55 protein-coding genes (2 of these 55 running past the window's edge) are annotated in these 57,671 nt (G+C 35.4%); 21 read left to right on the forward strand and 34 right to left on the reverse strand.

What is annotated here, in order from left to right:
* On the forward strand, positions 1 to 465 hold the 3' end of the coding sequence (locus tag FW778_RS10020) for an aminotransferase class I/II-fold pyridoxal phosphate-dependent enzyme (protein ID WP_150414569.1). The gene continues 816 nt to the left of window position 1, outside the view; only the last 465 of its 1,281 coding nucleotides appear in the window; its start codon lies off the left edge, out of view; it ends in the stop codon at positions 463 to 465.
* A gap of 418 nt (positions 466 to 883) precedes the next feature.
* Here the strand turns inward: FW778_RS10020 and FW778_RS10025 are convergent, their stop codons facing one another.
* Positions 884 to 1,441 carry a thioredoxin family protein gene (locus FW778_RS10025; protein WP_150414570.1) on the reverse strand — a complete coding sequence of 186 codons (558 nt, stop codon included), beginning with the start codon at positions 1,439 to 1,441 and terminating at the stop codon, positions 884 to 886.
* An 87-nt stretch (positions 1,442 to 1,528) separates the two neighbouring features.
* On the opposite strand from FW778_RS10025, the gene FW778_RS10030 reads away from it, so the two are divergent.
* Positions 1,529 to 2,089: a UbiX family flavin prenyltransferase gene (locus FW778_RS10030; RefSeq protein WP_150414571.1), complete on the forward strand. Its 561-nt coding sequence runs from the start codon at positions 1,529 to 1,531 to the stop codon at positions 2,087 to 2,089.
* A 51-nt stretch (positions 2,090 to 2,140) separates the two neighbouring features.
* On the opposite strand, the gene FW778_RS10035 is transcribed toward FW778_RS10030, so the two are convergent.
* The 4 genes from FW778_RS10035 to purL all read right to left on the reverse strand — a co-directional run bounded on the left by FW778_RS10035 (position 2,141) and on the right by purL (position 8,172).
* Positions 2,141 to 2,806: a LolA family protein gene (locus FW778_RS10035; RefSeq protein ID WP_150414572.1), complete on the reverse strand. Its 666-nt coding sequence runs from the start codon at positions 2,804 to 2,806 to the stop codon at positions 2,141 to 2,143.
* 206 nt (positions 2,807 to 3,012) lie between these two features.
* Positions 3,013 to 4,665, reverse strand: coding sequence for a CTP synthase (locus tag FW778_RS10040; RefSeq protein ID WP_150414573.1), 1,653 nt, complete (start codon positions 4,663 to 4,665; stop codon positions 3,013 to 3,015).
* Between the two features lie 223 nt (positions 4,666 to 4,888).
* Positions 4,889 to 5,959 carry an ADP-glyceromanno-heptose 6-epimerase gene (gene rfaD / locus FW778_RS10045; protein WP_150414574.1) on the reverse strand — a complete coding sequence of 357 codons (1,071 nt, stop codon included), beginning with the start codon at positions 5,957 to 5,959 and terminating at the stop codon, positions 4,889 to 4,891.
* Positions 5,959 to 8,172 carry a phosphoribosylformylglycinamidine synthase subunit PurL gene (gene purL, locus FW778_RS10050; RefSeq protein WP_150414575.1) on the reverse strand — a complete coding sequence of 738 codons (2,214 nt, stop codon included), beginning with the start codon at positions 8,170 to 8,172 and terminating at the stop codon, positions 5,959 to 5,961. The genes rfaD and purL overlap by 1 nt, the downstream gene beginning before the upstream one ends.
* A 1,467-nt stretch (positions 8,173 to 9,639) precedes the next feature.
* Here purL and FW778_RS10055 point away from each other — a divergent pair.
* Complete coding sequence (locus FW778_RS10055) at positions 9,640 to 11,832, forward strand: glutamine synthetase III family protein (protein ID WP_150414576.1); 2,193 nt, start codon at positions 9,640 to 9,642, stop codon at positions 11,830 to 11,832.
* Between the two features lie 140 nt (positions 11,833 to 11,972).
* Here the strand turns inward: FW778_RS10055 and clpB are convergent, their stop codons facing one another.
* Complete coding sequence (gene clpB / locus FW778_RS10060) at positions 11,973 to 14,594, reverse strand: ATP-dependent chaperone ClpB (protein WP_150414577.1); 2,622 nt, start codon at positions 14,592 to 14,594, stop codon at positions 11,973 to 11,975.
* A gap of 262 nt (positions 14,595 to 14,856) precedes the next feature.
* Between clpB and queG the strand changes: the two genes are divergently transcribed.
* A complete protein-coding gene (gene queG, locus FW778_RS10065; RefSeq protein ID WP_150414578.1) occupies positions 14,857 to 15,789 on the forward strand; it encodes a tRNA epoxyqueuosine(34) reductase QueG in 933 nt (310 codons plus the stop codon).
* Positions 15,790 to 15,802: 13 nt separating this feature from the next.
* Here the strand turns inward: queG and FW778_RS10070 are convergent, their stop codons facing one another.
* Genes FW778_RS10070 through FW778_RS10090 form a run of 5 tightly spaced genes read right to left on the reverse strand, consistent with a single transcriptional unit; the run spans position 15,803 to position 19,606 of the window.
* Positions 15,803 to 16,363, reverse strand: a complete 561-nt coding sequence (locus tag FW778_RS10070) for a hypothetical protein (protein WP_150414579.1) — start codon at positions 16,361 to 16,363, stop codon at positions 15,803 to 15,805.
* An 11-nt stretch (positions 16,364 to 16,374) separates the two neighbouring features.
* The gene (locus FW778_RS10075; protein WP_235906190.1) at positions 16,375 to 17,412 is read right to left on the reverse strand and encodes an LVIVD repeat-containing protein; all 1,038 of its coding nucleotides are present in this window, start codon (positions 17,410 to 17,412) and stop codon (positions 16,375 to 16,377) included.
* 19 nt (positions 17,413 to 17,431) lie between these two features.
* Positions 17,432 to 17,644 (reverse strand): hypothetical protein, encoded by a 213-nt coding sequence (locus FW778_RS10080; protein WP_150414581.1) that lies wholly within the window; start codon positions 17,642 to 17,644, stop codon positions 17,432 to 17,434.
* A gap of 59 nt (positions 17,645 to 17,703) precedes the next feature.
* Complete coding sequence (locus FW778_RS10085) at positions 17,704 to 19,059, reverse strand: outer membrane beta-barrel protein (RefSeq protein ID WP_150414582.1); 1,356 nt, start codon at positions 19,057 to 19,059, stop codon at positions 17,704 to 17,706.
* On the reverse strand, positions 19,046 to 19,606 hold the full coding sequence (locus tag FW778_RS10090) for an RNA polymerase sigma factor (protein WP_150414583.1): 561 nt from the start codon (positions 19,604 to 19,606) through the stop codon (positions 19,046 to 19,048). The genes FW778_RS10085 and FW778_RS10090 overlap by 14 nt, the downstream gene beginning before the upstream one ends.
* A gap of 118 nt (positions 19,607 to 19,724) precedes the next feature.
* Between FW778_RS10090 and bioA the strand changes: the two genes are divergently transcribed.
* Positions 19,725 to 21,014, forward strand: a complete 1,290-nt coding sequence (gene bioA / locus FW778_RS10095) for an adenosylmethionine--8-amino-7-oxononanoate transaminase (RefSeq protein ID WP_202552174.1) — start codon at positions 19,725 to 19,727, stop codon at positions 21,012 to 21,014.
* On the opposite strand, the gene FW778_RS10100 is transcribed toward bioA, so the two are convergent.
* Positions 21,011 to 21,535 carry an SRPBCC family protein gene (locus FW778_RS10100; protein ID WP_202552176.1) on the reverse strand — a complete coding sequence of 175 codons (525 nt, stop codon included), beginning with the start codon at positions 21,533 to 21,535 and terminating at the stop codon, positions 21,011 to 21,013. The two genes, bioA and FW778_RS10100, sit on opposite strands and share 4 nt — an antisense overlap.
* A 14-nt stretch (positions 21,536 to 21,549) precedes the next feature.
* On the reverse strand, positions 21,550 to 22,662 hold the full coding sequence (locus tag FW778_RS10105) for an ABC transporter permease (RefSeq protein WP_150414586.1): 1,113 nt from the start codon (positions 22,660 to 22,662) through the stop codon (positions 21,550 to 21,552).
* A gap of 243 nt (positions 22,663 to 22,905) precedes the next feature.
* Between FW778_RS10105 and FW778_RS10110 the strand changes: the two genes are divergently transcribed.
* Positions 22,906 to 23,538 carry a deoxynucleoside kinase gene (locus FW778_RS10110; RefSeq protein WP_150414587.1) on the forward strand — a complete coding sequence of 211 codons (633 nt, stop codon included), beginning with the start codon at positions 22,906 to 22,908 and terminating at the stop codon, positions 23,536 to 23,538.
* A gap of 8 nt (positions 23,539 to 23,546) precedes the next feature.
* Positions 23,547 to 24,791, forward strand: coding sequence for an MFS transporter (locus FW778_RS10115; protein ID WP_150414588.1), 1,245 nt, complete (start codon positions 23,547 to 23,549; stop codon positions 24,789 to 24,791).
* Positions 24,792 to 24,839: 48 nt separating this feature from the next.
* Here FW778_RS10115 and FW778_RS10120 read toward each other — a convergent pair whose 3' ends face one another.
* The gene (locus FW778_RS10120) at positions 24,840 to 25,271 is read right to left on the reverse strand and encodes an FKBP-type peptidyl-prolyl cis-trans isomerase (protein WP_150414589.1); all 432 of its coding nucleotides are present in this window, start codon (positions 25,269 to 25,271) and stop codon (positions 24,840 to 24,842) included.
* Between the two features lie 201 nt (positions 25,272 to 25,472).
* Between FW778_RS10120 and FW778_RS10125 the strand changes: the two genes are divergently transcribed.
* Complete coding sequence (locus FW778_RS10125) at positions 25,473 to 26,696, forward strand: exo-beta-N-acetylmuramidase NamZ family protein (RefSeq protein ID WP_150414590.1); 1,224 nt, start codon at positions 25,473 to 25,475, stop codon at positions 26,694 to 26,696.
* 32 nt (positions 26,697 to 26,728) lie between these two features.
* Entirely contained in the window at positions 26,729 to 27,661 is a 933-nt protein-coding gene (gene fmt / locus FW778_RS10130; RefSeq protein ID WP_235906191.1) for a methionyl-tRNA formyltransferase, read from the forward strand.
* Positions 27,662 to 27,669: 8 nt separating this feature from the next.
* Here the strand turns inward: fmt and FW778_RS10135 are convergent, their stop codons facing one another.
* Entirely contained in the window at positions 27,670 to 28,677 is a 1,008-nt protein-coding gene (locus FW778_RS10135) for a LysM peptidoglycan-binding domain-containing protein (protein ID WP_202552177.1), read from the reverse strand.
* A gap of 188 nt (positions 28,678 to 28,865) precedes the next feature.
* A complete protein-coding gene (tgt, locus tag FW778_RS10140; protein WP_150414592.1) occupies positions 28,866 to 30,005 on the reverse strand; it encodes a tRNA guanosine(34) transglycosylase Tgt in 1,140 nt (379 codons plus the stop codon).
* A 124-nt stretch (positions 30,006 to 30,129) separates the two neighbouring features.
* Between tgt and FW778_RS10145 the strand changes: the two genes are divergently transcribed.
* Entirely contained in the window at positions 30,130 to 31,263 is a 1,134-nt protein-coding gene (locus FW778_RS10145; RefSeq protein ID WP_150414593.1) for a glycosyltransferase, read from the forward strand.
* 31 nt (positions 31,264 to 31,294) lie between these two features.
* Positions 31,295 to 31,927: a 16S rRNA (guanine(527)-N(7))-methyltransferase RsmG gene (rsmG, locus tag FW778_RS10150; protein ID WP_150414594.1), complete on the forward strand. Its 633-nt coding sequence runs from the start codon at positions 31,295 to 31,297 to the stop codon at positions 31,925 to 31,927.
* Here the strand turns inward: rsmG and FW778_RS10155 are convergent.
* The 6 genes from FW778_RS10155 to FW778_RS10180 all read right to left on the reverse strand — a co-directional run bounded on the left by FW778_RS10155 (position 31,914) and on the right by FW778_RS10180 (position 37,445).
* A complete protein-coding gene (locus FW778_RS10155) occupies positions 31,914 to 32,453 on the reverse strand; it encodes a GNAT family N-acetyltransferase (protein ID WP_150414595.1) in 540 nt (179 codons plus the stop codon). The genes rsmG and FW778_RS10155 overlap by 14 nt on opposite strands.
* Positions 32,447 to 34,318: a M1 family metallopeptidase gene (locus FW778_RS10160; protein WP_150414596.1), complete on the reverse strand. Its 1,872-nt coding sequence runs from the start codon at positions 34,316 to 34,318 to the stop codon at positions 32,447 to 32,449. Before FW778_RS10160 ends, FW778_RS10155 begins: the two co-directional genes overlap by 7 nt.
* Before the next feature lie 104 nt (positions 34,319 to 34,422).
* Positions 34,423 to 35,088 (reverse strand): 16S rRNA (cytidine(1402)-2'-O)-methyltransferase, encoded by a 666-nt coding sequence (gene rsmI / locus FW778_RS10165; RefSeq protein WP_150414597.1) that lies wholly within the window; start codon positions 35,086 to 35,088, stop codon positions 34,423 to 34,425.
* A gap of 49 nt (positions 35,089 to 35,137) precedes the next feature.
* A complete protein-coding gene (gene purS / locus FW778_RS10170) occupies positions 35,138 to 35,383 on the reverse strand; it encodes a phosphoribosylformylglycinamidine synthase subunit PurS (protein ID WP_150414598.1) in 246 nt (81 codons plus the stop codon).
* Positions 35,380 to 36,150 carry a CDP-alcohol phosphatidyltransferase family protein gene (locus FW778_RS10175; RefSeq protein ID WP_150414599.1) on the reverse strand — a complete coding sequence of 257 codons (771 nt, stop codon included), beginning with the start codon at positions 36,148 to 36,150 and terminating at the stop codon, positions 35,380 to 35,382. The genes purS and FW778_RS10175 overlap by 4 nt, the downstream gene beginning before the upstream one ends.
* Positions 36,147 to 37,445, reverse strand: a complete 1,299-nt coding sequence (locus tag FW778_RS10180; RefSeq protein ID WP_150414600.1) for an aminopeptidase P family protein — start codon at positions 37,443 to 37,445, stop codon at positions 36,147 to 36,149. Before FW778_RS10180 ends, FW778_RS10175 begins: the two co-directional genes overlap by 4 nt.
* Positions 37,446 to 37,724: 279 nt before the next feature.
* On the opposite strand from FW778_RS10180, the gene pckA reads away from it, so the two are divergent.
* Complete coding sequence (gene pckA / locus FW778_RS10185) at positions 37,725 to 39,329, forward strand: phosphoenolpyruvate carboxykinase (ATP) (RefSeq protein ID WP_150414601.1); 1,605 nt, start codon at positions 37,725 to 37,727, stop codon at positions 39,327 to 39,329.
* Positions 39,330 to 39,629: 300 nt separating this feature from the next.
* Positions 39,630 to 40,043: a hypothetical protein gene (locus tag FW778_RS10190; protein ID WP_150414602.1), complete on the forward strand. Its 414-nt coding sequence runs from the start codon at positions 39,630 to 39,632 to the stop codon at positions 40,041 to 40,043.
* Between the two features lie 160 nt (positions 40,044 to 40,203).
* Here FW778_RS10190 and FW778_RS10195 read toward each other — a convergent pair whose 3' ends face one another.
* On the reverse strand, positions 40,204 to 40,839 hold the full coding sequence (locus tag FW778_RS10195) for a deoxynucleoside kinase (RefSeq protein WP_150414603.1): 636 nt from the start codon (positions 40,837 to 40,839) through the stop codon (positions 40,204 to 40,206).
* Positions 40,840 to 40,927: 88 nt separating this feature from the next.
* Positions 40,928 to 42,016: a tryptophan--tRNA ligase gene (gene trpS, locus FW778_RS10200; protein WP_235906194.1), complete on the reverse strand. Its 1,089-nt coding sequence runs from the start codon at positions 42,014 to 42,016 to the stop codon at positions 40,928 to 40,930.
* Between the two features lie 34 nt (positions 42,017 to 42,050).
* Between trpS and gatC the strand changes: the two genes are divergently transcribed.
* From gatC to FW778_RS10215, 3 genes are all read left to right on the forward strand, one after another.
* The gene (gatC, locus tag FW778_RS10205; protein WP_150414604.1) at positions 42,051 to 42,344 is read left to right on the forward strand and encodes an Asp-tRNA(Asn)/Glu-tRNA(Gln) amidotransferase subunit GatC; all 294 of its coding nucleotides are present in this window, start codon (positions 42,051 to 42,053) and stop codon (positions 42,342 to 42,344) included.
* A 93-nt stretch (positions 42,345 to 42,437) separates the two neighbouring features.
* Complete coding sequence (locus FW778_RS10210; protein WP_150414605.1) at positions 42,438 to 43,142, forward strand: ABC transporter ATP-binding protein; 705 nt, start codon at positions 42,438 to 42,440, stop codon at positions 43,140 to 43,142.
* A 24-nt stretch (positions 43,143 to 43,166) separates the two neighbouring features.
* Complete coding sequence (locus FW778_RS10215; RefSeq protein WP_150414606.1) at positions 43,167 to 43,745, forward strand: cob(I)yrinic acid a,c-diamide adenosyltransferase; 579 nt, start codon at positions 43,167 to 43,169, stop codon at positions 43,743 to 43,745.
* Between the two features lie 21 nt (positions 43,746 to 43,766).
* On the opposite strand, the gene FW778_RS10220 is transcribed toward FW778_RS10215, so the two are convergent.
* The gene (locus FW778_RS10220; protein ID WP_150414607.1) at positions 43,767 to 44,417 is read right to left on the reverse strand and encodes an ABC transporter ATP-binding protein; all 651 of its coding nucleotides are present in this window, start codon (positions 44,415 to 44,417) and stop codon (positions 43,767 to 43,769) included.
* Positions 44,418 to 44,614: 197 nt separating this feature from the next.
* On the opposite strand from FW778_RS10220, the gene FW778_RS10225 reads away from it, so the two are divergent.
* Positions 44,615 to 44,839, forward strand: coding sequence for a DUF2795 domain-containing protein (locus FW778_RS10225; protein WP_150414608.1), 225 nt, complete (start codon positions 44,615 to 44,617; stop codon positions 44,837 to 44,839).
* Positions 44,840 to 45,260: 421 nt separating this feature from the next.
* On the opposite strand, the gene FW778_RS10230 is transcribed toward FW778_RS10225, so the two are convergent.
* The 5 genes from FW778_RS10230 to FW778_RS10250 form a co-directional block, all read right to left on the reverse strand.
* Complete coding sequence (locus FW778_RS10230) at positions 45,261 to 46,073, reverse strand: enoyl-ACP reductase FabI (RefSeq protein WP_150414609.1); 813 nt, start codon at positions 46,071 to 46,073, stop codon at positions 45,261 to 45,263.
* A gap of 291 nt (positions 46,074 to 46,364) precedes the next feature.
* The gene (gene recN / locus FW778_RS10235; RefSeq protein ID WP_150414610.1) at positions 46,365 to 48,041 is read right to left on the reverse strand and encodes a DNA repair protein RecN; all 1,677 of its coding nucleotides are present in this window, start codon (positions 48,039 to 48,041) and stop codon (positions 46,365 to 46,367) included.
* Positions 48,042 to 48,186: 145 nt separating this feature from the next.
* The gene (locus tag FW778_RS10240; RefSeq protein WP_150414611.1) at positions 48,187 to 48,942 is read right to left on the reverse strand and encodes a zinc ribbon domain-containing protein; all 756 of its coding nucleotides are present in this window, start codon (positions 48,940 to 48,942) and stop codon (positions 48,187 to 48,189) included.
* Between the two features lie 47 nt (positions 48,943 to 48,989).
* Entirely contained in the window at positions 48,990 to 50,087 is a 1,098-nt protein-coding gene (locus FW778_RS10245) for a Nif3-like dinuclear metal center hexameric protein (RefSeq protein WP_150414612.1), read from the reverse strand.
* Positions 50,088 to 50,181: 94 nt separating this feature from the next.
* Positions 50,182 to 50,619: a hypothetical protein gene (locus tag FW778_RS10250; protein ID WP_150414613.1), complete on the reverse strand. Its 438-nt coding sequence runs from the start codon at positions 50,617 to 50,619 to the stop codon at positions 50,182 to 50,184.
* A gap of 171 nt (positions 50,620 to 50,790) precedes the next feature.
* On the opposite strand from FW778_RS10250, the gene FW778_RS10255 reads away from it, so the two are divergent.
* From FW778_RS10255 to FW778_RS10265, 4 genes are all read left to right on the forward strand, one after another.
* Positions 50,791 to 53,613: a TolB family protein gene (locus FW778_RS10255; RefSeq protein ID WP_150414614.1), complete on the forward strand. Its 2,823-nt coding sequence runs from the start codon at positions 50,791 to 50,793 to the stop codon at positions 53,611 to 53,613.
* Between the two features lie 83 nt (positions 53,614 to 53,696).
* Positions 53,697 to 53,858: a hypothetical protein gene (locus FW778_RS23105; protein WP_202552178.1), complete on the forward strand. Its 162-nt coding sequence runs from the start codon at positions 53,697 to 53,699 to the stop codon at positions 53,856 to 53,858.
* Between the two features lie 138 nt (positions 53,859 to 53,996).
* Complete coding sequence (locus tag FW778_RS10260) at positions 53,997 to 54,467, forward strand: redoxin domain-containing protein (protein ID WP_150414615.1); 471 nt, start codon at positions 53,997 to 53,999, stop codon at positions 54,465 to 54,467.
* A gap of 174 nt (positions 54,468 to 54,641) precedes the next feature.
* Positions 54,642 to 54,983: a T9SS type A sorting domain-containing protein gene (locus tag FW778_RS10265; protein WP_202552179.1), complete on the forward strand. Its 342-nt coding sequence runs from the start codon at positions 54,642 to 54,644 to the stop codon at positions 54,981 to 54,983.
* A 12-nt stretch (positions 54,984 to 54,995) separates the two neighbouring features.
* Here the strand turns inward: FW778_RS10265 and FW778_RS10270 are convergent, their stop codons facing one another.
* From FW778_RS10270 to FW778_RS10285, 4 genes are all read right to left on the reverse strand, one after another.
* Entirely contained in the window at positions 54,996 to 55,724 is a 729-nt protein-coding gene (locus FW778_RS10270; protein ID WP_150414617.1) for a hypothetical protein, read from the reverse strand.
* Positions 55,725 to 55,831: 107 nt separating this feature from the next.
* Positions 55,832 to 56,695, reverse strand: a complete 864-nt coding sequence (locus FW778_RS10275; protein WP_150414618.1) for an ABC transporter ATP-binding protein — start codon at positions 56,693 to 56,695, stop codon at positions 55,832 to 55,834.
* Positions 56,696 to 56,819: 124 nt separating this feature from the next.
* On the reverse strand, positions 56,820 to 57,557 hold the full coding sequence (locus FW778_RS10280; protein WP_150414619.1) for an MlaE family ABC transporter permease: 738 nt from the start codon (positions 57,555 to 57,557) through the stop codon (positions 56,820 to 56,822).
* Positions 57,558 to 57,610: 53 nt separating this feature from the next.
* Positions 57,611 to 57,671 carry the 3' portion of an NADP-dependent malic enzyme gene (locus FW778_RS10285; protein WP_150414620.1) on the reverse strand. It continues 2,285 nt past the right edge of the window, so the window shows 61 of its 2,346 coding nt (coding positions 2,286-2,346); its start codon lies off the right edge, out of view; its stop codon occupies positions 57,611 to 57,613.

A 57,671-nucleotide genomic window follows, 5' to 3' on the forward strand; every position in this document is an offset into this window, starting at 1 on the left:
GTGCGCTCCCAGATTTTTGCAAAAAGTTTACCCTTAATAGTTGTTGAAGGAATGTTGAAGAGGATGGAAATGCTGAAGACTATGCCCGAGCTTCGTGAAAAATTATGGCATAATGTGAACAAACTTCAAAACGGCCTTAGAGAAAAGGGCTTTGATATTGGAACAACGAACAGCCCGGTAACTCCTGTTTACATGAAAGGAGATTTACCTGAGGCAACTAATATGGTTGTGGATATGAGGGAAAACTATAATATTTTTTGTTCGGTAGTAGTTTTTCCGGTTATTCCAAAAGGCCAGATTATTTATCGTTTAATTCCCACCGCTGCTCATACAGATGAGGATACAGAGATTACGTTAAAAGCTTTCGAGGCAACTAAAAAGAAATTAGATGCAGGGGCTTATAAAGCCGAAGAAATTCCTGACATGGCGGATTTAGCAGGATATGGTCAAAAGGGAGATATGTAAAAACCGGGCAACTGGAAAGAAGCCCGGGATTATCAAAAAATCTTAACCATTAAATCTTAACACTGAGAATCTATTATTATAGTCTTGATATTTTTACAGAAGGTTGTATGCAAAGGTTATATTGAGAATTTATTAACAAAAAAAGGGGCCGGATAAAAATCCACCCCTGTTATAATCCAATATCCTATGAAAAACCGAGTTTGAAACTTTTACAAGTTTCTTAATATTTTTATATAGCTCTCGCCATTTTTATAATTGTAGTCGAAATATTTTCAAAAGACGTTGCATTAACTTTAATTTCTCTTTAAGAAATAAAAAAAAGGGGCCGGATGGAAATCCACCCCTGTTATAATCCAATATCCTATGAAAAACCGAGCTTGAAACTGCTAATGCAGCTTCTTTATATCTTGTATGGTTTTCACCACATTGATTTAAACGTTGTTTTAAATACTTCAAAACTTTCTGTTTTGTAAGCGCCCTCTCCAAAATATTTCAATATAGGTTCCATTTCTTTTGGCTCCAAAAATCCTTGTATTGAAATTGGATCGCTATGCTCATCAGTAAATATGACTGTAGTTGGAAACCCAGGCTGGCCTGATGTTACGTACATGGTGAAGTCATTTACCTTATAGTTTTCATTATAAGCATACGACTTATTTTTCCAATCGATAACATTTTTGGTTTCAGCGTCTACTTTTACAGGATAAAAATGTTCATTGATATAGGAAACTACTTTGGCGTTAGTATATGTTTTTTTATCCATCACTTTACACCAATAACACCAATTAGTATATAAATCTATTAAAGCGGGTTTAGGGTCAGATTTCATTTTTTCTTTTAATTGTTCCATATTTATCCACGTTAATTTATCATGGGTAGTTAGTGTAACTTTGAAAGAACATAAAATAAAAAGAAATCCTACTAAAATAAATTTCACATTTTTCGTCATCAAATGGTAAACGTACGTTCTGTGCATTTTATTGGATTTGTATTAAAAAAATATTATAAAATTTTAAATAATAAATTATAAAATTATTCCTCACAGTGTGTAATCTTTTCATCAATGCATAAAATAGTTGTTGCAATAACAGGAGCAAGTGGCTCAATATATCCAAAAATATTACTTAATAAACTACAGTCGGTCAAAGATCAATGGTCTTCACTCGGCATAATAATCACAGATAATGCCAAACTTGTTTGGAAAACAGAATTGGAAAATGATGATTACAACTCCTTTGATGATGCTGCCTATTTTTCAAAGAATGATTTTATGGCTCCGTTTGCATCGGGGTCGGGAGATTATGATACTATGATAATTGTTCCGTGCAGTATGGGAACGCTGGGTAGAATAGCCTCGGGAATTTCAGATGATTTAATATCAAGAGCGGCTGATGTTATCCTGAAAGAAAGACGAAAACTAATTTGTGTCGTAAGAGATACACCGTACAATCTTATTCATCTTCGTAATATGGAAACGATTACGCTGGCTGGCGGAATTATATGTCCCGCAACACCTTCGTTTTATAGTAAACCTAAAACTATTGAAGAAGTTGCTTCCACCGTTATTGATCGCGTCCTCGACCTGGGGGGTATTAAAATTAAAACGTATAGATGGGGAAATTAAAAAGCGCCTCTCTGAGAAGGCGCTTTCTTCAGAGTAGTTTCGAGAGAACTTTTATCTAAGATCTATAACTTCTACCTTAGGATAATTCTTAGCATTAAAAACAAATAAAGCGTCAGGTAGATTTGTATTAGTTTTCATACTGGTGATAGTATATGTATACCGGTCGCCTGTTTTTTGAAATACTTTTGTATTAGTAATAGCGAGAGTTTTTTTATCAACATCTACAAGGACCTTGAAAAAAGGCTTAGTTTTATCTACAGGCGTTAATTCAATTTCGTCTACAATTTTATTTCCTTGTTTACTTTCTCCATTTAGTTTATACAAAAAATCTTTGTCATAAAAATTCGTAAACATTTTTTGAGGAGTAATTGTATTTGTGGAAGGATCAAACTTAGTTAACTGAACTTCATTGGCAGATTTATCATATGTCCAGATGTTGGTTCCATCACTGTAAATTTCCTGTCCTGAAACACTAATTCTGTATTGAGACCCTTTCATACTTACTACACCGGTTTTGGTACCCATTGCCTTCCCTGAAGAATTTTCAATCTTAAGAGTAAAATGTGCCTCCACCGTTTTATATGTTTTGAATTTAGCACTAACGTTATCCAATATTGTTTTTGCGTCTGCATCACTTTTGCCCAAAGAATTTGACTGCGAAAACGAAGCAAACGTTGTTAACAAGAAAATAAGAGGTAGTAATTTTTTAATCATCATATTGAATTGAAAGACTTTAGGAATGGCAAATATACATTATAGACGCGGGTTTGCCGACTTGGGTTTAAGAGCGGAACTTATGAAATTGTTAATATTGCATCAATAATAATGGAAATAGGAAATACTGAAACAATCCACGATTCGCTAAACCCAATTAAAAGATATGATGGGAAAATATTGAATAGTTGAAGATATCCCTTCACGTATTAATTACTCATCTCTCCCTGCAATTGAATTGGATCGGATACTTTATTACGTTCACTAAATTCCTTTGCTGCTTTTATAAAGCTTACAAAAATAGGTTGGGGATTTTCTACAGTACTTTTCAATTCGGGGTGATATTGAACGCCAATAAAAAATGGATGTTCATTCAATTCAAGTATTTCTACAAGCCCTGTTTGCGGATTGATGCCGCTTGCTATCATTCCGGCTTGCTCAAACCGATTGAGATAGCTGTTATTAAATTCCCAGCGATGTCGATGTCTTTCATTTATATCCGTTGTACCATAAATATGATGAGCCAATGTGTTTTCTTTTATTTTACATGGATAAGAACCTAACCTCATAGTTCCTCCTTTTATAGTAATTTTCTTTTGCTCCTCCATCATGTCAATAACCGGGCTGGGAGTATCAGGTTGCATCTCGGTCGAGTCGGCATCTTGTATACCCAATACATTCCTGGCAAATTCTATTGCTGCCATTTGCATACCGAGGCAAATTCCAAAAAAAGGAAGTTTGTTTTCCCGGGCATATTTTACCGCTATAATTTTTCCCTCAATCCCCCTGAAACCAAATCCTGGCGCAACAAGAAGTCCATCGAGGCCATTTAATTTCTCACAAACATTTTCATCGGTAATAAATTCGCTGTGAACATTTACAATCTGCACCTTGCAATCGTTCATTGCGCCGGCATGTATAAACGATTCCAATATTGATTTATAAGCATCCTGTAACTCAATATATTTTCCAATTAGGCCAATAGTTACTTTATTAAGAGGATGCCTGAGTTTATCAAGAAATTCTTTCCACTTTGTAAGCTCCGGCTCATTATAATTAGTAATATTTAGTTTTTTTAAAACGATCAGATCAAGCTTTTCACGTAACATGTAAATAGGTACTTCATAAATTGTTGCTGCATCAGCAGCTTCAATAACCGCATTCTGTTTTACATTACAAAAAAGAGCAATTTTTCTTTTTATTTCATCGCTAAGGGGTCTTTCTGTTCTGCAAACTAATATATCCGGATGTACGCCATTCTCGCTCATTAATTTTACACTATGCTGTGTTGGTTTGGTTTTTAGCTCTTTAGCGGCTTTCAGGTAAGGGATCAAGGTCAGATGTACAATTATACAATCTTCTTCAGGCATTTCCCACTGCAATTGGCGAACAGCTTCAATAAACGGAAGGCTTTCTATATCGCCAACTGTACCCCCGATTTCTGTTATAATAATATCAAATTCTTTTTTCTCTCCAAGCAAAAGCATTCTGCGTTTAATCTCGTCCGTTATATGCGGTACCACCTGCACGGTTTTACCAAGATAATCGCCCTCTCTTTCTTTATTAATTACTGTTTGATAAATGCGGCCCGTTGTAACGTTATTTGCCTGGGATGTATAAATATTAAGAAATCTTTCATAATGGCCTAGGTCAAGATCAGTCTCAGCGCCATCCTCTGTCACAAAGCACTCCCCATGTTCGTAAGGATTGAGCGTACCAGGATCAACATTAATATATGGATCGAATTTTTGAATGGTAACCTTTAGACCTCTTGCCTGCAAAAGTTTAGCAAGAGACGCTGCAATTATACCCTTACCTAAAGATGAGGTAACACCGCCGGTTACGAAAATATACTTGGCCATTTTAGCGACATTTGTTTTAAAAATAAAATGCCATTCAAAACAACTGGAAAAATATATGCTGTTTGAACGACTTAAAAACTGACCAGCGGAAGAAAGTGAAATATAAAATCCGTGAGGTCATGCAAACTTACAGAAAATTTTTGGGTGGTATTGTATAGGTTATATGTTTTGTGGAAAAGATATTATTTCCCTATATATTTTTGAATATCTCTAAAAAGATATGTTAATAATATTGGTTTTTTGAAAGATAATTTCTTATATAATCATCTACCCCTTCTTCTAATGAAAACATTTTTTCAGTATATCCGGCTGCTTTAATCTTTTGCATTTCGGCCTGGGTGTAATATTGGTAAGTATTTCGAATGTCTTCCGGCATGTCGATGTAGCGGATGTCAGGTTTTAAATCCATCGCGGAAAAAGTGGCTTTCACCAGGTCATTAAAGCTGCGAGCTTTCCCTGTACCCACGTTGTAAATTCCGGAAATAAATAATTTATGATCTTTTTGCCAGCATTTTAAAAACCAGAAACAAATTTTAAGAACATCCTTCACATAAATAAAATCCCGGAGTTGTTCCCCATCATTGAATTCTGGCTTATGTGATTTAAATAGTTTTACAAAACCATTTTTAATAATTTGATTATACGAATGAAAAATCACACTTGCCATTCTGGCTTTATGATATTCGTTTGGCCCATATACATTAAAAAATTTCAGCCCTGCCCATGCTGGCGGCGATTTTGATTCAGGTAAGCTATCATCCTGAACCTGTCGAAGTTTGTCATCCTGAGCCCGTCGAAGTTTGTCATCCTGAGCCGGTCGAAGGGCCCATTTATCAAACTCATTTTTAGAAATGCCGTAAGGATTTAAAGGCTTTAATTTTTCAATAATTGATTCATCGTCATTATAACCCAATTCGCCTGCGCCATAGGTTGCAGCAGAAGATGCATATACAAGTGGAATATTATTTTCACAGCAATACCTCCACATTTTTTGGGAGTATGCTACATTTAAGTGTTCATGAATTGAATAATCGAATTCTGTAGTATCAGTCCGCGCCCCAATGTGATATACAAATTCTATTTTCGGTTGTTCTTTTTGAAGCCATTCAAAAAATAACTCTCTTTCGATTTTTTTCAAAAACTTTTTCCCTTTAAGATTAACGTCTTTATCTGTTTGAGAAAAATCATCTACCAAAATAAGTTTGTTATAGCCTTCAGTATTTAGAAATGACACAAGGCAGCTTCCAATAAATCCGGCTGCGCCCGTTATTACAATATTTGAGTCTTTATCCATTATTCAGGCAGATAGCTTTTAAAATAATTTCCAATAGCATTATCATACTTTTCGCGCCATTCGGTTATGTTTCCCCAACTATCTTTATTAATAATTATTTCTCCTGCGGTTACTTTTCCTAATTTTTCAAATGGAATATTTAAAGATGCTTCAAATTCTTCAATAATACCAGGGTTAACGGTAACTACAACCCTGCCCTGTGCTTCTCCAAACCAAAATGCATCGTTGCGAATGGAAGAATTTTTTTGGGTGGCTTCGAAACCTAATGACCTGTTAAAGCCGCTTTCAGTAAGTGTTACAAAAAGGCCTCCTTCGCTTATATCATGAGCGGATGCAATCATTTTTTTAGCGATTAACATGCTAACGACCTCGTGCAAACGAAATTCTTCTTCCAGATTAAAATAAGGGGCCGGTGAAAATTCAACACCACATATTTTGTGTAAGTATTCAGAGCAATTAATATCATTTTCGCTCTTTCCCAATAAGTAAATTATATCACCCTCATTTTTAAAATCCAGCGTCATTTTATTATCCGCATCTTCCAAAAGGCCAACCATACCAATTGTAGGAGTTGGATAAACCGGCCCCGAAGGCGATTGGTTATAGAAGCTAACATTACCCCCTGTAACAGGAGTATTAAACTTATTACATGCTTCAGTCATTCCTTTTATACTTTCAACAAACTGGTAATATACTTCAGGGTCATAAGGATTACCATAATTAAGACAATTTGTAATTCCTAATGGCAAACCGCCACTACAAACAATATTTCTTGCTGCTTCGCTTACGGCAATCATACAACCAACATAAGGATTTGCAAATACATACCGGCTGTTACAATCAGTTGTAAGAGCCAAAGCTTTTGATGTTTCTTTTATAGCTACTACAGATGCATCCGATGGGGCGTTAGTATTTAAATTGGCGGTACCCACCATACTGTCGTATTGATTATAAATCCATTTTTTTGAAGCAATATTGGGAAGCGCAATTATTTTTTCTGCAATTGATTTTATATCCTGCGGAACCGGGATATCATCTATCTTAAATGCATTAATTTTTTCAAAATAAGCAGGGGCTTTAAACTCTCTTTCATAAACAGGAGCTCCGCCGCCCAGCACCATACTTTCCGCGGGTATTTCTGCTTCCAGTGTATCATTCATATAAAAACGTAATATTTCACCGGGAATAACTTCACCAATTTGCGAGCAAGGCAAGTCCCATTTCTCAAATATCTCAATTACTTCTTTTTCCCGTCCTTTTGCAACTGTCAAGAGCATTCTCTCCTGGCTTTCGCTTAATAATAGTTCCCATGCTTTCATGTTTTTTTGACGGGTAGGAACTTTTTCAAGATGAATATTCATTCCTACACCGCCTTTGGCGCTTGTTTCCGCAGTGGAGCAAATGATACCAGCTGCACCCATATCCTGCATTCCAATAAGAGCTCCCGTAGCAATTACTTCAAGGCAGGCCTCCAATAATTTTTTTTCCTGGAAAGGATCTCCCACCTGCACTGCGGGCAGATCTTCCATGCTATTTTCTGTTATATCAGCTGAGGCAAATGCTGCTCCGCCCATTCCGTCTTTACCTGTGGCACTTCCGGCAATAAACACGGGATTTCCTTCTCCGGTTGCTGTGGCACTAACGGTATGCCCTAAGCGCACAACGCCCGCACTCATAGCATTTACTAAAGGATTAGTATGATAACAATCTTCAAAATAAATTTCACCTCCTACAGTAGGAACGCCAAAGCAATTACCATAATGGCCAATGCCGTGAACAATCCCGCTTACAAGGTGTCGCGTTTTTTCACTTTCAAGATTTCCAAACCGTAATGAATTTAATGCAGCGATGGGGCGGGCACCCATTGTAAAAATATCTCTATGTATGCCTCCTACTCCGGTTGCTGCGCCCTGGAAAGGTTCAATAGCAGATGGATGATTGTGGCTCTCAATCTTAAATACAACTCCCCATCCATCACCAATATCCATTAGGCCGGCATTTTCATCACCAGCTTTCACCAATAATTTAGAGCCCTCCCGCGGAAGGGTCTTTAGCCATTTTATTGAATTTTTATAACTGCAGTGCTCGCTCCACATTACAGAGTAAGCGCTCAACTCAGTAAAATTAGGTGTGCGTCCAAGTATTTGAACAATTTTTTCAAACTCGTCTTTTTTAAGACCTAGTTTTTCGGCAATTTCAAATGTTATTTCCATAAATGTTTAGAAGCGCAAACTTACAATCTCCTGAACTTTATATAAGAAATCTGGTGTAAATATTTTAACTAACTTCCCACAATTAAAATTTTTGCCGGTTGTCTTATCTACTTTTTACATTTTATCTTATTCTTTTCAGCTGGCTTATTACCCGCATCCAATTTTTAAAAAAATCCCAACTTGGAAACCGAATTCTTATCGCATTATTTTTAATTAGGATTATTGTTGGGTTGATAAATGCATATATAAATCTTTATTATTTGCCTGTCTCGGACAGTGTCGCTTTTCATATAGATGGCATCCAGGAGTACCACCTGTTATTCCAAAATCCATATGAATATGCGACCAATATTTTTCAAACAGGGCATAATAGCTACGGAAACTTATTAGAAAGCTCTAATTCTTTTTGGAACGATACGAGAAGTAACCTCATCATAAAAATGTTATCTCTATTTGATATTTTCACGAGATTAAATTTTTTCATCAATTCTCTTTTTTATAACTTTTTAGTATTTTTTGGAACCGTCGGGCTTTACAAAGTATTTATCAAAATATTTCCGACCTATAGATTTGTTTTAATTGGCTGCATTTTTTTATTGCCGTCTGTTATTTTCTTCAGTAGCAGCATTCACCGTGATGGCCTGATGTACTTATCCTTGTCAATGGTTATCTATCATTTATTTTTTATGATGAAAAATAATAGCTATCCAGCTAAGAAAATTTTAACCACCTTATTTTTCTTATTACTCATTTTTCTTATAAGAAATTTTGTATTTATAATATTAGTCCCCCCTATTTTGGCTTGGATCATATCAGAAAAAAGGCCAAAACATACATTTTTCATATTCGTAGGAATTTATTTACTAATAGGAATATTATTTTTCTCTACCGTGTATTTGCCGCCGGCATATAATCTTCCGGCTCATGTTTCAAGTCGCCAAACCAATTTTATAGAGATCGCTAAAAATGGTGCTTCCGCTATAAATATAAATCCACTTTATCCTAATTTAAGAAGCTTTCTAATTAATATACCACAGGCGCTCAATCATAGTTTTATGCGCCCTTATCTTTCGGAACATAGTAATTTTTTATACATTCCATCATCAGTTGAAATATTTTTCTATGAGATATTGCTACTACTGTTCGTCTTTTTCAGGATAAAAAATGCAACAATTTACCCCTTGATTTACTTTTCGGTTTTTCTAACTGTCACAATGTTCCTGGTTATTGGTTACACCATTCCAATAATCGGTGCCATTGTAAGGTATAGAAGTATATATTTACCATTCCTAGTAATTCCGATAATTTGCTATACCGATTGGCGGAAATTTAAACGGACATTTCATATTAAAATATAATTGTATGTTTATTTTTATCCACAGTTAGCGAAATTTTAACCACATTTATAAAAAAATCTTTGTTTTTCTAACTTAGAACACTTTTTTTTGCTTTCTAAAATTGAAAAAAATGCAATCTTTAAGACTAAATGCTCTTTACAATTTAATTTCTGATTCTAAAAATCAACTTGCTCCACCGTCTAAAAAAATTACTGCAATTTTCGGAGAAAATGTTTTTTCCCTAAAAAAAGCAAGGGAATTTTTGAGTGATGATGCTTATAAAAGTTTGGTGTCTTCAATAAAAAGCCAAAGTAAAATTGACCGCAGAATGGGTGACCAAATTGCTTCAGGTTTAAAAGCCTGGGCAGAAACCAGGAAAGTAACCCACTATACACACTGGTTTCAACCGCTTACCGGGGCAACCGCCGAAAAGCACGATTCTTTTTTTACGCTTAAAAGTGATGGCTCTGCACTTGAAGAATTTGATGGTGCTGCACTTATTCAGCAGGAGCCAGATGCTTCCTCTTTCCCAAGCGGTGGCTTAAGAGCAACTTTCGAAGCTCGTGGATATACTGCATGGGATCCTTCTTCTCCTCCATTTATAATGGAAATTGGCGAAGGAAGAACTTTATGTATTCCAACAATATTCGTGTCTTACACTGGTGAATCACTGGATGCCAAAACTCCTTTGCTGAAGGCTTTAGTTGCCCTGGATAAAGCTGCAATAGATGTATGCCAGTACTTTGATAAGAACATTACTTCCGTAACACCCACACTGGGTTGGGAGCAGGAATATTTTGTTATAGATGCAGGAATTGCCAATGCACGTCCGGATATCGTTATGACAGGCAGAACCGTATTTGGACATGCGCCTGCTAAGGGTCAGCAATTGGAAGATCATTATTTTGGCTCTATTCCCGAAAGAATTTACGCTTTCATGAGAGATTATGAAACTGAAGCATATAGATTAGGTATTCCACTTCGCACAAGGCATAACGAGGTAGCACCATCGCAATTTGAATGTGCTCCTATTTTTGAAGAGGTAAATCTCGCTGTTGACCACAATACCCTTTTAATGGATGTGATGACACGTGTTGCAAAAAATCACAACCTGATGGTATTACTGCATGAAAAACCGTTTGCAGGAATTAATGGAAGCGGTAAGCATAACAACTGGAGCATGGCGACCAATACCGGAGTTAACCTTTTGTCCCCTGGCAAAACGCCAAAGACCAATTTAATGTTCCTTACGTTTTTTGTAAATACCATTAAAGCGGTTCACGATCATGCAGATCTTTTAAGAGCCTCTATTGCATCTGCAGGTAATGATCATAGGTTAGGTGCTAATGAAGCTCCTCCTGCTATCATTTCAATTTTCATTGGCAAATATTTAACCGATGTATTAAATCAAATTGAAAAAAGAGTTGGCGATAAATTCGATGAGCAGGACGAAGCAATTTTGAAATTGGATATTCATAAAAGCATCCCTGAATTGATGCTTGATAATACCGATAGAAACCGGACTTCACCTTTTGCGTTTACCGGAAATAAATTTGAATTCAGGGCCGTTGGTTCTGCTGCAAACTGTGCTTCTGCTATGACGGTTTTAAATACAATCATGGGAGAAACACTTGCTCAATTTAAAGTAGATGTGGATGCATTAATTGATACGGGAGAAAAGAAAGAAGTGGCAATAATGCAAATAATCCAAAAATATATTGTTGATAGCAAATCTGTTTTATTTGAAGGAGATGGATACAGCGAAGAATGGGAAAAAGAAGCTAAAAGAAGAGGCTTACCGAATGTAAAAACAACTCCTCTCGCACTAGACGCTTTTGTAACTGATAAAGCAAAAAAATTATTTGCACACCATAATATTTATACCCACAGCGAACTTGAAGCAAGGCATGAGATAATGCTTGAAAATTATGTGAAAAAAGTGCAAATCGAGGCAAGGGTGATTGGAGATCTTGCTACAACCTACATACTTCCGGCGGCTATAAAATATCAGAACATTTTAATTCAAAATATACAAGGGCTCAAGGATATCGGCATAGAAGAAAGTGGTTATGCCAATCAAAAGCATATCGCGACTAAAATTTCAGAACATATTGCTAATATCAGCACCAGCGTAGAATCAATGATTGAGGCCAGGAAAGCGGCTAACAAAGTTGAGGACAGCCGTGAAAAAGCCATTGCTTATTGCGATAATATAAAAGTTCATTTTGATAAAATAAGATACCACGTAGATAAACTGGAACTTCTTGTGGACGATGAGTTCTGGGAATTACCAAAATACCGTGAGATGCTTTTTTTAAGATAATTCGACTCTAAATTTATATAAAACCCTGTTTCGAACAGGGTTTTATATTATCTGACTTGTTAGGTCATAATAAAAAAAATCTTAAAGATCATAAAATAATAAACCCGGCCATGGCCGGGTTTATTATTTTATGATCAAACTTATGCTACAGTTTTTTCATGCATATTAACATCATTTCTAAAAACCACTACTCCATCAAATACATCTACCAATACAGGATGAGATTTATCAATAGTTCCGCTCAATAATTTTTTGCTTAATTGATTCACAATTTGTTTTTGAATCAATCTTTTTAAAGGTCTTGCACCAAACTGCGGATCAAATCCATTTTCAGCAAGATAATCCAGCGCGTACTCGCTAAACTCCAAGACTACTCCATTTTTTTGTAATTGTTCTTTAAGGTCCTGAAGTTGTATTCTGATGATATCTTTTATTTCACCCTTCATTAAAGGCTGGAACATAATTATTTCGTCAATACGATTTAAAAACTCAGGACGAATGGTTTGTCTTAATAATTCCAAAACTTCTCGCCTGGTTTCATCCACCACTTTAACTTTATTTTCTTCAGTAACATTATCAAAGTTTGCCTGTATAATATGGCTGCCCATATTGCTTGTCATTATGATGATGGTATTTTTAAAATTCACTACTCTTCCTTTATTATCAGTAAGTCGCCCATCGTCCAAAACCTGCAATAAAATATTAAATACATCGGGATGCGCTTTTTCAATTTCATCCAGCAATATTACGCTGTATGGTTTGCGTCTAACCGCTTCAGTTAGCTGGCCACCTTCATCATAACCAACATATCCCGGAGGAGCACCCACCAACCTGCTCACTGAATGTTTTTCCTGGTACTCACTCATGTCTATCCTTGTCATCATGCTGTCGTCATTAAACAAATATTCTGCAAGCGCTTTTGCCAATTCAGTTTTACCTACGCCGGTTGTTCCAAGAAAAATAAAAGAACCTAATGGCTTTTTAGGATCGTGTAAACCTGCGCTGCTTCTGCGTATAGCATCTGCAACAGCTTCAATAGCCTCATCTTGCCCTATCACACGCTTGTGCAACTCATCCTCAAGATTTAATAATTTATCCTTTTCACTTTGCATCATTTTGCTAACGGGAATTCCGGTTGCCTTTGCTACACTTTCTGCAATATCTTCAGCATCCACTTCTTCTTTCAATAATCTTTTTTCACTTATTTCATTAAGCTGAACAGTAAAATCATTTATGATTTTTTCCTGGTCCTGTAACTTCCCATATCTTATTTCTGCGACCTTACCATAATCCCCTTCACGTTCTGCTTTTTCAGCAGCCATTTTTAGATTTTCAATTTCAGCTTTGGCATTTTGCACTTTTTCAACAATCTCTTTTTCCTGTTGCCATTTGGCTTTAAATGTATCCCGCTGAACAGATAAGTTGGAAATCTCTGTATTAAGTTCTTTTAATTTAGCGGCATCTTTTTCCCTTTTAATAGCCTCTCTTTCTATTTCAAGCTGCCTTATTGCTCTTTCAAGTTTATCCAGTTCTTCAGGCATTGAATTCATTTCAAGCCTTAATTTGGCAGCACTTTCATCAATAAGATCAATCGCTTTATCAGGTAAAAACCTGTCAGTAATATAACGATGAGATAATTCAACGGCAGCAATAATGGCTTCATCTTTAATACGCACATGATGATGTGTTTCATACTTATCTTTTATACCTCTCAAAATTGAAATAGCATCTTCCACATTGGGTTCATCTACCATTACTTTTTGAAACCTTCTTTCAAGCGCTTTATCTTTTTCAAAGAATTTCTGATACTCATTTAAAGTGGTTGCTCCAATAGCACGAAGCTCACCACGAGCTAAAGCCGGTTTTAAAATATTAGCCGCATCCATAGCTCCTTCGCTGGCTCCGGCGCCCACCAAAGTATGTATCTCATCAATAAATAAAACAATCTCTCCATTGCTATCTCCTACTTCTTTAATTACTGATTTTAATCTTTCTTCAAATTCTCCTTTATACTTTGCTCCTGCAATTAAAAGCCCCATATCCAGGGCAAAAATTATTTTAGATCTTAAATTTTCAGGAACATCCCCATTAACAATACGATGAGCCAAACCTTCTGCTATAGCCGTTTTACCAACACCAGGCTCACCAACCAGTATGGGATTATTTTTGGTTCTTCTTGATAAAATATGCAATGTTCTTCTTATTTCTTCATCACGGCCAATAACAGGGTCGAGTTTATTGCTTCTCGCCAATTCATTGAGATTTTTCGCATATTTATTTAAAGCATTAAACTGGGTTTCCGAAGTTTGGGAAGATACAGTAGAACCTTTTTTTAATTCTTTAATGGCTGCTATTAAACTCTTTTCGGTAAGACCTGCATCTTTCAAAATTTTTGCCGCATTATCATTCCCCTGGACAATTGCAAGCAACAAATGCTCAACACTGATAAATTCATCTTTGAAAGTTTTTAATGTCGCTGTAGCCCTTAACAAAACATTGTTTAAGTCACGGCTTATAACTTGCGCCGGTTCACCCTCTCCCATTTTTGGGAGTTTCTGTAAACTCTCATCAACTTTACCTTCCACAAAATTTACATTGATATTATTTTTTTTAAGTAGATACTCTACCGGGCTATCTTCATCTGCAAGCAATGCTTTCAGCAAATGCTCCGTTTCAATATTTGGATTTTTTTCATTGAAAGCTAATTGCTGAGCTTTCTGGAAAATCTCCTGGGACTTTATCGTTAAATTATTAAGATTCATATAGTAATTCTTTTATTCAAGTTTAAACTAAGGCCCACAAATATTAATCCAACAAAAATGCAAGATATTCTGTCCTATAAGTCCTCGGCGGTCTGCCGCAAATGCAGTCTTACAGACCCTTTCCTGTTATTTTTACAGGTTTCATGCGGGTAAGCAAAATTTAAAAATGCCGATGAATGATTAGCTAAAGAAATAAATAATTGAAAAATCATTTACAAGTTTTAATCAGCAGAAAAGAAAAGTATTTTTGCCAATTCATTTCATGCTGATAAAAGAACAACATACTGAATTTATAAAATCTACTGCAAAATCCCTGGGCTTCGACTATTGCGGAATTGCCAAAGCTCAACAATTGGATGACGATGCCCGCCGCCTTGAAAGCTGGTTAAATAAAGGGTTCCAGGGAAGTATGAATTACATGAACAATTATTTTGATCTTAGAATTGATCCTTCCAAATTAGTTCCGGGAGCAAAATCTGTTATCACTTTATTGCTGAATTATTATCCCGCTCAACAACAAAATGCCGAAGCGCCACAGGTTTCAAAATATGCTTATGGAAAAGATTACCATGAAGTGATTAAAGAAAAACTAAAAACATTTTTGCATTTGATAAAAGATAATATTGGAGATGTACATGGCAGAGGATTTACAGATAGCGCACCCGTACTCGAAAGAAGCTGGGCGCAAAAAAGCGGGCTTGGATGGATTGGTAAAAACGGGAACCTCATAACAAAAAATGACGGCTCATTTTTCTTTATAGCAACATTGATTACTGACCTGGATTTAGAAACAGATAATCCATTTATAAAAGATTATTGCGGCTCTTGTACAAAATGTATTGACAGTTGCCCTACTGATGCAATATTACCTGATAAAGTAATAGATGGAAGCAAATGCATTTCTTACTTCACCATAGAATTGAAAGATTTAATTATCCCCGGAAAGATGAAAGGAAAATTTGAAAACAAATTATTTGGCTGTGATGTTTGCCAGGATGTTTGTCCGTGGAACCGTTTTTCAAAGCCAATAACAGAAACTGCGTTTACTCCTTTGCGTGAGATATTAAATTTTACTAAAAATGATTGGGAAGAACTTACAGAAGAATCTTTCAAAATTATTTTTAAAGACTCACCTTTAAAACGGCCGAAGTATTCGGGGATAAAAAGAAATTTAAAATTTATTTCATCTGAATAGATAACAAACTTCATCAAAAATCTACGCCGGCTTTTAGCACAACTCTTCCATTTCCATATTTATAACTACTGTAATCAACAGGGCACGGGCCAACCAGGCAAGGATTAACTACGCCCACTTTATTATTTATTTCTTTATAAGAAAATCCAGGGCTAAGAGTTAAATATGATTTTCTCAACTTAATCTTATATCCTATTCCAAAATCTGTATATACTCCTCCACTAAAATGATAAGAGTTATAATATATTTCTTTACCAGGTTTATTTTTTCCACTAATATTATACCCCAAATCACCATATACAAAAGCATTATTCCTTTTGCCAAAATATATTCTCTGGTCAAAAAATAAAGGGTACGAATTATAATTATAATCATCTTTGGCAAAGCCAATTCCGGAATAAACATTTTTATACGCAAATCCATTTACTGACTGTACCATCATATCTGTACCGCTTTCACCAATTACAAACCCGATTGAGTTTATTGAATGAAATTTTGCTTTTTTATTTTGAGCTTTCACATAAAAACTCATCAATAATACCGGCAGTAAAAATATAAGTGATTTATTTCGCATAAGCCTGTCAGTTAGTTTACAATATTTAGTTTACTTACCAGGTGAATATTATTTACATTGGAATAATCATACTGGTATAAGCCATCCTTTGCCACCACCAGCGCTATTTTGTTCCATGCTATAACATCATAAGTTTCCAGCCCGGGAAATTGTTTCAGTAATTGCAAGTTTAGTATGTTGGAAACATCGTAAATTTTGAGTCCATCTGTTCCATCACATATAAATAAAAGATTTCCATCTTTTGACAAACCAAGCGGGCTGGTTAAATTGTAGGTTTTTACCAATTCAGCATTGGTAAGATTATTCAATTTTACAACATCAAGTTCATTATTATAACCAAGGCATGTAGTTCCCGAATGTAAGGTAACATAAGCGTAGTTATCATCTGTAATTACAGGATCGCAGGAACGTGAATGGGTAAATTCTCCGACTTTTACCGGGTTTGAAGGTGAAGAATTGATATCATAAATAAACATTCCATTATTAGAGCCAACGAATAAATTATTTTTAAAAGGATAAATGGTTTCCACATGCCAGTCAACCTGCATTTGATTTGAAAATAGAGGATTGTTACCATTAGTAATATTGAAAACACTTAAATCCTGGTCGCCTACGGTGTATAGGTAATTACCTACCAATGCAAATCTGGCCATTGAGCCACCCTGGCCGATCGCAGGAGACGGGCTACTCTTAAAAGCTTGAGATGCATCATTGGCCAGTGCGATTCCGGGTGTATAATATAGTATGCCGTAAGAAGCACAATCCTGTGTAACAGTTGTATCTCTTTTTGTCCAATCAACAATTATTTTAGTGGAATCTGCGTAAAAGCCATTGCTATAAACTCTATACGGAAAAACTCCTTCGTTATATTTTTTTACAACGACGTGTAAGGGGTCCGTTATATCCAGAGTGACAAGGTCGGTATACAAATCTGCATAAAGTGTATTACCCTTTACAGCTATGTCTTCATTTCCGGGAATATCAATAAAAGCAATATTTTTAGGAGAAGAAGGATTACTGTTATCAATTATGTGTATTCCTTTATCCACTTCGTTTAAAAAAATATAGTTACCAAGCAAAAACAATTTTTCCTGGTTCCTGTATTTCTTTATCAGGATTACTTTTAATATTCGCTCTCACCTCGGCAGTTGTTTTATAAACCGGCAAATAGAGTGTATAGGAAAAAGCGTGTTTGCAGGTATCTTTCACACAACCGCTAAAAAAAATTATCGCCAGCAAAAAAATAACTAACCTGCTAATAATAAATAAATATTTTCTCATGATGATGATTTTTTGAATTGTTGACAACAGCCTTTTACAAAGCGTTGCATTTAATAATATTATTTACTGAAATTTATTTCTGTATGCAACCCGGTAAATACGAAACGTTTTTTATTGTACAATCCCTCATTGGCAATTTTAGATGCATCATAATAAAAATACGGGCCAATTAAAATTGAAGTTTTCTGTCTTGAATACAAAGACATAAGTATTGCTGTATTAAGCCCTACCTGGGTTTTATTTAATAATGAATTATCCTTGTAATAATAACCCGTAGTTGGACTAAATTGTAATGCATTGCTGTATATTAATTCCGAAAGTACCAACCCTCCTTGCAAGAACAACGGTATATTTTTCTCTTTCCCAATCTGTATTTTTATTGAGAACGGAACCTCAACAAAACTAAGATGATCAATGAATTTATTTGTTGTCAATCTTGCACTATATCTACCGCTTGAATCATATAGTTTATTAGAAATATTGAAGGATTTAAAATTTATTCCTGAAACCAATTTTGCTTTTTTCGAGATATTTTTTTCGGCAAATACGCCAGCAATAAAACCAAAGCCGGATTTTGTTATTGACGATGAAAATGCGGATTGAGATCCTCCTGAATTTAATGAACCGGGGCTGGAATAAACGGGTGGATTATTAAGCGCTAAAAAATCCTTTCCTACTCCTGATATCCCGCCTGAAAATAATATCCCAAACTTCCATTTATTTTTCTTTGATTGCTTTACAGTTGCAGTGTTAGCTTTTTTGTTCTTTAATGTATCGCTATCCTTTGTTGCAGCGTTCACAGCAACTGGCTTTGACGAAGTAACACCGTTGATTTTTTCATGAACAGAATCTTTGAACTCGTTTTTCATCTTGTTTTCAACTTGTACATCAGAAGATTGTCCGGATATTATTCCAGATTCAATTTTCTCTTTAATCTTCGTTGCCACCTTCTTCTGTTTAAAGAATGCGATAGCAGTTTTTTCTTTTGAATTTCTTTTTGCATTTGCTTTCGAATTCTTTAAAACTTTATAATAGTGTGTATTATTTTTATCGTTATCATTTTTTCCGGCAAGGTCTGCTGTCTGATTTTCTTTTTGATTAACAGGTCCGGGTACAGAATTATTTTCTGGTTGAGCTTTTTCATTTTCCTTTCCTGAGGCTTGAGTAGTATTTTTTAAAGAAGCAGATGTAATAGACGTATGATTCCCCGAAAGCCTTTGCTGCATTGTATTCCAAAGCCAATAACCTCCGGATAAAACAAGGCCTGTAAATAAAAATAAAATGATCAACCCCCATTTACGATCTTTCTTTTTTTCAATTCGTACTTCAATTTTTTTCCAAACAGATTCGGACGGCTGAATTTTTAATTCATCCATTTTTTGTTGAACCTGTTTTTCAAATTTATTTTCTTCCATATCGCTCTTGTTGTTCTTTTAATGAAAATTTTTCAATCCATCCGATAAGTAAAGCCCGGGCACGTGCATATTGCGATCTTGATGTTCCGTCACTAATACCAAGCATAGACGCAATTTCAACATGAGTATACCCTTCTACTGCATGAAGATTAAAAATTGTTTGAAAGCCCGTCGGCAATTGACGTATCAATTCTGATAACTCTTTGGTTTGAAGCTGTATTACCGGATCGTTTACAGATACAGGATGCAAAGGCATTTCGCTAAACGAAAGATCATATTGATATTTCTTATTCGTCTTTAAAAAATTTAAAGCCGTATTTACCATAATTTTCCTGATCCATCCTCCTAATTCACCTTCAAATTTATAGCTGGATAAATGCTTAAACACTTTTACAAAACCATCCTGCAAAACGTCTTCAGCATCAGCAATACTTTTTGTATAACGAAAACAAACGCCCAGCATCGCGGGTGCAAAATGCTCATACAATTGCCTCTGTGCATCCGGAATGCCTTTAATACAATCTGTTACCAGCTTTCTATAATCCATATCTATATTACAGTTTGTTGACAACCCGTATTTGAATATCGTTGCATACAGTAATTATTTTATTCAAAAGAAGAAATTACCGATTAACTAACTTTGAAGCAATCCTAAAACAATTAAGATGAGTTTGATTGAAAAAGATTTTGAATTTATATGGCATCCTTATACGCATCAAAAAAATCGTTCTCCTTCTATCCCAATAGTAAAAGGGGAAAAGACGATTTTATATGATGAAAACGGGAATCAATACATAGATGCAATAAGCAGTTGGTGGGTTACCATCCATGGACATGGCAACAAATACATTGCAAAAAAATTATACAAGCAGGCCAAGAAGCTGGAGCAGGTAATATTTGCAGGATTTACTCACGAACCCGCAGTTAAGCTTGCCGAAAAATTATTAAAAATTTTACCCGGCAATTTTTCAAAAATATTTTATAGCGATAATGGATCAACGGCGACTGAAGTAGCGATAAAAATGTCGCTTCAATATTGGATGAATAAAGGCGAAGGAAACAGGAATAAAATCCTTGCATTCAATCATTCATATCACGGCGACACATTTGGAGCTATGAGCGTTAGTGAAAGAGGCACTTTTACTTTGGCGTTCAGGGATAAATTGTTTGAAGTAATTTTTATTGAAACACCCGACGGCAAGAACATTCCGCAACTGCAGCAGCAAATTGAAAAATATAAAAATGAAATCGCTTGTTTTATTTATGAACCTTTATTGCAGGGCGCAGGTGGAATGAGAATGTATGATCCAAACAATCTGGATTCTCTTTTAACCATAATGAAAAAAGAAAACGTTATTTGTATTGCTGACGAAGTGCTTACGGGGTTTTACCGTACCGGAAGTTTTTTTGCAGGAGATTATCTAACACAAAAGGCAGATATCATTTGCCTCAGCAAAGCCCTCACCGGGGGAACAATGGCAATGGGGGTAACGGCCTGCACCCAAGATGTGTATGACGCTTTTGTGAGTGATGACAAAATGAAAACTTTTTTTCACGGGCATTCTTTTACCGCCAACCCATTAGCTTGTACGGCGGCCCTTGCCAGTCTTACTCTGCTTCAAAAGAAAAAATGCATAGAAAGAATTGAGGAAATTGTAATCCAACAAAAGAATTTTTTAAATACGATACAATTATTTAAAGAAAAAAATATCGTTAAAAATTTACGTCACGTGGGAACCATCTGCGCCTTCGAGGTTCAAACAAATGAAAATGATAACTACCTGCATAATATCGGCTCCTTCTTTACTGATTATTGTTTACAAAATGGCGTTTACCTGCGGGCGTTAGGAAATACAATTTATATAATGCCCCCCTATTGTATTACAAAAAAAGAATTAAAAAAAGTGCACAGCGTGATAACAGGTTTCCTGGAATCCATAATTAAAAAAGATTAAGGAACATTTTTCTCCGCGGCTATTTTTAAATTCTGCAAAGCTGCTTCATATTTCGGCCCGGTGACTTTATCAAGAAAAATGCCGGCAAATTTTCGCCACGGATACCAACCCAATTGCATATTTACATTCCAGGTAAGTTGCGTTTGCCCTGTGCCGTTAGGTAACAAAACAAATTGGTATGTTTTTGTATTCCCCTTTTCTTCAGCCACAAGAACAATAATATTTTCAGGCGAAGATTTCAATAAAGACAACGATATTTCTTTTTTATTTTCATTAGTAAGTATAGCGACAGGTTTATTATCCTGTTCCGATATATTTACTGTTATCTCTTTGTTTTGAAAAGCCGGATACCAGTTTTTCCAGTTATTAAAATCATTTATCTGTGTTGCTACTGCATTATCATTTGCGTTAATAGTAACCCATTTTGAAATGGTGATCTGAGAAGGAAGGAAAACTGTAATCAAACATAAAAACCCTATCAAAATTAAAACAGCAATAAAAAATAATTTAGCTCGGCGCATACTTGTACGATAATTTATTCCCATTTAAAAACCTTTACTGCTACTGCATATACAATAACCCCCCAAAGTAATAAAATGCCAATTTCTATTTTAACATCCCAAAGGCTTTTTCCTTCAAAGGCCACATCCCGAAGCGCTTCATTAAGATGAGTAAGCGGCATTATTTTAGCAATCCATTGCAGCCACACGGGGAAAACGCTCACTGAAAAAAACGTTCCGCCAATTAAAAATTGCGGAAGTGTTATAAGATTGGCAAACGGAGGAATTGTGTTATCGCTTGTTGCTAGTCCGCTTACTATAAAACCAAATCCCATAAATACAATCAGGCCAATAAAACTCAAAACAAGCATGTTAAAAAATGTATTAAACCCGTGTATTAAAGTAAAGCCAAAGAAAAAATGTCCCAACAGAATTATTACTATTGCGGTAAGTATTTGGAATAAGACACGGCTTAACATTTCGCCTAAAATAATATGCGTTCTGCTTATGGGTGTGGCAAAAAATCTCTTTAATACCAGGGTATTTCGAAGATTAAAAAACATAAACGCCACGCCAAATACGCCTGAGGCCAGCAAAGAAAATCCAAGCTGGCCGGGAAGAATAAAGTCAATGCTTTTGTATTGTCTTATTTCAAAAATATCTCTTTTAGGATCAAAATCGAAACTGGCATAAGCCGGGCGATCTCTATAAAATTGATTACTTAATTGATTAATTACACTTTCAACCAAAGTTTTAAATTGAGGCCATTTATCATTACTGGAATTGGTACTTTTTAATGTAAAATTATAGGGAGGATTCCCGGATACATTTTTTTGAATATTTATAATCCCAGCCAGTTTTCCTTTTTCCATATCATCCGTCAATGAATCCTTATCCTTATACCTTATTATAGAAACCCCCTGCGTATTTACTAATGCTTTGTACAATGCATTAGCGGTGTCTGCATTTTCTTCAATGGCAACTTTATAAGTTTGTGTTCTGCCATTTCCGCCGATAAAACCAAATACAAGAATAAAAATTAGTGGAAAAGCAAATCCAAAGATTACCGCAGACGGGCTCCTGAAAATTGCACGGAAACTGGCCTTTGTTATTGCTAACATTGCCCTTAGCTGGCTATATGGCTTCATGAGTAGGTTAATTGAAAAAAAGCAAATCTATTGGAGAAATAATAAAAGTAAAAAAATTGTTTATTGTGGAAGATTCCCCGGTATTAAAATTCGCCTTACAAGGTCACCAAATTTTGCAGCCAGTCGAAATTCATTTCGCATATTTAATTTTTCAGTTGTTATTTTTGATTTTTAAAATATTTTCAAATCATTTGTAAAAGGAGTCCATAAACATCTCTCATTTTTGCACCTGGTTAATCACCCATGAAATATAATTTCATTACCATTGAGGGAAACATTGGAGCTGGCAAAACAACGTTGGCACATTTGCTCAGCAAGCGCCTGAATGCGAGATTAATATTAGAAGAATTTGCAGACAATCCGTTTCTTCCAAAGTTTTATGAAAACCAGCAACAGTATGCCTTTCCGCTGGAACTTTTTTTTATGGCTGAAAGATATAAGCAGTTGAAAGATCTTTTGCAAACGAAGGATATGTTTCAGCATGTAACTATTTCAGATTATTTATTTACAAAATGTCTTTTGTTTGCCAAAGTAAATTTACCGGAAGAAGAATTTTTATTGTATCAGAAATTATTTGACATTATTAATCCGCAACTTGTTCAGCCTGACCTATTGATATATTTACATGCACCGGTAACCAAATTAAAAGAAAACATCAGGAAACGTAATCGTTTCTACGAACAAGGTATAGCCACAGAATATCTTTTTTCATTGCAGGAAACCTATACACAATATATAAAACAGCATAATATTAAAACTTTATTTATCGATGCATCAGAAGCAGATTTTTTAGGAAATGAAAAACATTTAAATACCGTATTAGAAGCGCTTAACAATGATTACGACCAGGGCCAGCATTACCTGCAACTCCCCTAAATGAAACTATGAATTCAGTCTTAAAAAATAGTCCTTTTGCGTCTGTAAAAATAACAGAGTTCCGTAACCTGTTGTTGGGAAGATTTGTTTTTATCATGGGGCTTAGGATGATGGCGACTCTTGTAGGATGGTGGATTTATCTTCTAACCAATGATCCTTTTGCAATTGGATTAATTGGCTTATCTGAAGTGGTTCCTGCTGTTTCATTAGCGCTATATGCCGGCCATGTTATTGATCAGAGTGAGAAGAAAAAATTGCTCCTTAGAGGTATTATTCTTTATATTATAGCGGCTATTATTTTAGTTTTTATATCGGGCAAATTCACTGCAAGCCACTTAAGCAATCACTGGATCGCTATTTGCATCTATACTGTAATATTTGGTACTGGAATTATACGAGCCTTTACAGGGCCCGTTTTCAGCGCAATGATCGCATATATGGTTCCCAGGGTTCATCTTCAAAATGCAACAACATGGAGCCAGGGAACGTGGCTTTCTGCTTCTGTAACAGGTCATGCTGTTGGTGGATTTTTAATAGCCGGTGCAGGAATTACCGGCACTTTAATCACCGTATGCTGCCTAATAACTACTGCATTTTTTTTCTTAATAAAAATTAAAAAGAAACCGGCTGGTAATATTAAAGGGGTTGTTCGTACATGGGAAAGTGTAAACGAAGGTTTACGATTTGTATTTAAAACAAAAGAGTTATTGGGCGCTATTTCTTTGGATCTTTTTGCTGTTTTATTTGGGGGTGCTGTTGCATTAATACCAATTTATGCCAGAGATATTTTAAAGGTTGGGCCGCAAGGTTTTGGATTTCTCAATGGTGCAGCAGACCTCGGTTCTATATTTATAGTTGTCATACTTACTTTGTTTCCTTTGCAGAAAAAACAGGGCAAAAAATTATTATTGGCGGTAGCAGGTTTCGGAATATGTATTATCATATTCGGCATTTCAAAAATTTTCGTCCTTTCATTTGTTGCATTACTTATTTCCGGAATGCTTGATGGAATAAGTGTCGTGATAAGAGGAACAATTACTCAATTAAAAACACCGGACAACATGCGTGGACGAGTAATGAGCGTAACATCTATGTTTGTAAACTCGAGTAATGAACTCGGGCAGTTTGAAAGCGGTGTAATGGCTAAACTAATGGGGACAGTTCCCTCTGTAATATTTGGCGGCTCTATGACCTTACTGGTAGTTATTGCTACATGGTTTAAAGCGCCCACCTTACGAAAAATGGAATATTAATTCCTTTTTCCGCTTAGTAAAACGTTTAGCCCCGCACGTTAGATTCACTTATTCAGAAATTTCTACCAGTTCAATATCAAAAACTAATTCCTTACCTGCAAGTTCATGGTTGGCATCAAGAATTACAACTTCATCTTTTACTTCAGTAACAATTACGGGTATCGGATGACCTGCTTCGTTACGCAATTGTAACTTCATGCCAGGCTCCAGTTTCATATCGGGCGGAATGCTTGATTTGGGAAACTCTATAATCGCTTCCTCATTTTTATTACCATATGCATTTTCAGGTGCTATAACGATTGTTTTCTTCTCACCAACAACCATTCCCGGAATGGCCGCATCAAAACCCGCTATCATTTGGCCTGCACCTACTGTAAACTCAAGCGGTTCACGTCCCTCACTAGAATCAAACTGCTCGCCTGAATTTAATTTTCCCTTGTAATGCACTTTTACAACATCACCTTTTTTCGCTTTACTCATATTGTTATGTTTGTAAATTTAAGATTGAAGTTTTTTTAGTTAAATTATTCTGCGATTTCAACAAAGAAACTAATAAATGTTTGTCTCGTCAAACCCAAGGACATTGTTATATGTAATTTATAAAAAAATTATAACCTATAAAGCGATTTTCATAATATATTTAAGCGGACCGTATAACCATTTTTTAATGAAATTTGGATAATGAAAAAGAAAATAATACTCACAACCTGTTTTTTTATTCTATTAAGTCAGGTATTTTCTCAAAAAAGAATTATTCCCGGCGCAGAAAGGATGAACGTATATCTGCCCTTTCTAAAGGGCAAATCTGTTGCTGTTTTTGCCAATCAAACATCATTAGTGCATCACACAAATCTTGTTGATACTTTATTAAAAAGAGGAATAAAAGTGATTAGGATTTTTAGCCCGGAACACGGCTTCCGAGGGGTTGCTGATGCCGGTGAAAAAGTTGACAATGACATAGATAAAAAAACGGGTGTAAAAATTATAAGCTTATTTGGCAAACATAATAAACCAACACCGGAAGATTTACAAGACGTAGATGTAATGATTTTCGACATACAGGATGTAGGTACCAGGTTTTATACTTTTATTTCTTCCATGCAATATTATATGGAAGCGGCATTGGAAAACTCAAAGCCGTTGTTGATACTTGACAGGCCTAATCCTAATGGTTTTTATGTAGACGGGCCAGTGCTCGATCCAAAATTTAAAAGCTTTGTAGGAATGAACCCAATCCCCATCGTGTATGGTATGACGATAGGTGAGTATGCTTTTATGGTCTCGGGTGAAAAATGGCTATCGGATGCTGCTAATAAGAAATATGAGTATTATTTACATGCAAAAAATTCTGCCGATACACCGTTTCATTTTTTAGTAATAAAATGTTTAAATTATGATCATAAAAGCAAATATATTTTACCGGTAAAACCATCACCCAATTTGCCTTCTATACAATCTGTTTACTGTTATCCCACTACATGTCTGTTTGAAGGAACTACATTAAGTGAAGGCCGGGGAACTTATAAACCATTTCAAATTTTTGGTGCGCCATCCTTACCAAAAAATCTTTATTCATTTACGCCACATCCCACAGAAGGCGCAAAAAGCAACAAGCATTATGGTGAAGTTTGTTATGGATGGAATCTTTCAGGAACTCCGCAAGAGATCCTAAAAAAGATAGATAATAAAATTCAGTTGAAATGGATTATACAGGCCTATAAATTATTTCCTGACAAAGAAAATTTCTTTTTACAAGGATTCAACCGGCTTGCAGGAAATGATGTGTTGATGCAACAAATTAAAGATGGTGTTTCAGAAAATGAGATAAGAAAAAGCTGGAAACCAGGTTTGGATAATTTTAAAAAAATAAGAAAGAAATACTTGTTGTACAAGGATTTTGAATGAAAAATTAAATGATTGGCTGAATAGATAAATCAATGAAAAAACTCCGCATTATTTTTATGGGGACCCCTGAATTTGCAGTTCCTTCCTTAGAAAGACTTGTTGACGCAGGTTATAACATCGTAGCAGTAGTTACTGCGCCTGATAAACCATCAGGACGGGGACTACAAATGAATGAAAGCGCTGTAAAAAAATATGCATTATCAAAAGGTTTAAAAATTCTTCAACCGGAAAAATTAAAGAACCCCGCTTTTATTAATGAATTAAAAGAACTGAACGCAGACTTGCATGTTGTTGTTGCGTTCCGCATGTTGCCCGAAGTAGTCTGGAACATGCCACCAATGGGCACTATAAATCTTCATGGCTCTCTGTTACCACAGTATCGGGGAGCTGCTCCAATTAATTGGGCAATTATTAACGGAGAGAAAGAAACTGGTGTAACTACATTTAAACTTCAACAGGAAATTGATACCGGTAATATTTTATTGCAACAAAAAATCACAATAGGGGATGAAGAAAATGCCGGTGAATTACATGACCGGATGAAGGAGATTGGGGCTGATTTGCTTTTACAAACTATAAATGAGTTGGTAAATAAAAATCTTAAAGAAACAGAGCAAACTCAAACATCATCCCTCAACAGTCATTCTTTGCGTCATGCTCCAAAAATATTTACAGAAACGTGTGAAATAAAATGGGAAAAAAGTGTTGATGAAGTTTATAATCTCATTCGTGGACTATCACCATATCCAACAGCCTTTACTTTTTTAAAAGGAAAAAAATTAAAAATATTTAATGTACAAAAAGAAATAACTAACATAAAAGAAAATCCGGGTGAACTAATTACGGATAGTAAAACCTATTTAAAATTTTCCTGTAATAATGGCTACATTTCCCTAAAAGAATTACAGTTGGAAGGAAAGAAAAAAATGTATGTTGAAGATTTTTTAAGAGGCTGGAGAATGTAAATGGCTAATTACTTCACATAGCTCAAAGCACAATCAAATTTATCTCCAGAACCTAATTCTTCTGCAGCAGCATTGCTGATAATAATTGTAAGCCCTGCATTTTGTTTTATATCAGGTATAGCATCTAACACTTTAGCATAAACGCTTTTATTGGTTGCATTATCGGTTACCTTAATAACTGAACCGGGAGGAGCATCATTACTAAAGCAATAATATTTTCCATCCTGCCAGCCACTGGTAGATTTAAAAGTACTCCCGGTGCCGTTGGCACTTACAGGAGATTTTTTTTCTGACTGGTCATCATACAATTTTTTAAAAAATCCTCCGGAAAAATTAATATTACTCTTCGTGTTTTCAATTGTTACCGTAACTTTAGGCTCGTCTGTTTCTGGAGTTGTAATATCCTTTTTTTCCTGTTTATCTGCATCGGGGACTTTTACAGGTGGGAGCCTTTCAGGATTTATAGCAGGCTTAATCGGCTCTGGTTTTGGTTCAGCATTTTCATTCATAACATCGCCATTGGGCTTTATTGCTTTACCTGCCAAAGCTGATTCATTTTTATTTACTTTAAGGTAACCGACAATCAAAGGTGTACCAGCACTTACAGCATCCGACTGCATATGATTCCATTTTTTTATAGTTGTAAGTGGAACTTTATTGTACTTAATACTAATTCTGTATAATCCTTCCTTTGGCTGAACTGGATGATAAACAGGTATGAGTGCTTCACCACTACCTGCGGAGCCTGATTGTAAAAAATTATTTTCAGTCAGCGGGATTTTAATAGACTCTCCCACGCTTAAACCATTTTCAAATTGCAGGTTATTATAAGAGGCTAAGCCCTTTGCAGTAACATTATATAATCTCCCGATACTATAAAAGTTTTCTTTAGGTACTACTTTGTGAATGAGATACAAATTAGGTGTAGTTCCTTCTATTATAAGGCCATTTTTTTGGGCAAAAGAAATATTGCTAACAAAAAAAAGGGCCATAAAAATACTTACCCATTTCACCATAACTAAAGGTTTTACTGATATTAGAAAACAAGTATTTGATATTTTATAATTTCTCATACCGTTGTTTACAAAGATGGGATAAAAAAATTTATAATAAAATCACCACTAGAACCTTTTCGTTAAAATTTTATAAACAATACTTAATTCAAATATACTTTCAGATGTTAAATTAAAAGTTAAAATAAATTTTATAATCGTTGTTGCCATCTAACGCTCATTTCATTTTTCCATTGTACAAAATCTCCATCACTTATATGTTTTCTTGCTTTTGTAACAATATCCAGATAAAATGCAAGATTATGAATACTTGCAATCTGCAATCCCAATATTTCTTTTGATTTAATTAAATGCCTCAAATAAGCTTTGCTATAGTAATTACTTATTTCACAAACAATTCCTTCATCAATGGCAGAGAAATCTTTTTCCCATTTTTTATTATCAATATTGATTACGCCATTGCTTGTAAAAAGCATAGCGTTTCTCCCATTTCGCGTGGGCATAACACAATCAAACATATCAACTCCTAAAGCTATACATTCCAGTATATTCCAGGGAGTGCCTACTCCCATTAAATAACGCGGCCTGTTAACAGGAAGATTATTGCAACAAAACTCACATATTTCGTACATTTTTTCAGTAGGTTCACCAACACTCAGTCCCCCAATGGCATTTCCTGTCGCTCCCATGGAGGAAACATATTCGCATGATATCTTTCGTAATTCATGATGTGTACCTCCCTGCACAATCGGGAACAAATTCTGCGTGTAACCGTATTTGTTATCCGTAGTATTAAACCGGTTAAAACACCTGTCAAGCCAGCGATGCGTTAATTCCATTGAAATTTTGGCATAATCATATTCACTTCCGCCTGGAGGGCATTCATCAAAAGCCATAATAATGTCACCGCCAATTATCCGTTGAATATCTATTACCTTTTCCGGAGAAAATAAATGTTTACTACCATCAATGTGGCTTTGAAATATCGCTCCTTCTTCAGTTAACTTACGGGTACCAGTAAGCGAAAATACCTGGTAACCGCCACTGTCGGTAAGGATTGGTTTCTGCCAATTCATGAATTTATGTAATCCACCAGCAGCCTCTAATACTTCCAGTCCCGGGCGCAAATACAAGTGATATGTATTTCCTAAAATAATTTGAGCTTTTACATCATCTGCCAATTGTTGCTGGGTTACAGCTTTCACACTTCCGACAGTACCAACAGGCATAAAAATGGGCGTACTAATTTCACCATGATCAGTAATAATTTTCCCGGCTCTTGCCTTCGATTGGCTATCATTATGTTGAAGCTGAAATTGTAATGCAGCCATAAACTTTATTTCTTTTAATACAAGAGAACGCAAATATAGTTTCGAAAAAATAAGTAACAGATTAAGCTCATTAAATGACGCCAGATATTTTGTGTATAGAAAGAAGTAGTTATGTTTGCATTCGATGAAACTGACTGAATATGTGCATCATTGGGAAAATATTCTTTTCCTGGTGTTTTGTTTAATTACGCTTATACAGGTATTTTATTACCTGTTTTTCTTTGCCCGGCTGGCTTTTTATAAATCAAAGTCAAAATTAATTTCACAAACGCATCCTGTTTCTGTTATAATTTGCTCACGCGACGAAGCGGGCAATCTCGTAAAAAATTTACCGGGTGTATTAATTCAACAATACCGGACTACCCACGAAGTTATTGTTGTTAATGATAACTCATTTGATGAAAGCAAATATATACTTGAAGAATACCAGCGAACATACAAACAATTACATCTAATTGAATTAACGCAGGAAGCAAGATTTATTCCCGGAAAAAAATTTCCTTTAAGCATAGGCATTAAAACTGCCAAACACGAAATTGTTTTGCTTACGGATGCAGATTGTGTTCCTGCAAGTGAGTTCTGGATTGAAAAAATGCAGGAAGGTTTTACTAATGGAACTGAAATTGTTTTAGGCTATGGCGCATTGCATAAAAAGAAAGGATTTTTTAATAAGCTGGTAAGATGGGAAACGTTGCATACAGCCTTGCAATATCTTTCGTATGCCAAAGCAGGCCTTACGTACATGGGCGTAGGAAGAAATCTTAGTTATAAAAAAAGTGTCTTTTTCAGGCATAAAGGCTTCTCATCTCATAACCATGTTCCGGGTGGCGATGACGACCTTTTTATTAATAAAGCTGCCACAAAAAAGAATACAGCCATTGTAATTGATAAAGATGCATTTACTCTATCTGAACCACCAAAAACATGGAAACAATGGATTCGACAAAAGAACAGGCATTATTCAACGAGCAAATATTATAAGGCAATTCATAAATTCTTATTGGGCTTATATGCTTTTTCTCATTTTCTTTTTTATCCATTATTTATTCTGTCAATATTATTTTATGATTGGGAACAGGCGCTGATTATTTTTGGAATTCGTTTTTTTATACAGGGAATTATTTTATTTAAAGTAACCAGAAAGCTGGATGAGAGAGATTTATTTCCCTGGTATTTACTCCTGGATATTTGGATGTTTTTTTATTACCTGTTATTTTCAACGGCTATTTTTAAAAAGCCTAAAGGCACGTGGAAATAGAGCTAGCCATTAATTAGTGAACTTCATGACAATGGAAATCCTAACAAAATATTTTACTGATTTTACAGAGAAGCAGATAAACCAATTTGCAGCACTAAAAGATTTATATGCTGAATGGAATCAAAAAATAAATGTTATTTCAAGAAAAGACCTTGATAATTTTTATGAGCACCATGTGTTACATTCATTAAGCATAGCAACTCAATTTAATTTTCCAGATAGTTATGATATTATGGATCTTGGCACCGGCGGCGGTTTTCCCGGGATTCCATTAGCTATATTTTTTCCTAAAGTACGTTTTCACTTAGCAGATAGCATTAATAAAAAATTAAAAGTTGTAGAAGCAGTTACTGCTGCAATAGATTTAAAGAATGTAACAGTGCAGCATACACGGGCTGAAGATATTCATAATAAAAAATTTGATGTGGTTGTATCAAGGGCTGTAGCGCCATTAAAAGATCTTTGGTACTGGAGTAAGCCATTATTAAAAAAGAAACCCGTTGATCAGCCTAAAAAAATAACCGGTCTTATTTGCTTAAAAGGTGGCGACCTGAATAATGAAATAGCTGAAAGTGGCTGCCGCCCCAGGATATGGGAGATAGAAAAAATATTTGAAGAAGAGTTTTTTAAAAAGAAATATATATTGCAGGTTAGTTCTCCTTAATAAACCGGTATAACCATACATCAGTCTGCGGTGTATTTCCTATCGGAAAAGGATGTGTAACTCCCGAATTTATAAACCCAAACTTATTGTAAAAAGACTTTGCTCTTTCATTGTGTTCCCAAACACCCAGCCAGATTAATTCATAATTTTTTTCAGCAGCAAAATCCAAAGCAAAGTTCATTAATGCAGCACCAATTTTTTTAGAATGGTATTCTTTTAAAACATAAATTCTTTTTAATTCAATTGCTTTATGCCGGTTAATAATTTTAACATCGCTTATTTCTTCTTTCATTCTTATATATCCTGCAATATTTCCATTTACAAATGCAATAAAGTAAAAGTCATCTGCATTACTTAATTCTTCAAAAACCTTTTTCTCATTAAAATACCCGGCAATAAACCCCTGCATATCCTCGTCAGTACAAGTTCCATTAAAAGTATCAAAAAATGTTACTGCGCTTAATTCAGCAATTAATTTAGCTTCATCTGCAACCGCTCTTCGAATATGCAAGGCTTCTTTTACCAATTCAGTTTAAGTGTATTATTTTTTTGGTCAACATCCGCCATTCTTTTTGTTGGGTCAATTTCAACAAGCACCAAATCAGTAAGCGGATGTTTAAATTCAACAACATAGGTCGGGTTAGTCCAGTTCCATTCGCTATGAGCAATAAATGGTCCTTTCCCTTCTGCGGGTTTATCTCCAAACATAAGGTCCAATGGAATATAATGGATTTCCCTACTACTATCTTTAAAAGTAAGCTGAAGATCAATAGGCATAGGCATTTGACCTATTCTTCTCAATCGTATTTTAGAAATTCCATTTTCGCCCCAAAGACTATCAATCGCATAATCAATGCTCTTGGTAGTGGAGATCCAATATTCTTTATAACAGTCAAGTTGTACTCCGCTCACATCCTGTGCTACTTTCATAAAATCGGATGCATTGGGATGCTTAAATCTCCATAGCTTATAATATTCCAATAAAATTTTATCTCTTACCGAATCACTAACGATATAGCCTAGCTGCTCCAGAAACATTTCTCCTTTTGAGTAGGCGTTTATTTCATAAGCTAAGTTGGTATTGTAATGATCCGAATGCGTCGTTAGGGGTTCTTCCAGCTTTTGTTTCATTAAAAAATAATAACCATTATAAGCACCCGCATGATTCAAAGGAAGAGCCTTTTGTCTTTCACTGGGTTCAATGTTCATTGCCTTATCATAATAAGCTGTTACCTCTGCTTCTGCATAACTCGTAAAGCCCTCATCCATCCAGGGATAGAGGCTTTCATTAGTGCCCAGCATCATCTGGTACCAGCTGTGCATCCATTCGTGAAAAACACCCCCCAGTCCGGGGCCCCTTAACAAGGTGGCCATCGGGTATTCCATGCCGCCATCACCACCTTGTATAAATGAATATTGCGGATAAGGGTATTTTCCAAAACGCTTTTCCATATAAGGCAAAACAGTAACCGCAGCATCAGCAACGGTTTGCCATTTCTTTTCAAGTGAGTCAACTTTTTTGTAAACAACGTTTAAAATAACTCCATCCTGTTTTCTTACAATATGTTCATAATTGGGGTCTGCAGCCCAAACAAAATCGTGTACATTATTGCCGATAAAATGCCATGTACGTTTTGCGGAAGAAATATCTTTTAAAGGAGTTCCCGGCTTATCATAACCCCAACCAATAGACGCAGCGTTTTGCAATATCCCTGTTCCGGCGAGCTTATACGCTTTATCAATTTTTATTGTAACATCATAATCTCCCCAAACACCGTAAAACTCCCGCGCTACATATGGTGTAGGATGCCATCCCTCATAATCATACTCACACATCTTGGGATACCATTGGCTTATACTATATCTTATACCTTCAGCATTATCGCGACCGCTTCTTCTTATCTGCAGCGGGACCCGCGCTTCAAAAACTAGTTGAAAGTTTACTTTTGTTTTTGGCAAAATTGGTTTAGTAAGATCAACTTCCAAAATGGTACCATGCACCTTCATGGGTTGCTCCACTCCATTTAGTGTTAAAGATTTTATCTTTTGATAACCTATTTCTTCGGGCGTCAGTTTTGAAATACGGTCTCTTACACGTGAGTCCCAGTCTGGTCTACCATTAATTAATATTTTACCCAACTCCCGACTTCTCACATCCATTTCACTCCCCGGCTGAAATGCGTTCCAGTATAAATGGAAAAAAACACGATTCAACTTATCGGGAGAATTGTTAGTGTATTCTAATTTTTGTACGCCAGTAAAACGATTGGTATTCACATCAACATCTACATTCATATTATATTTCACGTGTTGCTGCCAACGATTGGGTTGAGAGGAAACAAATACGACAAATGCCAAATTAAAAATAATAACCAGACTAATTCTTTTCATGCAATTAAAATATTAAAAATGCGAGGGCAAACTTCGTAAAATAGAAGTTATAAAAAAAACAAAACTCATGGAGAATTGAAGTTAAATTCTTTGAATGACTAAACTTAATTTTTCCCTTCCACCACAATCACAATCTCACCTTTTACATTTTTTTCATTAAAGTAACCATGTACTTCCCGCAATGTTCCCCTTTTATTTTCCTCAAAAACTTTTGTTAGTTCTCGGCTCACACAACATTGCCGTTCTTCGCCAAAATAATCTATAAAATCTTTTAAAGTTTTTACCAATCGCATCGGGCTCTCATAAAATATCATGGTTCGCTCTTCTTCAGCCATTTTTTTTAAAAAAGTTTGCCTTCCTTTTTTTAAAGGCAAAAAACCTTCAAAACAAAAGCTATTCATGGGTAACCCGCTATTTACCAATGCAGGTACAAAAGCAGTTGCGCCGGGAAGACACTCAACTTTAATATCATTTTTGATACACTCACGGACCAGTAAAAATGCGGGATCGCTTATTCCCGGCGTACCGGCATCTGTAATTAATGCCATCGTTTTGCCTGCACTTAACTGATCAATTAAATGATTATAAATTTTATGCTCGTTGTGCTGGTGATAAGGGGTTGTAGGTTTTTCAATATTATAATAACGTAGAAGCTTAGCCGAAGTTCTTGTATCTTCCGCCAGGATCAAATCAACTGCCTTTAGTATTTCAATTGCCCTGAATGTAATATCAGCAAGATTACCAATGGGCGATGGAACGATGTAGAGCATTAAGTAATGTACGATTTACGATGTATGATATATGATGCAAAAAACCATATCACGTAATTTGTATTGTATACTCTTCCATAACCTGGTTTGCCAGTAGTTTTTTCGAAGCCTCTTCTGCAATTTGTTTCGCTTCCACGGCATTATCAGCTTCTATACTTAACTGGATGTGTTTTCCAATTCTTACATCTTCAATGTTTTTTAAACCAAGATTAGAAAGCCCGCCCATAACGGCCTTGCCTTGCGGATCTAACAATTCTTTTAGCGGCATTATTTTTATTTCAGCAAGAAAATTCATTCGCTTTTCGTTTTAATTGTTGAAAGAGATAATATTATATAGAATATAAAAACAACCGGTACTGCAATCCATTGTAAAAAAATGGCAGTAATAATTGCAATAATTAATAATGTAATTTTTGGAAAATTATTTTTAAAAGTAAAATCAGAAAATTTTAAAGACATTATCCTCAAATTAGAAACCATAAGATAACTTAATACTAAAATCAACCCGTATAAAACCCATTTATTAATAAGCAGGTTATTAAAAGAAGTAATAGTATTAAAATGAAGAATAAGTGGAAAAGAGGCAACTAATAACCCTACCGCAGGTACAGGAACACCTTTGAAAATTATGCCTTGCGATTCGTCTAAGTTGAACTTAGCCAGTCTGTACGCGGCAGCACAACTTAATATGAATGCAGGTACCAGCCACGCTATTGAAACATTCAGGCCGTTTTCTTCTCTTGCAAAACTAAATCTCAGCAACTGGTAAATAATCACTGCCGGGGCAACACCAAAGCTAACAACATCACTTAACGAATCTAACTGTTTACCCATCGACGAAGTAGCTTTTAGCAGGCGTGCAACGAACCCATCTAAAAAATCTATAACTGCCGCAATGATAATGCAAATCGCTGCCCAGGTAAGTTTTTCAGGAATATTAAAACTGCTGTTAAATTCATCATTTAAATAAATTATTACAGAATCAGTTTGCAGCGCAAACACAATTGCCATGCAGCCGAAAAAGAGATTAAGCAGTGTAAAAATGTTTGGAATTTGTTTCATGAATTGGATTGTTTCATCAACGTTTCAATTTCTTCAACAGTAATCGGAATATTTTTCATCAGGTCTGTATTTCCATTTTTTGTTATCCAGAAATTATTTTCAATACGCACGCCCATCTTTTCTTCTTCAATATAAATCCCGGGTTCTATTGTAAAAACCATTCCCGGCTTAATAGGTTCATTCTTTGTTCCGAGATCATGAACATCGATTCCCAAATGATGAGAAATACCATGATACAAATACTTTCTGTAAGCCCTGTTTGCCGGATCTTCATTTTTAATATCCGATTTTTTCAACAGCCCTATTTTTTGGAAAATGACGGTAGCTTCATCTCCAATTTTCTCAGTATAATCATTAATGCTGATGCCCGGTTTTAAAATAGATGCAGCATAGTGATGCAAGTGAAGACATGCATTATAAACTGTTTTTTGCCTTCTTCCAAACCTACCATTTACAGGTATTGTTCGCGTGAGATCGGCATTATAATTACCATAGCTTGCGCCAAAATCCATCAAGATTAGATCCCCGTCTTTGCATTGCTGGTTGTTATCAACATAATGCAATATCCTCGCATTGTCCCCGCTGGCAAGGATACTTCCGTAAGCCGGTCCTGTAGCCCTTTGTGATAAAAATGAATGCCATATTTCAGCATCTATTTCATATTCCATTACGCCGGGTTTTATAAACTTCAGCAGCCGCCTGAAAGTGCTATCAGTAATGTCAATTGCTTTTTGAATCACTTCTACTTCCAATGAAGTTTTAATTGCCCTTAATTGTTTTAAAATTTTTGCACTACGCTTATAATTATGTAACGGGTAACGGCTACGCATATCCGTTGCAAAGCGATAATCTCTTACCTGAACCAAATTTGCTTTCCGGTCGTTTTCGTTTGTATTTAAATAAATAGTATCAGCGAGGTGAATCCATGGCTGAAGCATTCCGTCTAATGCATCAAGCCAAATAATGGTTTGCACCCCTGAAATACGCTGGCCTTCGTTTATACGTAACTGGTGGCCATTCCATTTTTCCTTTAATTCATCAGGCCTTACTAATACTAATACTTCACGATATTTCGGATCAGGATTATCGGGAAATAAAATTACCATTGAATTTTCCTGTGTAATACCCGAAAGCCAAAACAGATCGGCATTTTGAACAAACGGATATAAAGCATCGCCATTAGTTGGCAACTCATCGTTACTATTAAAAATGGCGATAGAATTTTTCTCCATTTTAGCGGTAAATCTTTTCCTGTTCTGGATAAATATCTCAGGATTAAGAGGAAGATATTTCATGAAATGAAAATTTATGGATTGCAATATACATGATAAAAAGATTTTCGTTTCAAACCATACATTGCATGTATGGTTTACACATTAAAAAAATAATATTTTTATTCTTTTTAAGAATTTTTATTTCTTCCCTGATTTTATTTAATGGTTTTGAAAGGTCCTTGGAGATAAATAAACATTTCATCGAATTAGTAAAATTAAACCACTTTAAAAGGCTCTGTTTTAAAGTAGCTGGAAAAACTGAATAGTTATTTTTGCCCCTAATCAAACAGTAAAGTGTTCATGTCTGTTCCAACGAGGCTTGCTATTCCAAAAAAATTGCTATTTAACCTGGGATTAAAATCTGCTGAAAATATATTTTACCAATTACCGCCCGAAGAACTCATTGGCCAGGCTGTTGCAAAAGGTGAAGGTATGCTAAGTGATACCGGTGCATTGGTTATTGATACCGGAGAATTCACCGGCAGAAGCCCTAAAGACAGGTTTATTGTAAGAGACGCATTAACTGCCGGTTCAATTAATTGGAATGAATTCAATATTCCTATTGATGAAACATATTTTGAATTATTGTATCGAAAAATAATGGATTTTTTAAGTGATAAAAAGTTGTGGATTAGAGATTGTTATGCATGCGCTGACCAGGATTACCGGTTAAATATCAGGGTAATTAATACCAACCCGTGTTGTAATCTTTTTGTGTACAACATGTTTTTACGCGTTGAAGAAAAAGAACTGGAAGAAATTGAAATTGACTGGCATTTAATTCAGGTTCCTCATTTTTATGCGGATCCAAAAACGGATGGAGTACCCCATAAAAATTTTGTAATTGTAAATTTTACGAAAAAAATAATTCTAATCGGCGGCACACAATATACCGGCGAAATGAAGAAGGCAATATTTAGTATTCTAAATTATATTTTGCCCCACGATAAAAATGTTTTGAGCATGCATTGCTCAGCTAATGTTGGAGAAAAAGGAGATACTGCAATATTTTTTGGATTGAGCGGAACGGGTAAAACCACATTAAGCGCCGACCCCAAACGAATGTTGATAGGAGATGATGAACATGGATGGAACAATGGTTCTGTATTCAATTTTGAGGGCGGATGCTATGCAAAAACAATTGACCTTAGTAAAGAAAGAGAACCCGATATTTATAATGCTATCAAGTACGGAGCAGTAGTTGAAAATGTAACCTTTATTGAAGGTACCAACACAATTGATTACTCCAGTAAGAAAATTACAGAGAACACCAGGGTGAGTTATCCGTTATATTTTATCAATAATGTGTTGGAAACATCTATTGGTAAAACGCCCAAAAATATTTTCTTTCTTACCGCCGATGCTTATGGTATTTTACCGCCGATAAGTAAGCTAACCCCGGGCCAGGCCATGTACCAGTTTATAAGTGGCTACACAGCAAAGGTTGCAGGCACTGAGGCAGGAGTTATTGAACCTAAACCAACATTCAGCGCATGTTTTGGCGCTCCATTTTTGCCACTGCATCCCGGCGTGTATGCGGCAATGTTAGGTAAAAAAATAAAAGATAATAACGTCAGCGTGTGGATGATAAATACCGGTTGGACAGGCGGTGGCTATGGTGTGGGCAGCAGAATGAAACTTGAATATACAAGAGCCATGATTACTGCAGCGTTGGAAGGAAAGCTTGATAATGTAAAATATACTCCGCACTCAATTTTTGGAATGATGATACCGGAAGAATGTCCCGGTGTTTCGTCAGAAATATTAAACACAGAATCTACCTGGAAAGATAAAGACGCATATACTAAAACTGCAAACAGGCTTGCCCGTTATTTCATTCAGAATTTTGAGAAATATAAAGACAGCGTTAGTGACGAAATACTGGCTGCAGTGCCTAAAATTTAGATGTGTTTTTAAAAGGCATGTACAGTAAGAAATTAAAACTGTGCATGCTTTAATTATTGTTATAACTCATAAGACGCTCAAACTTTTGGAAAGTTTTTTGGAGGCTATAATTTTTATAAAGCATCTACTTAACTTTCCAAAAGTTATATAATATAAAGACAGCGTTAGTGACGAAATACTGGCTGCAACGCCTAAAATTTAGATGTGTTTTTAAAAGGCATAGCAGCGAATGCCATAAAATTTTTGTCTTAGTATTACCAATTGCAAATTAACCTCTAAATTATTAAGACCACTACTACCATGAAAAACAGATTCCTTAATTTGTTTATTTTAATTTTAGTTGTCTTTTATTCTACTTTTTCATCCTGCAACACTAAACAACCGTTTAAGCCCGATTACTCCAATATAGCCGGTTACGTAATTGGGAAAGAAACCTGCGATACAAATGAGACCAATGATTATTGGTTGTTGGATTTCAATGTTTATCCAAATACTCCTCATGTAGGAGATACGCTTGTATTAAATGGAATTAGCTATACCAATGTTTTAAAAGTAAAAGGGCTTGACCCTCGTTTAAAGCAAGTAGGAATGAGAGTATCCATTGATTATAAAAAAATAAGTAGCGGAGAATTAACCACAGGATGTACTGTAGCATCACCTGTAGTGTATTTTTTAAAAGAAATTTTTATAATTAATCAAGGTGAGATTCGCTAAGCTTCTAAAATAACTAAACCTCTAAACCAAATCACTAAACTTCCAAAAGTTATATACTGTGCATAGCTTTAGCTTAATCTTAAATTGCGTCCAACTGGTTACATAATTAAACGCTGAAAGGTTGACGGTTTAAAATTAGATGTAAATAAATGATGATTCCTTAAAACAACCCAAATAATTGCGAGTCGATTTTATTGATAATGATTCCAAGGTCTTCTTCTTTTTCAGCAAACTTATTAGTGTCTGCATCAATTATTAACAATGGACCTTCGTTGTAACTGCTAATCCATTTGTTATAAAATTCATTCAGCTTTTTAAGATAATCCAAGCGAATATTTTCTTCATATTCACGGCCTCTTTTCTGTATTTGAGCTACCAATGTAGGAACTGAGGCATTCAGGTAAATTAAAAGGTCCGGCGGCTTCACCATCGATTTAAGTGTTTCAAAAAAAGTATAATAATTGCTAAAATCTCTTTTGGTCATCAGTCCCATATCATGAAGGTTGGGAGCGAAAATATTAGCATCTTCGTAAATAGTCCTGTCCTGTATAACGGTCTCGGTACCACGCTGAATTTCGAGAAGTTGGTTGAGCCTGCTGTTTAAAAAAAATACCTGCAGGTTAAAGCTCCACCGCGGCATGTCTTCATAAAAATCGTTCAGGTAGGGATTATGATCTACGTCTTCAAATTGTGGAATCCACTTGTAGTGCTTACTCAATAATTCAGTCAGCGTCGTTTTCCCTGCACCGATGTTTCCGGCAACTGCAATATGTTTTGGTTTTTTTGTTTTTGCCATTTCCCTGTTCAGATTTAAGATTTTTTACCTTCGGATTGCGGGCTGATTTTTTTGACTGGTTTACGAATTGTTTAAAAGTAATATAAATTTAATAATAATTAAGGCCCATAGCATTTCTTACCAATTTCATTGTTGTTTCCGCGTTGGCAATTGCTTTTTCCGCGCCCTGCTTCATTATTTTTTGTAAATATTTTTCATCCTGCAGAATGCTGTTTATTTTTTTCTGGATGGGCGAAATAAAATTTACCATATCTTCTGCCAATTGTTTTTTCATATCGCCATAGCGGATGGAACAATCATTATATTTTTCTTCGAAATGCTTTACGGTTTCTTCATTGCTCACTAATTTCATCAGTAAAAATAAATTTTCAATGTAATCAGGCTTTGGAGAATTTGGTTGGGTAGGACCGCTATCTGTCTTGGCTTTCATTACTTTTTTCCGGATGTCGTCATCTTCATCGGAAAGGTATAATGTTGCCAGTTTATTTTCACTCTTGCTCATTTTGCCGCCTCCATCCAATGAAGGCACTTTTACTAATTTATCATTAAAATTATAAGCAACCGGTTCAGGAAAAACTTCTCCATAGCGGTGATTAAACCGGTTTACATAGGTTCTCGCAATTTCCAAATGTTGCTCCTGGTCTTTGCCAACCGGCACGTACCTGGCGCGATGAATTAAAATATCTGCAGCCATCAATACGGGGTAAGTAAGCAATCCGGCATTAATATTATCAGGATGTTGGCGGACTTTATCTTTAAACGTGGCCGTTTTTTCCAACTCTCCTTTATAAGCAAGCATATTTAAATAAAGATATAATTCCCCGGTTTGATAAACATGGCTCTGGCAATATAAGGCAACTTTTTCAGGATCGAGGCCACAGGCAATATTTTCGGCCAAAACCCTATGTACATTGCTTTTTAATCCCTTTGTATCAGGGTGCGTAGTTAAAGAATGAAGATCGGCGACCATGAAATAACACTCAAAATTATCCTGCATTTTTACATAATTGCGGATGGCTCCAAAATAATTTCCGAGGTGCAAAAAGCCGGTAGGCCTTATTCCGCTCATAACAATCTGCCTGCCTGCAGACAAGTTTTCTTTCTTCTTTTCCATAAGACGGCGAAGATAAGAAAGTTGAATTCTATTATAACCGCTTTGCCAGTTGTCAATTATCAATCATCAATTATTAATTGATAATTATATTTGCCTGATGAATGTAAATGACGAACTGGTTGATAAATTGGCCAACCTGGCCCGGCTCGAATTTAATGAGCAGGAAAAAGAAGATATAAAAAAAGATCTGCAGCAAATGATTGGCTTTATTGATAAACTGAATGAGCTGGATACCACCGGCGTAGAACCTTTGCTGCACATGAGTGAGAATATAAATATTTTAAGGGAAGATGAAGTAAGCGGAATGATAAGCAGGGAAGATGCTTTTAAAAATGCGCCTTTGCACGATGAGCAATTTTTTAAAGTTCCCAAAGTAATAAAGAATAATTAGCCAATAAGCCCATGTAATAATTAACTGATATGCAAATTGAAATTGCTATATTGTTATAAATTAAGCTAACAAAATCTTGTACAAACAGATACGATGAATTCAATTATAGAACTGGACAACATACAAAAAAGCTACTTCATGGGTAAGATGGAGCTAAAAGTGTTGAAAGGAATTTCACTGGAAATATTTAAAAATGAATATGTGGCTTTAATGGGTCCCAGCGGAAGTGGAAAATCTACCTTAATGAATTTGCTGGGCTGCCTGGATTCACCTACGGCCGGTCGTTATATTCTTAATGGCAAAGATGTAAGCAAAATGCCTGATGATGATCTTGCCGAAGTTCGTAATAAAGAAATTGGTTTTGTATTTCAACAATTTAATTTATTGCCAAGACTTACTGCGGCAGAAAATGTTGCCTTGCCTTTGGTATACAACGGTTCGTCTAAAAAAGCCAGGACGGAACTTTCACTTGAAATGCTTAATAGGGTTGGCTTAAGCGACCGAAGCCATCATAAACCCAATGAATTGTCGGGTGGCCAGAACCAACGCGTTGCTATTGCAAGAGCATTGGTAAATAATCCTTCTATAATATTGGCAGATGAACCAACAGGAAATCTTGACTCAAAAACTTCAGTTGAAATTATGAATATTTTTAGCAAGATTCAATCTGAAGGAAATACGGTGATACTCGTAACGCACGAGGAAGATATTGCCAAGTTTGCTCATCGCATAATAAGATTAAAAGATGGACTTATTGAAAGCGATAATCTTCATATAGAGTCAATGGCAACGCTCTAACTCTTCCCTATTCAATGAAATTTTATGTCTCAAAAAATATACACAAAAACCGGGGATAAAGGAAAGACAAGCCTTATCGGAGGCACAAAAATTTTAAAAAGCGATCTGCGCATAGAAACGTATGGCACAATAGATGAATTGAATTCATGGATAGGCTATATCAGTGATGCCATAAATGATTTTAGCGCCAATCATATTTTAAAAGAAATACAGGACAGGCTTTTCACTATCGGTTCGTCATTGGCTTGTGATCCGCAAAAAGAAACCAAATTAATCATCCCGGATTTGCACGAGACAGACATTACCTTACTCGAAAAAGAAATCGACACCATGAATGAAACACTTCCGGAAATGAAACATTTTATTTTACCGGGAGGACATTCTTCAGCGTCTATCACTCACATTGCCAGATCTGTTTGCCGCCGGGCCGAAAGATATTGTGTGAACTTAGCGACACATGATGGCCATGTAGATCCTTTAATAATAAAATATCTAAACAGGTTAAGCGACTATCTTTTTGTGCTGGCAAGATATGTTTGCCATTTACATAATGTGCCTGAAATTGTGTGGAAACCACGCATTAGCACTGCGAAAAAAAAATAGAATCTTTACCGGTGCTCTGCCTCAAAACATCTTTCCATCTTTCATATGCAATATACGGTCACTCATTTGCGCCAGTTCTTCATTATGAGTAACAATTAAAAAAGTCTGCTGAAATCGGTTACGCAAATCAATGAATAAATTATGTAACTCTTTTGCATTAGCAGAATCCAGATTGCCCGTTGGCTCATCTGCCATTACAATAGAAGGATTATTAATGAGCGCCCTGGCAACCGCTACTCTCTGTTGCTCCCCGCCCGAAAGCTCGCCGGGCTTATGTTCTGAACGATCTTTCAAACCCAACAATTCTAAAAGTGGTAGGGCCTTTTCCTGCACCTCTTTGGTTTTTCGCCCGGCAATCCATCCCGGAATACACACGTTTTCGAGTGCAGTAAATTCTGGCAATAAATGGTGAAATTGAAAAACAAAACCAATATGCTTATTGCGGAAGGCCGCTAATTTTTTACCGTTTAATTTGAAAACGGGCGTATTGTCAAGGTAAATTTCACCTTTATCAGCTACATCAAGTGTACCCAATATATGTAGCAAAGTACTTTTCCCTGCTCCGGAAGATCCTGCAATGCTCACGATTTCTCCTTTCGAAATTTCAATATCCACTCCCTTTAATACTTGTAATGAGCCGTAATTTTTAAATATTCCAGTAGCTTTTAGCATATTTAAATGTATAGGTTTAAATAGAATTTGAGAAGCGTAAAAATAATTAAAAGCATCCATGCATCCCTTTGAGAAAATTATTCATCCATTAGTAACAACAATTTAAAAAAACAATATTTGGTAATCCCGATATAACTTTTACTTTTGCGGAAAATTGATATCCCCGAATTATTAATTTATTAGATAAAAAGAAAAATATGTTTTGGACTTTAGAACTTGCCTCCCATCTTGAAGACGCGCCGTGGCCCGCAACAAAAGACGAATTGATTGATTATTCTATCCGTAGTGGCGCTCCGATTGAAGTAGTTGAAAACCTGCAGGAGTTGGAAGATGAAGGTGGGGAAATTTATGAAGGCCTCGAAGACATTTGGCCCGATTATCCCAGCCAGGAAGATTTCTTTTTTAATGAAGATGAATATTGATAATTTACGTTAACGTATTTTTCAGATAGAAGAGCCGTTCGGAAAACCGAACGGTTTTTTATTTTAGGAATGCCTTACTTGCTTGTAACCAATAAAATGGTAAATTGAGGTAACAAATTAAAAGCGGTGGAATGGATAATTATTTTAACATCAATTGTATTAATCTTTTTGATTTCTCAATACCTGAAAAAATTAATTGGACCTAAACTCAAACCTACCACTAAACTTTTTCTATCTTTTACCTGGTTTATTTGCTTTATAACTTTGATAATTACCACCGATTTGAGAAAAAATAATTTTACTCAACCCGAGTTATTTGTACTGATTACTTTTTCAATAGGATATTTAATTTATTTTTATTTTAGGTATAAAAAATTGAAAGGTTCAACAAACGACAATTGAACAATAAACAATTAATCTATCATTTCTCCATTTGCTCAATTACACTTTGAGTAACGCCGGTAAATGAAAATCCTCCATCGTGAAAAAGATTTTGCATGGTGACATATTTAGTAAGATCGCTAAAAAGTGTAACTATATAATTAGCACAATCATCCGCTGTAGCATTTCCTAACGGGCTCATTTTCTCAGCATAATTTATAAATCCGTCAAAACCTTTTACGCCACTTCCGGCAGTTGTCCGAGTTGGAGATTGGGAAACTGTATTTACTCTTACATGTTTTTTTAATGCATAATGATAACCAAAACTGCGGGTAATGCTTTCCAATAATGCTTTGGCATCAGCCATTTCACTATAGTCGGGAAATACTCTTTGAGCAGCGATATACGTGAGCGCAACAACACTTCCCCACTCATTTATAGCATCCTCTTTCATAGCAGTTGCCAGTAGACGATGCAAACTTGTTGCCGATATATCCAATGTTTTTTGATTGAATCCATAATCAATTTCGGTATAAGACTTACCTTTTCTCATATTCAAACTCATACCCACCGAATGCAAAATAAAATCCATTCCACCGCCGAAGTGTTCTTTTGATTTAGTAATTAGGTTAAGCATATCATCATTACTAGTAACGTCGCACGGAATTACAATTGCGTTGATAGCTTCGGCAAGCTTATTAATTTCTCCCAGTCTCATGGCAACAGGCGCATTCGTTAATATGATTTCTGCTCCTTCTTCATGACAACGAATTGCAGTTTTCCACGCTAGTGATTTTTCATCGAGTGCTCCGAAAATAATTCCCTTCTTTCCTTTGAGTAAATTGTATGACATGTTTAATTGGTTAATTGGTTTATCAGTTTATTCGTGTGATTAGTGCAGGTAAAAATAAGATACTTAATGTTTAAAGAAAAAATTTCTGCACTCGCTAAAAAAAAATCCAAGAAATAAAATAATGAGAAATACCGATGCAAAAGATAAAAGCAAAAGCAATAAAAATGCGCCCATGTTTCTATGCACTTTAATTTTTGATTTTAAAAAGTTTACCACAAAATAAGCAAGATACATTGCAGCAATAACAATTAATAAAACCAATATTTTTTTGAAGAAGATCATTCAATTGAATTAATTGCCAATCATTTCCCGGGCATTCTCAAATGCAGCGGCAGTAGGCTTTTCACCGCTTAACATTTTTGCAATGGTGGTTATTCTTTCATCCCCATTTAACTGGCGGATGGACGTAATTATCTTATCCTTCACAATTTCTTTATACACAAAAAAATGAGTTTCTGCTTTAGCAGCAATTTGTGGTTGATGCGTGATTGAAATTACCTGGTGCGCATCTGAAAGTTCTTTCATAATAATACCAACCTGCCTTGCCGCTTCGCCACTGATTCCGCTATCTATTTCATCAAAAATTAAAACAGGTAATTGAACACTTTTTGCAACCAACGATTTTATACTAAGCATCAGCCGGCTTAATTCGCCCCCGCTTGCCACTTTGCGTAAAGGTTCAAATCTTTGATTATTATTTTCAATACCCGAAGGCATATTTGCATTAAATAAAAATTCGATGTTATTGATTCCAAAAAGATTTAGGTTATTAGCATTTTGAATATCTACTTTCAATTTTGCATTGGGCATACCTACCTGCTTAAGAAGTTGATTTACTTTTTCCTCAAATGGCTTTAATTGCTTCTGTCTTTTTAAAGAAATTTTTTCAGCAATTTTCAGGGCTTCATTATAAAGTTCTGCTGATTGTTTTTCTCTTTGTAAAATATCATCTTTCAGATTAGTTACCTTATCAAGCTGTGCTTCAAGTTCATTTTTTATATCAAGTAATTGCGCCGTGGTTGTTACCCCATGTTTTTTTAAAAGCTTGTAACCCGCTGCCATACGCTCATTCAAAAGACTTATTTTTTCAACATCATAAATTACTGATTCGTTGATACTGCTGACTTCAGACGCTATATCCTGCATTTCAATTTGCACTGACTGTAATCTTTTAGTTAATGGTTCTATATTATGGTGATAACTTTCGAGGCCTTGTAATTTATGGCTGATAGCTTTTATGTTTTGGACAATTGGCTGTTCACTTTCTTCCAGTTCAAAATATATTGATGAAAGAATTTCTTTAATATTTTCAGCATTACTGATCAGCTTAATTTCTGCATCAATATCTTCAATTTCATTTTCTGAAAAATTTGCTTCTTCCAGTTCATCAAATAAAAATTTATTATAATCAAATTCTTTGTTGGCAGCAGCCTGTTCGTTCTTAAGTGTTTCAAGTTCTTTTAAAACATTCCGGTAGTTTTTATAAACAGATTGATATTGTTCAATATCTTTCGTATTTCCTGCAAGTGCATCAATTACTTCTCTTTGAAAATCATTGTTACCCAAATCCTGCGTATCAAATTGCTGATGCAGGTCAACAAGCAATGAAGACAATTGCTTCAGTTCGTTCAATGTTACGGGCGTGTCATTAATAAAAGCCCGGGATTTACCATTAACCGCCAATTCACGACGTATTACCAATTCCTCATCACAATCCAATTCGTTATTCAGCAAAAATTCTTTAACGGGTGCATGATTGGTTTTAAATATGCCTTCTATAAAACATTTTTTTTCTTTATCGGCCAACACTAATGTATCGGCCCTTTCTCCTAAAATAAGATTCAAAGCGCCCATTAAAATGCTTTTACCCGCGCCTGTTTCACCCGTAATAATATTAAGATGAGAAGAAAAATTAATTTCGATCGAATCGATTATTGCGTAATTCTGTATGTGTAATTGCTGAAGCATTTTGAAAAGGGAAATTACATTAATAATAATTTACTGTAGCAATCTTAATATTACAGCTTAATCATAAAATTTTACCAACCCAAAAATATAGGAAATAAAAAAGGGCGCAAAAGCGCCCTCCAGGTTTTTTATATCAACCAATGATTTATTTTATTTCTACTGCATCGTTCAATTCATCATCAACGAGAATTCTTCCACAGTTTTCACAAACGATAATTTTCTTTCTTTGCTTAATATCGCTTTGCTTTTGTGGAGGAATAGCATTAAAACATCCACCGCAGGAATCCCTTTCAACGGGCACTACAGCCAGGCCGTTGCGATAATTTTTACGTATCCTGTCGTAGCTTGCCAATAATCTTTCATCCACATGTTCTCTTGCTGCAGCAGCCTGCTTGTTATAATTTTTTTCTTCCTTATCAGTTTCAGCAATAATCTTTTCCAGTTCGCCTTTTTTCCCTTTCAGGTTGGTTTCTTTAGTAGCAACTGCTTTTTTAGCAAGTTCGAGTTGCTTGGCTTTTTCTGCTATATCTTCTGTTGCATCTTTAATATGCTTTTCTGCAAGTTTTACTTCCAGCGTTTGCATTTCTATTTCCTTATTAACGGCCTCAAATTCACGGTTATTTTTTACGTTATCGCTTTGCTTCTCATACTTTTTAATGAGTTCCTGCGCATCTTTAATAAGTGTTTTTTTATCTTCAATAAACTGCTGAATGCCATTCATTTCTTCTTCAATCCGGTTTTGCCTTGCATTGAGGCCCGCAATTTCGTCTTCAAGATCACTAACCTCAATCGGTAATTCTCCTTTTAGAATCTGGATTCCGTCAAGTTTACTATCAATCTTTTGCAGTTTTACAAGAGAGGATAATTTTTCTTCTACAGAATAATCTTTTACTTGTGACATATATTTTAAATGATTTTTATTATTTAAGAAGCTAAAACAATTGTCCTTTAAAAGAAATAATGTACAGGATTTGTCTTAGTTTCTGTTTTTAGGACGGCAAAGTTAGGGAATTTTTGCCGTATAATGTCAGCTAAAAGGTCAATTGTGAACTGCTCGCTTTCATAATGCCCTATATCAGCCAATAAAATAGTACTATCAGCGTCAAAAAATTCATGATATTTTACATCAGAAGTGATGTAAACATCCACTCCCGCTGCTTTTGCTGCGGGAATCAAAAAACTGCCTGCGCCACCACAGACCGCAACTTTTGTAATTTTTTTGCCGGGTAATGTAGTATGGCGAACTACAGAAAGCCCGAACCTCGTTTTTAAAAGAGAAAGTAAATCCTGCCCGGAAACTGGTTCCTTGAAATTGCCCACCAGGCCGCTACCTACGTCATTTCGATGATTGCTTAACGGGTAAATATCAAAAGCAACCTCTTCGTAAGGATGAGATTTCTTTAAAGACTGAATTATTTGTTCCTGAAGGTAAGAGGGAAAAATAACCTCGATTCTTGTTTCATTTTCACTATGCCTTCTACCAATGTCCCCTACATAAGGCTCAGCCTCGTCCCCGGCTTTAAAGGTTCCCATTCCCTCAATATTATAACTACATTCACTGTACTTGCCAATCGTTCCTGCACCTGCAGTAAACAATGCATTTCTTATTTCTTCGGCATTTGCATTTGGAGAAAATGTAACCAGCTTTTTTAGCGTATTTTCTTTGGGTGAAAGAACTTCAACATTTTGAAGATTTAATTTTTGAGCGATCGTATAATTCACTCCATTTATAACATTATCGAGATTTGTATGAATAGCATAAATACCAATATTATTTTTTATAGCAGCGATAACTGAACGCTCCACATAATTTTTTCCGTTAAGCTTCTTTAATCCTTTAAAAATTATCGGGTGATGAGCCACGATGAGGTTGCATTTTTTTGATACGGCTTCCGCAATTACCTCTTCAGTTACATCTAGCGTTGTAATAATACCTTCGCAATCATCATTCGCACTTCCAATAATAAGTCCGGCATTATCATAACCTTCCTGCAAGCTAACCGGTGCTAAGTCCTCAAGGCATTTAATTACTTCAGCTATTTTCATTAAATTTTTTTGCAAAGATATAAAACTGCTTTGGCACAATGCCGGCTTTGGCTAGAGTGATAAACACTATTACAAAATGAGCAGAAACTAAATACTACTGCCTGTACATATTTAAAGCCACCGGAGCGCTTGAGCCCCAGGGAGCGAGTTTCATCGTGGGAAGATTTTTACTGGTGAAGCGCCATTTCCTGGTTAAAAAAACAAATTCCGATGGGGGATTAGGCAAAGTAATTACCAACTGGCTGTAATCGCTGTTACAGCTCCAGGACCCGGTGTAAACAACACCTCCTTTAGTCGCTTGTAAAGGCCCGTGGTATAAGTCGGTTTTTAAGAGTACAAAGACATCGCCGCTATAAGTTGATGTGATATCGTTACTACTATCTTTTGCAAGGCTCACCACAAAATTCCTGTTAAGTACATTAGTTTCGAAATATTGTTCTAACAGCGGATTATTGGATGCATCAGTAAATTTTTTGCAGGAAATGCCAAGCAACATAAAACATAGGATAAAAAAAGAAAAATATTTTCCCATAATCAAAGTTTTTAAGGTTTTCTTTCTTTATAACTACAATATAAGAATTTAATTAGTGTTATATAATTTTAAAAACGAAAATCAACAATAAATAGTATTAAGAAACATTTTAAATAAGCGGGCGATCACGTTACATTTCAATTTTCATATCTTCATCGCTACGAAAATTATATGATTTTTTATCGAAAATATTTCATCTTCATTTTATTGCTCGTGTTTTCTTCAAAAAGCTTTGCACAGGTTTTTGGAGGAAGTCCGGCTTCAATTAAATGGAAACAAATAAACTCTTCAACTGCAAGAATCATTTTTCCCGAAGGGCTTGATACTACCGCCGAAAGAATTAGTAATACGATTTCCTTCATAAATGGCCCGATGCAAAATACCATTGGTAAGAAATCAAAAAAAATTAACCTGGTCCTTCAAAATCAAACAACAATTTCTAATGCTTATGTGGGCCTTGCTCCTTTCCGTAGCGAATTTTTTCTTACTCCGTTACAAAATAGTTTCGAATTAGGAAGCCTTCCATGGGCCGACCAACTTACGATTCACGAATACAGGCATGTTCAGCAATACAATAATTTTAATGTAGGTCTTTCAAAAGTTATGTACGATATTTTTGGAGAAGAAGGCCAGGCACTGGCGAACAACGCAACGATACCTAACTGGTTTTTTGAAGGTGATGCTGTTTATAATGAAACAAATGTAAGCAGGCAGGGACGTGGAAGTCTGCCCTTTTTCTACAATGGTTACAGAGCTTTATGGCATGAAGGAAAAAATTATAGCTGGATGAAATTAAGGAATGGATCCTTCAAAGATTTTGTTCCCAATCATTATCCACTTGGGTTTTTATTGGTTGCTTATGGAAGGCAAAAATATGGTGATAAATTTTGGGAAAATGTAACACATGATGCTGCATCTCTCAAAGGTCTTTTTTATCCTTTTCAAAAAGCAATAAAAAAATATTCAGGAGTTAATTATGTTACTTTTAGAAATGATGCGCTTAATTTTTTTAGAAAACAATTTAACCTTGAAAATATAAATCCGGTAAGAAGCACCCGCAGGGAACCTTATAAAGATGAAGAATACCCGGCATACATTGGAAACGATTCTTTAATTTATGTAAAAAGCAGTTACAATCAAGTACCCGAATTTATAATCCGCACCGCAGGTAAAGAACACAAGGTAAAGATTAGAGATTATTCAATCGATAACCATTTCAGTTACAGGAATGGAAAAATTATTTTTGCAACTTACCGGCCGGATATTAGATGGGGATACAGGGATTACAGCGATTTACGGATTATTGATGTAACTAGCGGGAAAGAACAAACGCTTACGAACCGCACAAAATATTTTTCTCCCGATATTAGTGAAGATGGAAAAAAAGTAATTGCTGTGGACGAATCTTCCGATACAAAATGCACTTTGAAATTATTAGATGCTGCAACCGGAAAAGTTACCCAATCCATCGCTAACCCTGATCAACTCTTTTATACTTACCCAAAATTTTATACGGATAAAAAAATTATTTCGGCCGTAAGAAATCCGGAAGGTAAAATGTCGATTGCCGTTATCGATATTGATGATGGGGAATCCAGCTACCTTACTCCTTTTTCCTATAACGTTATAGGCTTTCCATATTTATTTAACGACACGCTTTATTTTTCTTATTCTTATCAAAAAAATGATGAACTGTTTGCCTACACATTTTCGGATAATAAATTATGGAAGATAAAGCATGAACAGGATACCGGATTTGGGAAATATGAACCTTCCGTAAACGCTGAAAATATAATATGGACCGCCTTTACCGCAGAAGGATACCGGTTAAAAGAAGTTTCAAAAAAAAATCTGGAATTTAAAGAAATGAAACCCGGTTACCTGGATAAAAATACTTCCAGCTTTGGTATAACCACATTACAAAAAACCAATTCCAATTTATTATATAGCGTCCCTAACGATACATTTTCATTTACAAAATATCCTAAAGCATTTAAGCTTTTTAATTTTCACAGTATTGAGCCTTCTGCAAACGATCCTGTTTATTCCTTAAATCTGTTAAGCGAAAATATTCTCAACACCTTACAATCACAATTTTCATTCACTTATGATCGAGCCGAAAAATACAAAGAAATAGGTTTTAGCGGAACCTATGGCGGCTTTTTCCCTTTTCTATCCGCCGGTATAAATTATAGTTTTGAGCGACGCACATTCTATCATGGAAACGCTGTTACCTTCAATGAACTCGAGCCGTTTGCAGGATTCAACATTCCTTTAAATTTCAGTAAAGGACGCTCATTCACCTTTCTAAATTTTGGGTCGCAATACGTTTTTAATCAAACCAATTATAGAGACGCCTATAAAGATACACTGGGTAAAATTTCTTATGGCTACAGTAGTAATTTTATATCCTTTTCTCACCAAATTCAACAGGCGGTCCAACAGATCTATCCACGTTTTGCTCAAACACTAAATATTAATTACAAAGCACCCGTATCAAAATACAAAGGTTATCAATTTATGGCCAATGGCAATTTGTACTTTCCGGGCTTTTTAAAAACACATAGTATTTTGTTGAACGGAGCTTATCTTAAAAAAGATTCGATCGGTGAAATAAGTTTCTCCAGCGGATTTCCATTTTCACGTGGATACAGCTCAATAAATTTATATGAAATGTATAAATGGGGAGCTAATTATAGTTTCCCATTACTTTATCCGGATGCGGGATTTGCAAATATTATTTACCTGCTTCGGGTACGGTCCAATTTGTTTTTTGATGATACCGAGGTGCACGATTTCTATAACAATGGCAATAAGTTTTCTGCAAGTTTCAGATCGGCCGGTGCTGAAATTTATTTTGACACCAAATGGTGGGATGAAGCATCAATAACTATCGGTTTAAGATATAGCAGGCTACTCGATAATGATTTATTTGGCGGAGGTGGAAGAAACCGCTTTGAAGTAATCTTGCCTGTTAATATTTTCAACCAGTAACCTGTTTAACGTTCAAAATCATTTTTCTTATGGCACGATTTTTATTAATTTACAGCCTTGTTATTTATTGAAAAGTATTTGTTATGGGCAATTCATGTCATTCTAAAAAAGAAAGAAAAAAAGGTAAGAGCGCTTTTTATTTTTTTGCCGTGGCTGCAATTACCGCTGCAGCATGTGTAATTATTATAATGGAAGGAAAGCGTATAAAAATTGAAAACGAATTGCTTGCTTACGAAGTATGGTAAGTGTTTCGGAGGCGTTTGCTTTATCCATTTTATAAGGTTTATTAATTTTTGATTATAAATCTCTCGTAGCACCAGATATTTTTCTGGCCGCAATTAATTCCTTAAAAATTTATGTTTTTGACCATTTAATTTAACCAGATGAAAATTGAAATCGGCTCAATTGCCCCTGATTTTTCCCTGTATAGTTCAGAAAAACAACTTGTATCATTAGAAAATTACAGAGGCAAAAATGTAGTCTTATTATTTTTTCCTTTAGCCTTTACCGGAGTTTGCACAAAAGAGCTTTGTAATGTGAGAGATAACATCAGCCTTTATGATAACAGCAATGCAAATGTATTGGCTATATCTGTCGATTCGCCTCAAACATTGGCGAAGTTTAAAGAGGATCAGAAACTTAATTTCCCGCTGCTCAGCGATTTTAATAAAGTTGTTTCGGAAAAGTACGGATGTCTTTATGATACTTTTACCATGGGTATGAAAGGAGTAAGTAAACGAAGTGCCTTTGTAATTGATACGAAAGGTGAAATACAATATGCTGAAGTGCTCGAAAATGCTGGAGAAGAACCAAATTACCGCGCAGTAACAGATTGCCTGTCTAAACTTAAGTAGCTGTTTTTCAACTGCTAAAAAGAATATTTCATATAATTTTTTGAGCGATTACAATTTAGGCTCCAATCTTACGTTTTACTTTGACAAAACATCCATTAGTTTGTTATAATTGAAAAGGGTGTTTTGATCCTATAATAAAAGTTGTAACTTTAATCCAAATATCAAATTAAGTATTTGAAAAGAATTTTTTACATATTTATTTTTATTGCGGGTTTTCACTTCAGCAGCACTGCGCAGGTTAAATCAACCTTCATTAATGATGATGGCGTACAGACAGTTAAATTTTATCCAAACCCCGCAGCAAGCTTCATAAACTTTGAATTTAAAAAGGATTACGATAAGTCTTATACCCTGGCTATTTACAACTTTATAGGTAAGAAGATGACCGAGTTGAAACCCTCAGAACAAAAAATTACAGTTCCTCTCACTGAATATTACCGTGGTGTTTATATTTTCCAGGTACGTGATGTGAAGGGAAATATTGTAGAATCCGGGAAGTTCCAGGTTGTAAAATAATTTTTCTCTCTTTTACAATTTCAATTTTACAAAGTTTTCAATATCAAAAATTGCAGGATTAATTTCCACGTTCGCTTTTAAATCATGATACTTTTCAACCTGTATTAATTTATTATTGATATAAAAATATACGAGTGTTTCAGTAAAGCCGCTATCTAATTTTACATGGTTTTCAAACAGCGCTTCTTCTTTTGTATTGTTTACATATTTAAGCAATCTAACGGGGTTTAAATTTTCCTTCTCAATCCATATTTGATTTACTGAATCCTGGTTTTTATCTGCGCCAATAACATATACAGCCACTCCTTTCCATATATTCTCATGAAATTTATTAAGGTCATATCCAAAGGAGTTCATTTTTGCCAATACACTATCAAACGGATAAAAATACATTCCGCCTAATAAAAATAAAAGATCATCATCATTGGGTCGAACACTTGTTCTTTCTGAATTTCTAAATAAATAAGATGAATCATTTTTAAAAATTACGGCATTACCACTGCCAGGATTTCCAAAATCAATCCGGAAATCATTAGGAAATTTTATATTCTCATACCACGTTTCTGTCCGCTTCAGGCTATCGTTGTGGTAGATTTCAGTTGTTTGATTGAATGAGAAAGTTTTGTACCATTTCCCTGCATACTTATCGTGCATTTTTTTTAAAACTTCCCGGCTACCTTGAGGATAATTAAATGATGTTGCAATAAATATTATTACAATTAAAGTAAATAGTTTTTTCACAAAAGCAATTTTTGTAAACAAAAGTTAGATAAAAATAATAACAAAAATTGCTGTCTTAAATAAAGGGTATAGTATTTATATAAATGGCTGTAATAAATCTTTTCGTCTCATTTATCGGGATTACCTTTATCGCCTTCATCAACTACAAGGCTGGCGCCGCCGTCACGAAGAATTTGCTCCATATTCCGGTCGTTATCTATTATGCCTTTCGCTTCAAGCATTCTCATATCTTTAGCGTCCCTCAAAAATTCGGAAGCAAAAATGAATTCATTTAATTTTTCATGTTTACTGAAAATGATATCTTTCTTAGTGCCCTCCCACTCTTTTTTTCCTTCGTATAGATATAGAATATTTTCACCTATTTCCATTACGCTATTCATGTCGTGCGTATTAATAACTGTTGTAATATTATTTTCTTTGGTTATTTCATGAATCAATTTATCAATAACCATCGAAGTTTGAGGATCGAGGCCGGAATTGGGTTCATCACAAAATAAATATTTTGGTTTCAATACAATAGCCCGTGCAATCCCTACTCTTTTTTTCATACCGCCGCTTATTTCAGCAGGGAATTTGTTATTGGTATCTTTCAGGTTTACCCTGTCCAGTACATCATTCACTCTTTCCATTTTTTTTGCGTGGCTCCAGTTAGTAAACATATCCAACGGGAATTTTACATTTCGTTGAACAGTCATACTATCAAAAAGAGCTGAGCCCTGGAAGAGCATTCCAATCTGCTGCCGTAATTCTTTTCGCTCCTCTTCCTGCATGTTCGTTAAGCTTTTACCATCAAAAATTATTTCACCTTTGTCTACTTCAAAAAGACCCACCATACATTTTTGCAAAACAGTTTTACCACTTCCGCTGGTTCCTATAATAAGATTAGTTTTACCCGTTTCCATTACTGCACTCACATTAGTGAGAATTTCTTTTTCACCAAACCCTTTACTCACATTTTTAATTTCTATCATAATTAAAGTAAAAGCATTTATTTATTTTATAACATTGAATATTTTAATATTTAATCCTAACGATAAAGCGTACCTGACAATTTTTTATCAACTGCAGTGCAACCAGGTTTCTTCAAATGATTCCTTATAATAAGAAAAAAGCAAGTATATAATCTGCAAATAAAATAAGAATACAGCTTGTAATTACCGCCGTCGTACTGGCTCGCCCAATTTCCAAAGCACCGCCTTTTACATGATAACCGTAAAACGAAGAAACGCTGCTGATTATAAACGCAAAAGTATACGCCTTACTAAGGCCGAACCACACATTTTTAGAAACGAAATTTTGAATCAGTCCCCTGTCATAAATATCTGTTGAAAGAATTCCTCCAAGGCTACCGGCCAATCTTCCCCCGTAAATTCCTAATACCATTGCGAGTATTACCAATAAAGGAATAGTAATAAGTGCAGCAAGAATTTTTGGCAAGACCAGGTACGATTTGGTATTAATGCCCATTATTTCAAGAGCATCAATTTGTTCGCTTACTCTCATGTTTCCTAGCTCACCGGCAATTTTACTACCTATAACTCCCGCGAGCACAATACATACCAACGTCGGGGCAAATTCAAGTATAACTGTATCACGAACAATATAAGCAATCGTTTCTTTTGGAAGTATAGGACTGGTAAGCTGGTAGGAAGTTTGAACGGCACTTACAGCACCCATAAAAACAGAAATAACCGCAACTATACCCAGTGAACCCATGCCAATTTCTACAGACTGATGCATGAGCTCTTTCCAGTACATTTTCAAATTTTCGGGCTTTGTAAACATCCCTTTAATCATTAAAATATAGCCCCCGATCGTGGAAAAAAAAGTCATCTTATTTTTAAAATATTTTTAATGAACGTGTTTGAATTCGAACTAAAGTTTTTTTACACTCCGGGTGTTACCTTTTTAAACTTTCTCCATCGCCTTGGTGATGATTCTTCTGCC

This window comes from Ginsengibacter hankyongi, assembly GCF_008710285.1.
Lineage (GTDB): Bacteria > Bacteroidota > Bacteroidia > Chitinophagales > Chitinophagaceae > Ginsengibacter > Ginsengibacter hankyongi.

Excerpts from the sequence above, each read along its gene's own strand:
- FW778_RS10085 (WP_150414582.1), bottom strand. The coding sequence starts at position 19,059 with ATGGAAGAAAATAAATTTGAAAAACAGGTTCAACAAAAAATGGATGAA.
- fmt (WP_235906191.1), top strand. The coding sequence starts at position 26,729 with ATGAAAAAACTCCGCATTATTTTTATGGGGACCCCTGAATTTGCAGTT.
- recN (WP_150414610.1), bottom strand. The coding sequence starts at position 48,041 with ATGCTTCAGCAATTACACATACAGAATTACGCAATAATCGATTCGATC.
- FW778_RS10260 (WP_150414615.1), top strand. The coding sequence starts at position 53,997 with ATGAAAATTGAAATCGGCTCAATTGCCCCTGATTTTTCCCTGTATAGT.
- FW778_RS10180 (WP_150414600.1), bottom strand. The coding sequence starts at position 37,445 with ATGAAATATCTTCCTCTTAATCCTGAGATATTTATCCAGAACAGGAAA.
- purS (WP_150414598.1), bottom strand. The coding sequence starts at position 35,383 with ATGAATTTTCTTGCTGAAATAAAAATAATGCCGCTAAAAGAATTGTTA.
- FW778_RS10135 (WP_202552177.1), bottom strand. The coding sequence starts at position 28,677 with ATGGTGAAATGGGTAAGTATTTTTATGGCCCTTTTTTTTGTTAGCAAT.
- FW778_RS10250 (WP_150414613.1), bottom strand. The coding sequence starts at position 50,619 with ATGGGAAAATATTTTTCTTTTTTTATCCTATGTTTTATGTTGCTTGGC.
- FW778_RS10025 (WP_150414570.1), bottom strand. The coding sequence starts at position 1,441 with ATGCACAGAACGTACGTTTACCATTTGATGACGAAAAATGTGAAATTT.
- FW778_RS10160 (WP_150414596.1), bottom strand. The coding sequence starts at position 34,318 with ATGAAAAGAATTAGTCTGGTTATTATTTTTAATTTGGCATTTGTCGTA.
- FW778_RS10215 (WP_150414606.1), top strand. The coding sequence starts at position 43,167 with ATGTCTCAAAAAATATACACAAAAACCGGGGATAAAGGAAAGACAAGC.
- queG (WP_150414578.1), top strand. The coding sequence starts at position 14,857 with ATGCTGATAAAAGAACAACATACTGAATTTATAAAATCTACTGCAAAA.
- FW778_RS10030 (WP_150414571.1), top strand. The coding sequence starts at position 1,529 with ATGCATAAAATAGTTGTTGCAATAACAGGAGCAAGTGGCTCAATATAT.
- FW778_RS10080 (WP_150414581.1), bottom strand. The coding sequence starts at position 17,644 with ATGAGAAAATATTTATTTATTATTAGCAGGTTAGTTATTTTTTTGCTG.
- clpB (WP_150414577.1), bottom strand. The coding sequence starts at position 14,594 with ATGAATCTTAATAATTTAACGATAAAGTCCCAGGAGATTTTCCAGAAA.
- FW778_RS23105 (WP_202552178.1), top strand. The coding sequence starts at position 53,697 with ATGGGCAATTCATGTCATTCTAAAAAAGAAAGAAAAAAAGGTAAGAGC.
- FW778_RS10245 (WP_150414612.1), bottom strand. The coding sequence starts at position 50,087 with ATGAAAATAGCTGAAGTAATTAAATGCCTTGAGGACTTAGCACCGGTT.
- rsmG (WP_150414594.1), top strand. The coding sequence starts at position 31,295 with ATGGAAATCCTAACAAAATATTTTACTGATTTTACAGAGAAGCAGATA.
- FW778_RS10070 (WP_150414579.1), bottom strand. The coding sequence starts at position 16,363 with ATGCGAAATAAATCACTTATATTTTTACTGCCGGTATTATTGATGAGT.
- FW778_RS10240 (WP_150414611.1), bottom strand. The coding sequence starts at position 48,942 with ATGTCACAAGTAAAAGATTATTCTGTAGAAGAAAAATTATCCTCTCTT.
- gatC (WP_150414604.1), top strand. The coding sequence starts at position 42,051 with ATGAATGTAAATGACGAACTGGTTGATAAATTGGCCAACCTGGCCCGG.
- pckA (WP_150414601.1), top strand. The coding sequence starts at position 37,725 with ATGTCTGTTCCAACGAGGCTTGCTATTCCAAAAAAATTGCTATTTAAC.
- FW778_RS10275 (WP_150414618.1), bottom strand. The coding sequence starts at position 56,695 with ATGATAGAAATTAAAAATGTGAGTAAAGGGTTTGGTGAAAAAGAAATT.
- FW778_RS10040 (WP_150414573.1), bottom strand. The coding sequence starts at position 4,665 with ATGGCCAAGTATATTTTCGTAACCGGCGGTGTTACCTCATCTTTAGGT.
- FW778_RS10105 (WP_150414586.1), bottom strand. The coding sequence starts at position 22,662 with ATGAAGCCATATAGCCAGCTAAGGGCAATGTTAGCAATAACAAAGGCC.
- FW778_RS10115 (WP_150414588.1), top strand. The coding sequence starts at position 23,547 with ATGAATTCAGTCTTAAAAAATAGTCCTTTTGCGTCTGTAAAAATAACA.
- FW778_RS10225 (WP_150414608.1), top strand. The coding sequence starts at position 44,615 with ATGTTTTGGACTTTAGAACTTGCCTCCCATCTTGAAGACGCGCCGTGG.
- FW778_RS10230 (WP_150414609.1), bottom strand. The coding sequence starts at position 46,073 with ATGTCATACAATTTACTCAAAGGAAAGAAGGGAATTATTTTCGGAGCA.
- FW778_RS10145 (WP_150414593.1), top strand. The coding sequence starts at position 30,130 with ATGAAACTGACTGAATATGTGCATCATTGGGAAAATATTCTTTTCCTG.
- FW778_RS10035 (WP_150414572.1), bottom strand. The coding sequence starts at position 2,806 with ATGATGATTAAAAAATTACTACCTCTTATTTTCTTGTTAACAACGTTT.
- FW778_RS10195 (WP_150414603.1), bottom strand. The coding sequence starts at position 40,839 with ATGGCAAAAACAAAAAAACCAAAACATATTGCAGTTGCCGGAAACATC.
- FW778_RS10255 (WP_150414614.1), top strand. The coding sequence starts at position 50,791 with ATGATTTTTTATCGAAAATATTTCATCTTCATTTTATTGCTCGTGTTT.
- FW778_RS10125 (WP_150414590.1), top strand. The coding sequence starts at position 25,473 with ATGAAAAAGAAAATAATACTCACAACCTGTTTTTTTATTCTATTAAGT.
- bioA (WP_202552174.1), top strand. The coding sequence starts at position 19,725 with ATGAGTTTGATTGAAAAAGATTTTGAATTTATATGGCATCCTTATACG.
- rsmI (WP_150414597.1), bottom strand. The coding sequence starts at position 35,088 with ATGCTCTACATCGTTCCATCGCCCATTGGTAATCTTGCTGATATTACA.
- FW778_RS10280 (WP_150414619.1), bottom strand. The coding sequence starts at position 57,557 with ATGACTTTTTTTTCCACGATCGGGGGCTATATTTTAATGATTAAAGGG.
- FW778_RS10110 (WP_150414587.1), top strand. The coding sequence starts at position 22,906 with ATGAAATATAATTTCATTACCATTGAGGGAAACATTGGAGCTGGCAAA.
- FW778_RS10190 (WP_150414602.1), top strand. The coding sequence starts at position 39,630 with ATGAAAAACAGATTCCTTAATTTGTTTATTTTAATTTTAGTTGTCTTT.
- purL (WP_150414575.1), bottom strand. The coding sequence starts at position 8,172 with ATGGAAATAACATTTGAAATTGCCGAAAAACTAGGTCTTAAAAAAGAC.
- FW778_RS10220 (WP_150414607.1), bottom strand. The coding sequence starts at position 44,417 with ATGCTAAAAGCTACTGGAATATTTAAAAATTACGGCTCATTACAAGTA.
- FW778_RS10100 (WP_202552176.1), bottom strand. The coding sequence starts at position 21,535 with ATGCGCCGAGCTAAATTATTTTTTATTGCTGTTTTAATTTTGATAGGG.
- FW778_RS10055 (WP_150414576.1), top strand. The coding sequence starts at position 9,640 with ATGCAATCTTTAAGACTAAATGCTCTTTACAATTTAATTTCTGATTCT.
- rfaD (WP_150414574.1), bottom strand. The coding sequence starts at position 5,959 with ATGGATAAAGACTCAAATATTGTAATAACGGGCGCAGCCGGATTTATT.
- FW778_RS10175 (WP_150414599.1), bottom strand. The coding sequence starts at position 36,150 with ATGAAACAAATTCCAAACATTTTTACACTGCTTAATCTCTTTTTCGGC.
- FW778_RS10090 (WP_150414583.1), bottom strand. The coding sequence starts at position 19,606 with ATGGATTATAGAAAGCTGGTAACAGATTGTATTAAAGGCATTCCGGAT.
- FW778_RS10210 (WP_150414605.1), top strand. The coding sequence starts at position 42,438 with ATGAATTCAATTATAGAACTGGACAACATACAAAAAAGCTACTTCATG.
- tgt (WP_150414592.1), bottom strand. The coding sequence starts at position 30,005 with ATGGCTGCATTACAATTTCAGCTTCAACATAATGATAGCCAATCGAAG.
- FW778_RS10120 (WP_150414589.1), bottom strand. The coding sequence starts at position 25,271 with ATGAGTAAAGCGAAAAAAGGTGATGTTGTAAAAGTGCATTACAAGGGA.